The organism is Pseudomonas atacamensis, from assembly GCF_017167965.1.
Classification (GTDB): Bacteria; Pseudomonadota; Gammaproteobacteria; order Pseudomonadales; family Pseudomonadaceae; genus Aquipseudomonas; species Aquipseudomonas atacamensis.
On record NZ_CP070504.1, the window covers coordinates 1 to 54,095 of the forward strand.

Genomic DNA, 54,095 nt, shown 5'->3' on the forward strand with positions numbered 1-54,095 from the left:
CGGCCGGTTTGGTTCTGGTGATGATTCACCTGGTGGCGGATCTGCTGGCGGCGAGAGTCGGGCTGCGCAGGCCATGGGCGCCGCTTCCGAATCGTTGCGCGGCGCCGCCGAAGGTCTGGGCAACAGCGCGGACAACATCGATCCGACAGTACAGGCGGCCAAAGAGGTCGGCGGCATCGTGTCGCCCATGTTGGCCATGTTTAAGCCGCTCGGGCGCCTGTTTGGTCGACGCCAGGCGCCAGAGGAAAAGCGCCAACGGCAAAACGTTCAGTGGTACCGCCGTATCGTCAGCGCCATCAGCGGTGGCGGCAAAGCTGGCGGTATGGGGCTTATCGGTACGGCCCTGCTGTCGATGCTGGGGATGTTGCTGGCGCCGATCAAGGCGCTGGGCCGTATGTTGGGCGCAATGCGCGCTATCGCAGCCCTGGGCGGCCTCCTCAAGGGCGCTGGACGTTTGGCGGGCCTGCGAGGCGGGGCCGGTGGTCGCAGCAAGCTGTCGGGTGGGCGTGGGCCAGCTGGTGCGCCGCATGCCGGCGGCAAGAACTACTCCGGCGCACCTGGTAGCGTTGAGGCGCGCACCAAGCCAGGATCCGCGGCGGGCGCCAGCACCGGTTCAGCCGGCGTCGGCGGCAAAACAAAGGCAGCTGAGGCGGCCGCGGCCAAATCGGCGGCGAAAGCCGGCCGCAAGGGCATTGTTGGCAAAGGGCTGGATCTGGGTAAGTCCCTTTTCGGAAAGGCCGGCGGGGCCGCTGGCGGCATGGGTAAGGGGCTGCTGAAAAAGATCCCATACATTGGCGCGGTGCTGGGCCTCGGGATGGCGGCCAGCACTGTCATGGCGGCGGATGACCCGAACGCGACACCTGATGAGAAAAAGCAGGCCCGGGCCGAGAAATGGGGCGCTGTTGGTGGCGCGGTGGGCGGGATTGCGGGCGGCATCGGCGGGATGATCGGCGGCCCGGCTGGCGCGATCGTGGGCGGCATGGTGGGCGACTATGTTGGCACCAAGGTCGGCGAGTGGCTGTCGACGGTTGATCTGGGCTCGCTGGTGTCGATGGTCAGTGACGCGTTCACCGGTTTGGGGGACATGGTTGGCAAGGGTGCGGCCGCCGCGTTCGATTTCCTCAAGGGCGCATGGACTGACATGGTGGGCAAGGGCGCCGCTGCGCTCTCCAGCCTCACGGATTGGGCGAAAGAGAAGTGGGACGCAGCTGGCGAGCTGGTCGACGGGGTGAAGGAATCCGTCGGCAACGGCGTCACCGCGGTAAAGGATGCCGGTCAGAACGTCCTGAACACCGTCACGGGTGGGCGCTACTCGGGCGGCTCCAACGCCGCCAAGGACGAAATGATCAAAGCCATGGACGCGGGCGGTATCACCGATCCCAAGTCGAAGGCGATGCTGATGGCCAACGCCGACCATGAATCGGGTGGGTTCACCAAGAAAGAGGAGAATCTGAACTACTCGGCCAAGCGCCTGCAGGAGGTTTTCCCCAAGTACTACAGCAACCCCGAAGACGCCGCCCGGGACGCGAAGAACCCCGAAGCGATCGCCAACAAGGTGTATGGCGGCCGGATGGGAAACACCGAGGCCGGCGACGGCTTCAAGTACCGCGGCCGCGGCAGTTTGCAGCTGACTGGGCGCGCGCAATACGCCGCCATGGGCAAGCAGCTCGGCGTAGACCTGGAGAACAACCCGGATCTGGCCATGGATCCGAAGATTTCAGCGAAAATCGCTGTGGCACACTGGAAATCGTCCGGCGCCGATCGGGCGGCCAGTGCCGGCGACGTCGTGCGGGCTCGCAAGCTGACCAATGGCGGCACCAACGGGCTCGATGACGTCACCAAGAAGTACAACGAAACCTATCTGGCACAGGCTCAGGCCGGGGATCTGACGCCAACCCGCCAAGCGAATGAGGTGCGTGTAGCCGCTCCAACGGCCGCTTCCGGCGCAATTACCGGCACCATGGCTGCCATCAAGGCCGCCGGAGCGTCACCCGCTGTTGCTGGCGCGCCAGGCGCGGCGCCGGCACTTGCTGGGGGCGTGCAGCCGGTCGGCATCATGGCTATGTCCCCGACCAGCGCCAGCGCCGGGGCCCCGGGGAGCGCTCCACCAGGAGCAGCCATGCGTGTGGCCTCTGCAGCACCCGCCAGCATGCCGAATTTGGTGACGCCGAGTTACACGGCGCCGGCAGCGGATGCCGGCAAGACCAGCATTCCTAGCACCCCGCAAGTCACCAAGCCGAACGTTGCGGGTGGCAAGGACAGCAGTGCGGCGCAGGGCAAGATGATGATCCCGCTCACGCAGAACCTGGAGGATCGCCAGATTGCCCACGCCGCCAACGGCGGGATTGGAATGCAGCGGTTGTAACCGCAACCGGAAACCACGGAAACCGTCGCGCAATGCGGCGGTTTTTATTTGTCATCATTCGATCAATAGACCGCTCACGGTGCTTTATGGATGACGAATTAAACGTGGATCTGCTCTTCCGGATGATCGGCCACTGGCTGGCCACCTCGCCGAACAGCTACCACGGCTCCACTTATGGCGCGCCGTTGCTGGAGCTGCTGCAGAAACCAATGAATTCTCCGATCGCTGACGCCTTTCTGGCCAAGATGCGCGTAGACATTCCGGTGTTGCAGGCGCTCCCCATGGGCACGATCAACATGTATGCCGAAAACAAAGGCATCGACCGCAAAAGCATTTTTATCGAAATCAACGGCTCCAGCTTGAGCCTGGCTGATATTGGGGAGGTAAAGCGTGGCCCGTACTAAAGATCAGTGGATGCAGCTGGCTGTCAACGAAATGACCAACTACCCCACGATTTCGGCGCGCTACCAGATTGGCGACCCGATGGTGATGCAGATCCTCGCCGCGCAATGCGCGATCCTGGCCGAGTTGGATAACCAGGTGGAGCTGACTGCCGGCGAAACCTACATCAAGGCCCGCGACGTGACGGTGCTGGCGGATGCGGCGGTAAAGGGCATCTTGCCCTTTGCTACGCCCTCGATCGGCACCATCAAGGTTACGAACGCTTCGACCGCGGTGCTGCGCATCGTCTCCGGCCGGACGCTTCAGGATCAGCAAGGCCGCTATTGGGTGGTGATGGCTGGCGCTGTGGTGGCTGCCGGCGCTGTGGGCTCTGTGACAGCCAAGCAGATCACCACGCGCACGCTGTCGCACTCTGTGGCGGCCTATCGCCCGTTCTACTCGGTCGACCTGCCAGAGCCTGACGTGGGCTATATCGCCAACGTGCTGGTGACGGGCTTCAAGTACTCGACGGACTTCGCCAACACTGAGGAGGCCGATCGCGTCTACAACATCAAATCCAACGAGCTGCGTGAACTAAGCCTGCAATTCGGTGTGGCCGGGCTGGCGGGGTATCAGCCAGCGGTGGGCGAGACGCTGGCCATCACCATTCAGGACACCGAGGGCGCCATTTCGCTGTCTGTGGGCATGAAGTTCGCCTTTGAGTACGCAACCGGTGTGCAAGACGCGAAAGTCACCCTGGAGCTGGCCGAAGTCTCGCAGGCCGGCGCTGCGCCCATGGATATCGACACCATGCGCGAGGTCTGTTCCTACCCGGGCATCTACGACAACAGCGCGGTGTTCCTCTCGAACTTCGACTACGTGGTGCGTAAAGGCATCAGCCCGCTGACGTTCCTCAGCATCTGGAACGAAGCCCGCGAGGAGGAAGCGCGCGACGAAGCGAGTCTAGACAACATCAACAGGCTGTTCATCGCGGCGCGTAAGGACGGCACCACGCCGGCCATCCTCAAATCGCAGATCACCACAATCCTCAAGCGTGCCGATGACAGTTACCGGTACAAGTTCGTCGACGTGGTGGATATCGAGGTGCCGTTACACCTGGTGCTGTCGATTCCGGCCGTCTATGACAGCGGCGAGGCGATCCAGCAGGCCCGGGCTGTGATGCTCAAGGAATACGGCAAGGAATCGGCGTGGGCGAAGCGTGGCGAGGCCAAGATTCTGGAAAAGGACATTCACGACCAGCTCAAGGCGGCCATGCCTGTGCTGCGTGAGCGGGTGTCGAACCTGCAAGTCATCGAGATCGGCGCGGCGTTGAAGATCCTGCCGGAGCATTTCCGCTACATCACCGAAGAAAGCCTTGTGATTACCGCACAGGAGGTCAGCTGATGGAGCTGATCCCCCTCAAGCGCAGCGCGGCCTACGATGAGGTTGAGCAAGAATGCAAAGCGCTGTTTCTGAATCTCTACGGTCAGGGCGTCAACGATAAGGTTGATGAGCTGGCGCTTTACGGCATGCCCCATATCGGGCCGGCGTCACTGATCGAGCGCGGGATTGCCGGCGACGGGCTGGCGGTTCTGCGTACCACGACCTTTGACCAGATTCGCTACCTCTACCATGCGTGGCGCTACAAGAACCCTCAGCGCGGTACCGCGTTCCTCAATGCCTACCTGCGCGCCCTGTTCGGGCCGGTGTTCACGATCGATCAGCTGTGGTGCAGGAAGGCCGGACAATATCCGGTCGACGTGATGAGCGAGGCCGAAATGCAGGCGGCCGGCGAAAAGGAGGCGGACTACTTCCTGACCAGTCGCCTGCGCGTCGACATTGAGACAGAGATTGTTCCGGAGCGGATCTTGAAGGCCGCACGCACGGCCGTGGCGGCGCGGTTCGTGCTGGAGCTGCGTGCCGCGCGCCGGGTAAGGCTGAATATTCCGATCGTCTTCTTTGCCTACGGCTTCAACGTGGCCAGGGCTGTCGGTACCGCGCTCTACCAGCAGCCACCCATTCACAGTTCGGTCACGGTCGGGCCCGCGATCACTTCGGGCGCCGCCAGCGTCGTGTTCAGCCCCGGCCGGCGTCTGGACATGCAAACCTTCCGAAAATAGGGCGTTTTTTCGTCTGTACGCTTTGCCATAAATAACCGCCGGGGGCTTTATGGCAAATCCTGTAATTATCAATCCGACGATGACGTTGGCCGGCCAAGCGGCCGCGTTCAACGCTGCCAACACCGGGATTGAACTGCTTATTGATGGCGTGACGTTCGGCCGAGCGCACTACGATCCCGCCGGCAACGAAACGGCGCTGGTCGATCCGATCGGTAGCCGTGTTCCGCTGGCCGGGGGCAGTCGCCCGACGCCGTATCAACTGCGTATGAGTTGTTCGTGGAAGGAAAACGTTGGCCAGGTGCCGATCGCAGAGATTGGCTTTTGGTCGGGCGACGTCCTGGTGTTCGTCTGGTCAGACGCTGACCCGTCTGTCATCGCCTCCTACAAGACCGATGGCGTCACCTATGTGCTGTTCTGCGACTTGGCATTTGCCCAGGTGCCCGCCAACAGCATCAGCTTTATCGTCGATCCAAACGAAAGCGCGGCCTTGGCTGCTCTGGCGACGCATGAAGGCGATCCCTATGCCCACCCTCAGTATCTGCTGCGTGCGGACGTAGCGAAGGACGCCGGGCCGCTGATGGGCCTTGTGCATGCCGCTGGCAGTTCCGCCAACGCGCTGGTGCTGGCGCTAGACGCGCCTGAGTCTGAATTGATGGCGCTGTCCAAGTTTCAGCGCTTCCAGTTCGTGGCAACTGCCAACAACACCGGCCCTGTAACCGTCGATATCGAGGGGCTTGGCGTCAAGGCGGTGAAGCGGGGCGGGGATGCTGGTCTGATCGAGCTGGACGCGGGCGATATCAAAGTCGGCTCCCTCTACGACCTCAACTACGACGGCGCCAGCTTCCAGCTGGGGGGCGGCGTAGGCAGCGGCAAAACGTTCGAGCGTTTCGCCTTCAAGGCTTCGGTGGCACAGAAGGACTTCCCCGCCCCGCACGTACCAGGCAGCATCATCGTCCTGCGTAATGGCCGCGAAATCTTCGATTACGTGTCGGCCGTGGACGGCTCGAAAATTACCGTCACCGATCCCTGCAACGTTGATGACGATCTGGTGATTCTGTCCTTCAAGTCGTTCAAGGTTGCCGATGGCTACACCAAGGCCGAAGTTGATGCGCTGATGAAAACGGCGTCGGGGATGCCTGTGGGCGCGATGCTGCCGGTACCGAAGGGCATTGTCCCGCTTGGCTACTTGGAGCTGGATGGCAGCGTGAAGAGCATCGCCACCTATCCGGATCTGGCGGCGTACCTTGGCACAGCGTTCAACAAGGGCGATGAGGGCGCAGGTAACTTTCGTCTACCGGACTCGCGGGGCGAGTTCCTGCGTGGCTGGGATCATGGGCGCGGTGTTGATGCCGGGCGGGCGATTGGTAGCTGGGCCGCCGACTCTACAAGGGCTCACTTTCACAAGTTGCCAACGGGTTCAGGCGGGGGGCAGGTTTACGATCCGATGGGAGACATCCCGGTAGCGGTGCTGAAAGATGGGGCCGCTGACTGGGCAACGCGTGCAACTTTCGGGGGAGACAACGACACGTTGACTATTGGGGGGGTAAGAACCTACAACCAAAGCGCCGAGTCGGAAACCCGCCCCCGCAGCTTGGCGGTGATGTGGTGCATCAAAGCCTGGATCGCCCCAGTCAATCAGGGGCAGATCGACGTCGCCGCGCTGGCCGCCGAGCTGGAGAAAATGAAATCGGCGGTACCGGTGGGCGCTCTGATGCCATTTCCGGCTGGCGTGGTTCCGCCTGGCTACCTGGAAGCGGATGGCAGCCTGTTTCTGGACGCGCTCTATCCCGACCTGGCCACGTACCTCAACAAGAAATACAACATTGCCGGTGACCCGGCGGATTCTACGCGCCTGCCTGAAACTCGCGGTGAGTTCCTACGTGGCTGGGATCACGGGCGCGGTGTCGATGCGGGCCGGACTTTGGGTAGTTGGCAGGTAGGCACGGCAACATACGGTGACGGCGATGGGCAAAACCTGCCTGTGCCGAACATGAACAACGCGGCGCATGTGCGAGTTCTCGGGTTGGAATATGACACCGCTCCGGCTGTTCCCGAGTCGATCACAGTGTTGGCAACCGCAACGGCTACAGTCTCGCTAAGCATGGACGGCGTGCAAACACCTGGAACGGCTTATGCCGGTGTCGATTTTATGCGTTCCCGGCCTCGAAACATCGCCGTTATGTGGTGCATCAAGGCATGGAACACACCGGTCAATCAGGGAACGATCGACATAGCCGAGTTGGCTGCGCGTAGCGGTCGATTGGTTGGAAAGCAAACCATCAAAGCCACGTCGCAATACGTGCCTACACCGGGCATGAAATTCGTGCGAGTCCGTGCTATTGGCGGGGGCGGCGGTAGTGCTGGCACACCTCCTACCGGATCAGCCAGCAACTCGGCCAGCGGCGGTGCGGCGTCAGGTAGTTGGGCGGAGGGATGGTTTACCGCCGATGAAATCGGGTTGGGCGTTACGGTCACGATTGGCGAAGGTGGGCTAGGCGGCGCTGCTGGCGCCAGCGGTCAAGCCGGGGGCATGACGTCATTTGGCCCGCTCATGGGATGCCCAGGAGGCGGCGGTTCAACGGTGCCCAACACCGTAGCTACGACGAGTTCTGCTTTGTGGGGGGCCGGAGTGCCCGGGCCTGTCGCTTGGGGTGGAAGCGTGATTAACAGCGCCGGTACCTGTGGTGAGGGCGGCATGTCTGTTGCCAACTCAGTTCTACCCGGTGTGGGAGGCGGTTCGCCCTTTGGATCTGGCGGGCACGCAACTAGCACCGCGCAACCTGGCTCTGGTTTTGGTGCGGGCGCAAGTGGTGTTCATGCCGCGGCCAATAGCCCAGCCAAACAGGGCGCGAACGGTTCTAAAGGTGTGGTGATTGTGGAGGAATACGCTTGAACACTTACGCATTTGTTTATGACGGGACGATTCGCGAGCTGAAGACCACTGATGGCGATATTTCGAAGATGTACCCGCCGGTCTTCACTTGGGCGCTGGTGCCGCCGGATGTAACGCCAGCACTCGGCTGGAAAGCAGCGGTTGTGGATGGCGATTGGCAGTTCTCGCCGCCGGATTTGCCCGTAGTGATGCCTGAGCCATTGGCCGAAGTTGTTGCCGCCGAGCGGTTCAGCCGGGAGGGCACAGGCGTCACGGTTGAAGGGTTGGCCATTGAAACCACTCGCGACAGCCAGGCGCTGATCGCCAGCACCGGGTTGTCTGCTGTCCTCGATCCGGAATACCGATGCAACTTCAAAACCGCGACCGGTTTCGTCGAAATCGGTGCCGAACAGATCATTGTCATTGCCAAAGCGGTGCGCGCGCACGTCCAGGCTTGCTTTGACCGTGAGAAAGCGCTGCTGGAAATGATTGCGGCAGGAACGTACCGCAACGAAATGCTGGCCGAGGGCTGGCCAGACTCCAACACTACAACCGTTGAAGGCGGTGCCGAATGAGCAGAGCAAGCGTACTCGCTCTAAACGATCAGTTGGTGCAGGACTACGTTCTGCAATTCAAGGAGCGTCCGAACGGCCCAACCCAACCAGTTGGTACCGCTGATGACTCCTTGGCGAGCACAGCATTTGTCGCGCGTGCGCAGGGCAATTTTAGCGGCCAAACCAACATCACCACGGCGACCGCAGTTATTGCGCCGACGATGGCTGGCCGCCGCATCGTGGCCAGCGTTCCGGGGACTTTGACACTGTCGCAGTGGAACCTAAACACTGCTGGATCGAAGTTTTACATTCAAAACGTATCGGGCGGCGAGATCGTGGTTAGTCGCTGGGGGACGGATGTCATCGTAGCCCTCTCTAAAACCCTGAACAGCATCACTATCCCGTCAGGGTCAAACGCTGTAATTACGTGTGGTGAATCGACCTGGGTGCTTGAGGAGGGGGTTGCAGCGCTCAAGTATTCCACCGAGTTCACCTTGTCCGCCTTAACAAACGGATACCAGAAACTCCCATCGGGACTTATCGAGCAATGGGGCGCTGTGACTGTGCAAGACAACGGCGAGCAGACCGTTGTCCTTCCCACCGCTTTCCCCAACGGGATTCTTGGGCTCTTAGCCTCGGTGCCAAATTCGGCGGCAGCGGGGGCTGCGGAATTCTGTCTTGCGGGTGCAAGAAAGAACGGCACTAGCCTGAGCACCATTTTTGTAAACGCGAATTCGGGGCCAACAGTTTCTGTTAATCCCATCGTTTACTGGCGCGTGTGGGGGTATTAAAAATGATCTTTTTCAGTGCAAAAAAACTTGGCTTCTATGACGTCGCTATTAACGATGCCATCCCCGAAGACTGCGTTAAAGTCTCCCTTGAGACGCATCGCGCGCTCATGGACGGGCAATCTGCCGGGATGGTCATCGCTGCTGATCAATCCGGGCGCCCTGTGTTGGGCGAACGGCCCCCACCAAGCCCTGACGTGCTGGCAGCCAGGGAGCGAGCTTGGCGCGATCTGCGCCTTGCAGAAACCGACGGCGTGGTGTCACGCCACCGCGACGAAGTGGAAGCCGGTGGCGCCACCACGCTGACCGCCGAGCAGTACACCGAGCTGCAGGCGTATCGCCAAGAACTGCGCAAATGGCCTCAAGGCGAAGAGTTCCCGCTGGTGGATCATCGTCCTGTAGCGCCGACGTGGCTGGTCGACGGCGAAGTACTGCTGTGATTCAGCGGTAGTAGCACCAAAACACAGCCGGATAGCGGCGTGAAAATGTACGGGGATACTATGCCGGCACTTTGCCGGCATAGTTTTGAGGGAAAGTATGAGCAGGCCTCTAAACGGCAGTTTCGATCAAATCTGTATTGGCTTCGGCGAATACATGCAGCGGTGGTTCAACGGCATCTATGCGGACTACATCGACACGAAAGGCGTGAAAGCCTTTCTGGAACGTCCATTCCGCGAGTCTGTGAAGTGGGTACCGTCCCGCATGATCGACGAAGCGGAAGCCATGCTGACGGCGTACCGCAAGAACGAGAACGGCCCGCCGGGCAAAAGCACTCTGTTCCCGATCGTGCTGATGGCCATCGACACCAATTTCATCACGACCGGCGGCGACTGGGGTGGTCAGCAGATCAGCCGGCGCCTGGCGCAGATCGAGGAAGGCGGTTCCTGGTACGGGTACAAGCACGTTATGCAGGATCGTCGGGTGCAGGTGGTGATTATCGGCAGCGAGGGCGGTACCGCGCAGAGCCTCGCCGCTCAGCTGTCGTCGTTTGTGGCGGAACCGCACAACCGCTACCTGTCGGCGCCGTATGAGTTCGGTCAGTACCGGGTGCGGATGCCGATCACTCAGGAAACCAATCGAATCGACTGGATGGACGTCAAGACCGACGCCAAGAACGTGAAGATTTTCGCCGCCGACTTCACGCTCAAATGCACGGTTCCGTTCTTCGACGCCCCGAAAGCCGGTGAGCCGAACGACGGCACCGACCGTAACCCGCCGGGCTTCCCGCTTGTTGGTTCGTACCAGCAAGTCGCCCACGCGACCGAAGACGGTATTCGTCTCTGGGATCGCACCCGATGAACGTCTATCTGCGTGACGGGGGCGACCTGCTCCCCAGCGACATTATGCTCAACTGGACAGGCCGTTCTGACCTGGTGCCGGTGCCTCGATCGCTTGAGTTCACCTGCAAGATCGTCGATGGCGTCCAGCAGAAGCTGGTGAAGGGCGTATCGGTATGGGCCGGCCGGGAAAACCTCGCCTACGAAATCGTAAAGGTCGACCGGGCGCCGGCACTCGGGCAGATCCAGGGTAAGGATCAGCAGCAGGCCATGAAGGTGACGGCACTGCTCAAGAGCTGCGCCGGCATCGCCCGGGCGGTCAGTTCCGCGGTGGTGAGCTACGGCACGACGTTCGGCGGCCTCTATCGCGCCTGTGGCGCCTACACGGACGTGGCCAACGACTTCGTGGTGCCTCGGTTCGCGTGCTTCCGCGGGCGCACCCCCAGCTATGCGCTGGCGCAGGTGCTGCAGGAGGAAGGCGCGGCGCTGGTGCTGCGTGGCAAGGCGATCCACGCCATGCGCCTGACCGATATGAGCAAGCAGGCGCCCGTAGACGATCTGGGCACGGTGGACAGCAGCGCCAAGATATCTAGCGAGTTCCTGGAACTGCAGGACGTGCCGTCGTATTACACCGTCGACGATGCTGGCGCGATCGTTACCGGCCAGATGGGGCAAAACCGCTGCATTGCGTATATGCCGCGCGGCGACGTGCGCCAGCTGCGCAACGCCAGCAGCGTGATTATCCGAAGCCGCACGATCGATTCAGCCATCTGCCAGCACATCAATGCCGGCGACGTCCTGCGCGTGGCTGGGGAGAACCTGGTGGTCATCACCGCGGCGCATTCATTCGATAACTCAGACGATGGCCAGCAGAGCCGTAGCCGTCTGTGGGTAGGGAGTTTGGTCAATGCCTTGTGATTTGTACGCCGCGTGGGTGCGTGAGGTCGATCGAGAAGCCAGAGAGGTGCGGGTAGAGGTTCCGCCCCACACCGACGGCGCCAGCGAGTGGCCCATTGCCGAAATCAACTACCCGATCGGCGACGATTCGACCAATACCGAAATCCGCATACCCATCGGCCAGCCCGTGTGGGTGGCGTTTCACAACGGCGATGCGCGGTACCCGGTGATTATGGGCTCTCGCAACCCGCGCACGGGCAACGTGGTCGGTATGCGGCGCTTCAACCACGACAACTTCGAGTTGAACGCCGACCAGGTGTTCACAATCAACGCCGGTACCGAGATAGCGCTAAACGTGGGCGGCACACAGGTAAAGCTGACCGGCGACATGCTGGCGAGCATGGCCAGCGCCCACACGATCAAAGGCCCAGTTACGCAAACCGGTGGCGATATCACCAGCGACAAGATCAGTGTTCAGCATCACCCACACACCAGCACGGCGCCGGGCACGCCTACCAGCGAGCCGCGACCGACGTAAACCCACCCCCGAAGGTGCACGCAGCCGCATAGGACAATGGCGGCTGCAATCAACCAATGGGGGCAGTCATGCCAGCAACCAATACTCTCGATTTCTCCAGTGCGCAGGCTGCCGACAAGGCGCTCAAGCAGATCAGCCAACTGATGATCCGCGCCGGGCAGCCGGTGATTGGCACCGAGTTCGTCCAGAAGCCAAAGCGCTCGAGCAATATCACCTATCGCCAAGCCCATCTAACGCTGGCCAGCGGCCAAATCGTCACGCTCAACGTCACCACGACCGGCGATATCTACCAGGTGCTGCTGAACAAAAAGGAAATGCCGATTCGCGCGCATGACGACGTGCCGAAGGCTGTGGTCGAGATTGCCGCGATGGCTGAGAAGAATCAGGCAGCGTTCCAGAAGGCCCAAAGCCGCATCAAGGTGGAGATTCCGCCGGGAATGACCACGCCGCGCAAGAAGATCGCCGACGCGCTTACCGAGCGATCGGCGCAATTGGACACGGATCTGGCAGAGCGCCGCGCGAAGGTGGCGGATCTGGTGCAGCAGCTGGGCGCCATGACTGATTCGGCGCCGGCTCAGCCTGTCGATCTGGATGACGCAGCCCGCGATGTGCTGGCGAAGCTGGTCAAGGCCGATGGCCAGGTGCTCGAGGATGGCGACGTGCCGAGCAAAGTGGGCCGTGACACGCTGGTCGACCTCGGTTTGATCGATCGCTACACCGACAAGGGCGCGAACGTCCTCAACGACAAGGGCCGGGCATGCGCGGCCATGCTCGATGCAGTGCCGGCGCCGCCAGCTGTCCTACAGCCTGAGCCGCGTTGCTGGCAAGGTTTCCAGATGGTTGATCAGGCATTCGTTGACGCGGCCGAGCCGATCGAGCTGCCGGCGGCCTACCAGGTGCGGGACAAGGTTTCGATCTATCTGGCCGAGGGCGACGATGTGACCATGCTCGATGCCGTGGTGGTTGCCGCAACGCCCGAACACTACACATTGGCTGTGCCTATCCAGGCAACCGACGCTGATCAGCTGTACGCCATGCTGCACAACATCGAAGCGCTGTCGGTGGCGGCGGGTGGCGAGGCAATGCTCGACAGTGGCCAGCGCCCGGCCTTTGTGACGGATCTGAGCGCCCACCAAGCCCCGGTCATGCTGTTGGCTGGCGCCTACGTGGCGGCCCGGGAGATTGTCCAGGCAGATCCGGCGCTGATGGATAGCCTGGCTACGGCTGGCGCGATCGCGCAGCTGCAGCAAGCCCTTGAGGTGGTAGAGAACAACGCGCCGATCAATGAAGCGGAAGGCAATCTGGATCAGGCCAGGCTGGAGCGCAGTTTGGCCATGTCGTTCCGCACGGCGATCGCCATGTTGGACAGTGCCGGTGGCGAGCTGACCGACGCGGGCCTGGCCGAGCTGGTGAACATCGCCAAGGCCTCGGCCGCTGAGGACAGTGATATCAAGGATCAGGACGCGCTGGCGCAGGTACTGGCGCTGGGGCTGGTAGAAACGGCCGAAGGGCTCTACATCGTCACCCCAAGCGGCCAGAGCGCGCTGGACGATGCTGGTTACGATATCTACGGCGAGCTTTACGCTGCCGGCGACGACTAAACCGAAAATATCTCGTACATGCTGAACAGCTTGTCGGCCGCCCCCGTGGTGGCCGATATCGCCCGCTGACGTGACATGAAGTGCGTCAGCGCCAACACCGCCAGTTCGCCGTTGCTCATGTTTTCGTGCAGCCGGTACTTCTGGCCCTGCGTATCGATGCCGTCAGTCTGGATTCTGGGAGCGTACTTTTGCGCTTCCGGTGCCAGGACGATCATGTCCATGCCCTGAGCCTCCTTATAGGCCCGAATCGCCTCGCCCAAATGCTCCTCCTTGAACAGGCAATCGTAGTCCGCCAGTTTCATGTTCGTCACGAAGGCATGCCCGGGTTTCGGGGATTCGGTGTATTCGTGCTGTTTCAGCACCACCAGCACGCCCGTGGCTTCGTCCCGGTTTGCAAATAGTGTGATGGGCTCCGCGCCCGCCCCGCCGTAACCGCCGATCGATACCAGTATTTTCATGTTCGCGCCTCGGTTGAATACATAAAAACAATAAATCGCTGTTCTGTGTATTTACATAAATACAACGGAATGATAATTTTCGTGTTGTCAAAGGTCTGACATTACGGCAAAGGATCACAAGCGATGAGTACGACCAAGCTTACGTTGAGTGGATTGAAGGTACCGGCGGCCATTTTCCTGGTATCAGCGTTCGTGGCGTTCGGTGTCGGGTTTACCGGCAAAGGGGATTACGAACAGGCGGTTGCCGATGCGGCGTTTTACTGCCAGATGGTGGATGAGAAAGCATGGCCGGCATTGCCTGACGATCATCCGTGTCCTGAATCAGCGCCGCACGTTGCAACCCTGTAGCGCTGAACCGGTAACAGCCCCGCTCACGCGGGGTTTTTTGTGCGCGGCTGTCATTGTGGAGACGATCGCGGTAGCGTCTAGGCGCTAAGATGCTCACTGCGCTATGATGTTTTACGCGCCTTTGTGCGCAACGCGACTATCTCCTGACTTAGGTTACATATGTCTGATTCCAAAAAAGCCGGCCGCCCACCCAAGAAGGTCGAGATTCAACGCTTTAACGCCCAGCTGGAGCAGCAGTTGAATCGCAAGCTCAAAATGCTCGCCGCCGATCGGAACAAAACCCCGTCGGACGTCCTGAATGACCTGATCCGGGCTCAGCCGTGGCCGAAAATTGAGCCAGAAGACGACGCCGCGGCAGACGAATAACGAAAAGAGGCAATGTTGCCTCTACAAGGCAACAGGCAAGATTGCCTCTTTTTGATTTGTGGGGAACCGATGGACAATCGAGAGCGTTTTCGGGAGTTGTTGAAGGCGAACGGTATCAAGCAGAAAGAGTGTCACGGCCTGATTTCCGCCGTGACCATGCGCCCCTGCGGTGCGCGCACTGTGCGATCGTGGCTAAACGATCCTGACAAGCCAAGCTCCTCGCCCTGCCCTGACTGGGCGGTGACGGCGCTGGAAAAGGCGATCCGCTACATGAAGCTGGCCGTCGAGCGTCGTCAGCAGGCCGCAGACAGCCTACCCGCCGCGGAATGAACAGATACACCCGAGAGGGCGCCAGACGGCGCCCTTTTTTGTGGGCGGCGTTTGAGCGGAAAGCCCCGCGGAATCGGGCTCTCTGGGGGCGCTATCGTGGCGCTTTCAACGGAGCGGTGAGCCAATGGCTGATTCCTTTTCGAACCTACAAGGCGCTGCCCATGCTGGCGCTTTCGGTGTGGGCAGCAATGCGCCCTCGCCCACCCCTGAACAGATCCGCGCCGGCAACTACGCCAAGGGCGCCACGCGCCTGCACGGCATGCCTGTGACGATCGAGACGCCCATGTTCCAGTCTCGGCGCGGCAAACAGGATGGCGTCCCATGGTCGGTTCTCTGTATGGCCCATTACGGCTACATCAACGGCACCAAGGGCGCCGACGGTGATGCGGTCGACGTGTTCGTTGGGCCCATGCCCGAGAGTCGCGCCGTGTTCGTGGTGAATCAGCAGAACAAGGACGGCGCCTTTGACGAACACAAAGTGCTGCTGGGCTTTGCCGACGAAGAGTCGGCGCGCACGGCGTACATCAACAGTTATGAGAGAGGTTGGACGGGGCTGGGCAGCCTGACCCCGTGCAGCATTCAGCAGTTCAAGTACTGGCTCAAGCACGGCGACCTGACCAAGGCGCTACAGCCAGGCGATTTAATCAGCAGTGAGGCAGTGAGCATGACGGACGTATTAGTGAGCTGGGATGCCCAGCGCCAGCCGGTGGGGGCCTCGCTGATGGACGTCCTCAACGACATTCGCCGGCAAGATCCGGAGGGGCTGTTGTTTGATAGCGCCACTCTGGCGGATATCAACGAATCGCTGCAGGGCGGCGAAATGCTCGATGCGATGGTTATCGAATTCAAGCAGTTCGAGCGTAAGGCTGGCCAGCTGCTCAAGGTGATGCAGAACGCCGCGCAAGGCGTGAAGCCTGTCGGCGTTGAAGTGACCAAGCCATTCAAGAACCGCGGCACCACGCAGGTGGCCATGCTGTTCACCATGGACGATGGCCAGACCGTTTCGGTGTTCTTCCACAACCCTGACAGCACGCCCGATCGGCTGACTGCCAGCGATGAGCTGGTGAGCTGGAAATGGGTGCAGAACAAGAAAGACGTAACCATTACGGTCGCTCCGGAGCGCGGTCAGGATCTGAACCCGCGGGAGGTGGCGCGCCGCATCATGGGGCTGATCCAGAAGAACAGCGCCAAGTTCCTCCAGGCGAACAGCAGCAAGGCCGAGCGTGACGCCAAGATCGAGGAGCTGAAAAAGGCCAACGATGCTAAAGCCGCTGAACTGGAGTCGCTGGATCAGCAAATCGTCGAGCTGACGGCAAAACTGGAGCAAAAGAAGGCGCAGGCCCTGCCCTCGCCATCGGTTGCGGAGCCAAACGCCTCCAGCGAGCCTACAGAGGCTCCGCTGAAATCTACTCCCGCCGAAGATGACAAGGATTTCGAGCGCTGGGAGGAAGACGTGATTTTTGCGATCGCAGCTATCACCGAAATGGATTTCAGCGGCGCGCGCGGTATGGCCAGCGACAAGGAAGAGCTTGTGCGTCAGCTTTACGCAGATCAGACGCCGCCGCAGAAAGCCGGTGAGGCGGTGGTGGCGGCCGCGGCCGCAGATCCTGAGCCTGAATTCACACCACCGCCCAAGCCAGGCCCGAATCAGTTCGTGACGCAAGCGCTGGCGCAGGCCGAGGAAACCAAACAGAAGATCATTGCCCTGGGCGGCGCTCCGCTGTCCGAAAGCGAGTTCATGGACAAGGTGAACGCGGGCGAACTGGCCGGCCGTAGCCTGACTGTCGTTCGGGCGAAACTGCAGGGCGATCAGTCCGACCTGGTGCTGGTGGAAGCGGGTCAGAAGGCGCCGAAGGCTATCGTCGGGCCGGGCGGGACGAAGCACCAGGCGCTGACGTACCTGCACCGTAGCATTGCGATCTGCGAGGGCATCATCGAAAGCGGCGGTATCGCCGACGTCACCAACTCGCGGGTCTATGGTGAAGAGCTGGAGGCTCAGTTAAAGTCGCTTGAGACGCAGCAGCCCCCTGCCCCACCGGCAGCGCCTGTGCCTGAACCGGTCACCGCGGAACCGCCGCTACCTGATGAGGATGAAAAGTTGCAGCAAGCCAAAGCCTACCTGGACACGCTCATTGCCGGCGCCGAGAACATCGGGACGCCCGCCGAAGTACTTGTAGAGCTGGAACGGATCTACGCGGGCTGGGGTGAAGGCGAGTTGAAAGACTTGTTCGCCGAGGCATCCGACGCTTACCGTGACTACGCATTGAAGGCCACCGCTGGCGCTTTCTGATCGGCAATGAAAAGCCCCGGGCGCTTGTGCGACCCGGGGCTTTTTTGTACGTGTTGCGCAAGCGGTGGCGCTTGTGTGTGTGGCGCAACAGCCACAAGGGGTATAACGCGAGCAACTGCTTTAAGTTGTGTGCATTACATCACTTGCGCAACTTACTCGCCTTGTTGATCTTGTTCGTCAGGATCAGCCCCGGAAACCTTGGCCAGCAGCTCGATCGCTGCCTTTTTTTCCATGGACTCAAGGGCGAGAAGTCCCGCCCGCACAACGTCGCTACGGGTCACCTTGAAGGTGCGCGGGTACAGCTCAAGCTTGTCGATTTGCTTGATGCTTTTGGCGTCCAAAGAGAAGTTGGTGCGAACAAATTTTGGCCCTGTGCCCTTCTTCTTTTTGGTAAGCGCCGGCTCTGGCGTGCGCGGTTCCGCTGGCGCTGACCTTACCGGCGCCGAACCGATAAAGGCTGCGGCCGCTTCATCGTTGGACTTGCTGGCCAACTCGTTCCGAGTGTCAGCATCTGCCCTTGTTAAGCCTTTCAGGCCCGCCATTTTCGATCCCCCCAAAGTTCTGCTGCGATGGCGTTGATTTCTTCAATCGCCTTTTCGTCGTCACTCTCAAGCACGCTGAGGCCGTTTTCGTCGGCATCGTCGTACACGTTACGCGCCATGGTAACGGCGTTGAGAGTGGTAAGGCCAAAGTCGGCACATGCGGCCTTGGCGTCGAAGATGCGCTGCACCTGGCTCGGTAGTGACGGGCATTGCGTGATGATCGCCCGCACCTGCAGGTCTGGGTTGACCGAGGTGGCCAGCTTCACCAGTTCGGCAACGTCAGGCAGCGTTTTGAGGTCGCGGCGCTTGGGGCGGAACGGAATAAGCATCACGTCGGCTACGGTCATCGCCGATCGCAGCGATTCAGAGTCGAAACCGCCCGTGTCGACGACGATGTGGTCATAGCGCTTGGCGGCTTCTTTCAACCATTCGCGGATATTGCCCTGAACGGTGAAGCGCGGAATAACGCGACCTGGTGCCGATTGAGAAAGGTTGTTTTCCCGTTCCGCCGCCCAGAGGTAGCTGGTGCGTTGTGGGTCAGCGTCCACCAGGGCGACGTCGCCTCCTTGATGGTTTACCCATACCGTCAGGTTTTCACAAAGACAGCTTTTGCCGACACCGCCCTTTGGCCCGCCCAGTACAAAGATCATAAATTCCCCCTCGGAAATGTTCCTGCTCGCCAAGTTATTCGGATTGCGCCAGTTACGCAATGCCTGTCATTTGCGCACGTTGCGCCGCTTATTCAAGTTACGCACGGTGTTCGCCGTGTGCAAGCTACACAATACGCATAAGTGATGTAACAAGCGTCACTTGCGTAACTTGCGCAAGTTATGCAATCTATAGGGGCTGCTTAAAGCCACGGAGCTACAAGGCTTGCGCAGTGATGTGCGATTAGGGAAATCAATCTCAGCCAGAGAAAAATCATGTCGAACGGAAATCCATTTGCCCCACGTTTCGAAACAAAACAATGCGCTCGCTGCAAGGGCACAGGCCGCGTAACCATTAATGACACAGCGTCATTCAAATGCCATCCATGCTCTGGAAGCGGCCAGCAGCTGACCCGCCGCGGCAAGGCTGCACGCGATTACATGCGCGATCGGCTCATACGTCCCGCGGCCGAAATCAAGCTGGGGGATATGGTGTGGTTCCCCGTGGGTAGTGTGAAAGCGAGCGCGCCCGTCCTGCAGATCGAAACGACCGACACCGGGCGGATCCGCTTGCATGGTGTGCGCCGAAAGACCAATGAGCCCATCACCTACAGTCTCGCTCCGGCCGGCAAGGTTGAAATGGCATACACCTGCACAGAGCTGGAGGTGATCCGCGATGAGGTTGAGCAATATCAGGCATCACTGACCAAATCCGGCGCCGTGACCAAGCGGCCGCATCAGGCGAGACAAGCAGCCTGACCCATCGAGGCCCGCCCAGTGCGGGCCTTTCTTATTGGGCTGGCGCCAATCCGGCGCAAAGGCGGCCCCAAGACGCCCCCGGCAGCTGAGAAACAATGCAGGTCAGCGCCATGGGGCGCGTATCAATGACTTTTTGGAGCGCGGTATGTGTGAGCCGGTAGAGGTGCGTGGTGGTGATGAAGTGGTGCGGGATCTGCTGGTGCTTGACCGTCAGGTGCAAGAGGCGCGCAAAGTGCTGGTGATCGACGGTGAGAAGCGGCCCCAGCTACTGGCTGAGTTGAACCGTAGCCTTGAAGGCTTGGGTCTGCAGTGCGTTGCGATCGGGGAGGGGGCCACGATTCCAACCCCCGCCGACGGTGCGTGTCTGGGAGTCGCCGCGTGCAAGAGTTTTGCGGATATCGAGCTGCTGCCGGTGATTGAGCTGCCAGTAGTGATCGAGGAGCTGCCCAGCGCCGCGCCGCCGGCAGCGATTGAGCCCGTCAAGCCCTGCGAAAAGCCGGATATGACCAAGCCGATCAACTGGAAGCGAGGCGACGTCTTCACCGAGAACCCTCGATTTACGTTGGTTCATCAGCGCCGTGAGTGGGTGTTGAATACGCTGGACGTCGCAGACCACGAATCACTGCGCGGCGTAGACGTCGAGATTCAGGCGGCCGGTACCGACGACAGCGAGCTGATGACCATTCAACAGTTCATGGCCGGCTACGTGTTCGTGCGGCGCCCGCAAAGCACCGCCGAATAAGCCGTTTTCGAGGCTTCAAAATGTGGGCTTGCTTACCATTGCAGGCCCATAGACATGGCACTTACCCCCATCGAGACAGCCCGGCTCAGCGCCAGGCTTCTACAGCTCCGCGAGCAGCTGCAAAGCGGCACGCTGCACAACATTCAAGCCGTCCGCGCCACCACTGAGGCGTTGGATATCTACGCCAAGCTGGGCGGGGACACCGCTGGGGCGCCGGCAACCCAAAACGATGCCCAAGCGGCCGACCTCGATGCCCCAGACGACGGGCTGAGCGATGACCCGAACAGCGAGAACTATCGCTACAAGGACACCGGCTACATTTCCGGAAGCCGCAAGGAGCAGGCCGCCAACACGATCAAGCTGGCGCGCGAGTCCGGGCAGATGCTGCGTTCGTCCGATATCGACTTCAAAGCGGTCGAAGAGAACCCGCGCCAAGCGCGCGAGTTGATCAAAAAGTCCAACTTGTTCGGCCAGGTGGATTGGGCAGACCTCAAAACCGCAGGCATGCCGCCCGAGGTGGGCTACCTCATTGACCGTGTGTACGCCTCGATCGCGCCAATGCCGGCAGAGGACACCCCGCAGTCGCGCAAAAGCTACGCGCTGGGCATCGAAACCATCCGCACGCGCCTGGAGGGCGCCAAGTCCGTCGAGGAAGTCACCAGCGTTATCACTGAAATCAGTGATGAGCTGACCGGCGTGCGCCTGAACTCCGAAGAGTCTGGACGCTTTGCCGATATCGGCACTCAATTGCGTGAGCTGGCCGCGCGGGCGCAGGTGATCGACAAGGCCAAGGATGCGCTCTATCAGGCGTCCAATGCGGCCCAGAGCGCGCTGTGGAAGGCGCAGCACGATTTCGAAAACAGGCTAAAGCGTGGCTGGAAGGTCGAATCCAAGCATGAAGAAACAGTAGCCGAGGCCAAGGCGCTCGCAGCCAGCACCAGCAAAGCGTGGGCTGATGAGCTGGCTGCCACCAAAGAGGAACGCGAGTCCATTCGTGCGCAGCGCGTGGCGCTGGCTGGCGAGCAGCGGACAATCACCGACGTGGCCCGGGCGCGGAATCAGAAGAGCCCCGAGGCGCAAGCGTGGATGTCCCTGGGCGAACGGTTCATCAAGGCGACCATGTACCGCAAGCTGCGCGGCTCCGACACCTTTGCCGGCCATGTGGCCAACGCGCGTGCCGGCGAGCCGAAGACGTGGGATTGGGCGGAAAAGGAGAAGGCGCCGCCCGTGAAGCGCGCCAGTCAGCGGCGCATCACCTTCGCGCTCAAGGTGGTTGAGAACTTCGAACGAAAGGGCGGCCGGCCGGTGGCGATCGCGTCCACGGCGGATCTGGAGCGTCTGTGTAACTTCCGCGCAGTGCAGTCCGGCAACTGGGTACTTGAAGACTTCGCCAGCGCCAAATGGCATGTGGAGCAGAGCGCGGGCGCCATGATGGACATGGCCGACATGCTGGGGATCGACGAAAGCGTTCTCGGCTTCGGTGGCCGGCTGTCTGTGGCGTTTGGCGCCCGGGGCGTGGGCGGTAAGGGCGCAGCCCGGGCCCACTACGAGCCGATCGAGCGCGCAATCAACATTACCAAGATGAACGGCGGCGGCAGTTTCGGCCATGAGGTGTATCACGCCCTCGACAACATCCTGCCAAGCCTGCTGCGCGGCGCTGAGGGGGCGAAGGACGAATGGGCCAGCCATACCCCTGAGCTGATGCCAGAGGGCGCTATCCGCACGGCGTTCGCCAAGCTCAAGCTTGCGCTAACCAGCGGTACCGAGCGACTGACCGAGACCATCAAGCTCGCGCCGAACAGCCGCGAGACAGCCATTTACAACCTGGACGGCGCGCGCGTGCTGCGCGGTGTGGCGTTGGCGGTCAAGCAAGCCGGCAATCTCGACGACGCGGTGCTGGCGGTCGACAAGGCGTTTCAGGGCCAGACCCTGCCGCGCTCACTCAAGCAGAAAAAGCAGTGGCGCCAGATTGCCGCGGCGTACTACTCCCCAGAGGGCGCTACCGAGGCCGTGGCCAAGTCCGGCACCACCGTTTCGAACTTCTACCTGGAAGCGCAGAAGCTGGACGATGGCAAGACGGGTAAGTACTGGTCGGAATTCCACGAAATGGCCGCCCGGGCGTTCCAGAGCTATCTGGAGGACAAGTTGGCCGAGAGCGGCCGCCAGAACGACTACCTGAGCTGTCTGGCCGACAACAAATATCACTACCTGCCTGAGCTGGGCACGCCGTTTAAACCGTATCCGGAAGGGGAGGAGCGCGCCCACATCAACAAAGCGTTTGACCAGGTGTTCAAGACCCTGCGCGAAGAGAAAGCGTTTGAGAACGCAATGAACAATACCGCACTGTTGGATTCCATTTTTGGGGTGTTCCATGACTGATTTGTCAGCGGGGAACTTGCTTTCCCCGATCGAGCGCGCACGTTTCAGTGCCGAGCTGCTGCAGGTGCGTGAGCAGCTGAGCGCCGGCACACTCAATCCTATTGACCAGGTACGCGCCAGCGCGCGCGGCCTGGAGTTGCGAGCCATGCTTGGCGCCCCTGTGGCCACACCAGAAGCCGCGCCGCCGGCTGATCCGCTATTGACTGAGCTGGAGGCCGCCAAGGCTGACGTGGCGCAATATGAGCGGCTTATCAACGCGGGCGCCATGACGCCGAAGGTGCTGGCTGCGCTCGATCGGGACATGGCGGCCCGTACCGCCATCGCCGACCGCGAAAAGGCGCAGGCCATCGAAGCGGCGCTGTTGCGTCGGATCGGCGTGGCCAACAACAAACCGCACATCATCAGCGCCGTCGACGCGCTTACTCCAGCTGGCGCCATCAAGTCGTCAGCCAAAGACAGCAAAGCAGACTCGGCGATCTGGTACTACCAGGGCGACATTCAGCGCCTGGCGTTCACGGCGTCGGTCACGATCAACGGTGAGAAGGATCCCGGCGCCGATCGTGCGGCCGCCATGGTTGAGCGCTTACAGGCCGCCAAGGCTCAAGGGTACGTGCGGCGCAGTTATCGTGCCGGCAGCCTCGGAACGGTGTGGGTGCTGGCGACTGCCGACGGGAAAGGCTTTCTGACCCGGGCGGGCTTTGATGAGCTGACCAACCCTATTTTCGCCCGGCCGGACATGCCTGAGAGCGCACCTGGTTACGAGAACATGGTGGCGCAACAGACGGCGCTGGCCACGGCTTTCATCAGTTGGCTGGACACGTTGAGCTATGAACACCGGCACAACCAAGCCGTGGTATCCCGCAAGATCGGCACTACGCCGATCGGCCAATGGGTGCGAATGGAAAAAGACCTGCTGGGGCTCACGCTCAAGTACTTGGGCGCGGATCGCAAAACAGGGGTGCGCATCACCGGGACAGACTTTGACGATCTGATCGTTAAAGCGCGTGAAATCGCGGTGATGCCGGAAGTTGTTGAGGCCCCGCAAACCGGCATGACGGCGAAGGGCAATCCGATCATCGACGAAGCTGTGCTGCTGGGCGTCGGCCTGCTCTACCGCTGGGGCGAGCAGTGGAAATACAAGTACTCCGCTGAGGCCGCCAGCTACTTCACCGCGCCGAGCAAAACCGACGCCATCGAGCGCGCCAGTGATACCTACGCCACCGCCAAGCCGGGCACTGTCCTGACCCGTGCTGAGCGTGATGCCAAGGCCGACGCCGAAGAAACCGAGCAGATGCGGCGCCAGTACGGACACTTGGCGCTGCAGGAGCTGCGCAACCTGTACGAACGGATGGGCGGCGATATCGTCAGCCTGCAAGCCGCTGGAAAGAACGAGCTAAGTGGTGATGGGCGGCGCACGTCGGCCGCGGTGGCCAACGAGGGAGCCCGGGAAACGGCAACCGAGCGCATGCGGCTGGGGCGTTACATCGTCATCCGTGAGGCAGAGGAGGCCGCTACGCCGCCAGCGCCAGTACCAGCAGCTGAGCCGCACCAGCCGATAACTGAAGAGTCTGCAGCCCCGGCACCCACTCAGCAGCCGGAAATCATTGAATACACCACCAAGCGCGAAAAGGTGCTGCGCGGAATCATCCGCACCGACCTTTCGCTGGCCGAAGCCAAGGCAATCGATCCGTACACCTGGAAGATGAACGGCGGCTATTTCATTCGCGAAAAGTACCTGAGCGAGGAGACGGCGCACATTCCGGCCGCGGCCGCGCCTGTGGTGCTGTCAGCCGAGCAGCAGGCAGAACGGCAAGCCACCGCAGAGCGTCAGGCCGAAGAGCGCCGCCTACAGGCGCTGGCGAGCCAGGTGCAAAAGCTGCGCACGGTCGCCGACAAAGCAGTGTCCAGTGGTGAGGCTGGCATGAGCGCCGATCGCAACACGAACACCGCCAGGCGCGCCGGCATGGCCGCCAGCGCCATCGAAAAGGCGTCTCAAGACAAGGCCGCGGGCGACACGTTGAACAACATCGCCGACGCAATTGAGGTTGGCGCCGCCGGCATGCTGGCGAACCTGACCAGTCGGGCCCAGCTCGATCAGCTGCAAAGCTCGATGCGCCAGGCGCAATACGAGACGGACAGACACCTGACCTACGGTGAGCAACAATCGCGCAAAGGCCGGCCATTCGATGAGAACGACATTAAAAACCTGTCGTTCCCGCAGCCGGTGGCCTGGTCGAACCGCTACAAAAATGCAGCGCTGACCATCGCCAAGAAGGCGCCGACGGGCAATAGCCGATTGATCGCCGCACTGACCAAAATCGGGGGAGGGCCTGAGCGCATCACCTTGAATGACGATACGGCCGCTATCACGCGCAAAGCCGCCGCAGTGCTGAAAACTGTGGGCGAAAGCTGGGACTTGAAGGATCCGATGGAAAGCCTGGCGCGCGCCGAACGACTGGCGCGCATGGGTGTGACAAACACCGTAACGCTGCAGGAGGCAGTACGGGAGCTGTTGCCGCACCTCGCTGAGCGCGTGCAAGAGGATCCAGTGAAAAAGGCTGAGCGGGCAATCATCGGCCAGAAGGTCGGCATCGACTTCTTTCCAACGCCTGCCCACGTCGCGCAGCGCATGGCGCGGATGGCGCACATCACCAAGGACACTCGAGTACTTGAGCCGAGCGCCGGCAACGGCAATCTGGCGGATGCCGCGAAGGCTGACGGCGGTGTGGTCGACGTGATCGAGATTTCCAGCCAGCTGCGCGACATTCTCACGGCCAAGGGATACAACGTGGTGGCCACCGACTTCGATGCCTTCACGCCTGATCAGCCCTATGAGGCTATTTTGATGAACCCACCGTTCAGCAAACGTCAGGACGCCGCGCACATCATGCGCGCCTACACCATGCTGGCCGGAGGCGGGCGCCTGGTAGCGATCGCAGGGGAGGGCGTGTTTTTCGGCCAGGATCAAAAAGCAGTCGAGTTCCGCGAATGGCTTGGCACTCACGGCGCCGAAGTCGAAACCTTGGAAGGTGGCACTTTCAAGGACAACTCTTTGCTGGCGCAAACCAGCGCAAACGCCCGCCTGATCGTCATTTCCAAGTAAGCAAAAACCACGCAAACCCCCGCCAAAACGGGGGTTTTTTCGGCCTTACCATCATTTCTGACAAATACGGGCGCAGCCCAAAATCAGAGATGAGGTTTCAAATGGCTAAACATATTTACGCGCCCGGCAGCGGCTTGGAAGATACGGAAAGCAAGGTCTACAGCCTGATCGGTGCTGCTCGCGGCACTGGTGGCGGCATGCTGGACAGCGCCAGCGCCGACGCAAAGGACGTAATCAAGCAATCGGTAGCGAAGTCGTCTGAGCTGCTGCCTGCCCGTATGGTAGCGCTGCTCGATCGTATCGATGGTGACGCCAGCAAAGGCGTGGCCATTTCGAGCATGCTGGACGGTATCGCCCGTTTCGAGGCACGCAACGGCTTTGTGCCGTCTGCCGACTTGATCGACGCGGTTATCTCTCAAGCCGAAAACATCGCCGACGGTTCCAGCACTCAGGTTCTGCCGCACGGCTACACGCTGGACAGCATCAGTAGCAACAACGCCTCGGCAACCCTCTCGCACCAGCCGAACCGCATCGCCCTGGCCATCACTGGTGGTTTCTCCGAAGCCATCCCGTTCGGCGCTTACCTGCCGGGCGACCTCAAGTCGAACGAATCCAAGCTGGCGATCATCACCGCGGTAGCGGGTTCCAGCTTCGGCGCCTACAAAGAAGGCGATTTGCTCGACGGCGTGGCGGGCGGCCAGACCTACACCCGCTCCGAGCGTATCGTCGACGTGACCGTTGCAGGCGACCGCTTGGGTGGCACCTTCAAGGTTACCGCTCAGATCGGCGGCGCGGGTGCCGCGGTACCGCTGTTGCGTAACCGTACCAGCATCATGGTCGACGGTTTTACTGTCGGTCGCGAGCAGACTGATGACAGCGGTACGCCTACCTCCCTGATTTCTGGCCAGTTCAAGGTCGGCGCAACCGGTTACGTCATCAACGGTAGTGTCAACATCGATACCGGTGAGGGCACTCTGACCTTCAACCCTGCACTGCCTGCTGGTGTTGTGGTGGAGGCGCAAGCATTCATCAACTTCGAGAAGAAGCCGGATCTGATCCCTGCGATCAACACCACCGCTCGCAGCTTCTCGCTGTACTGCTCGCCAAGCCGTGTGCTGATGCAAATCACCCCGGACAGTCGCACCCAGACTCAGGCAGAGCTGGGCGCTGATGCCCTGACCATCGCGACGCAAGCAGGGCGTACCCAAACCGCCAACGAGCGCTACATCGACTCGCTGCGTAAGGCGAAGCGTATGGCCAAGCGCACCAAACGCACTTTCGATTTCGACGCCGAACGTCAGCTGGTCGAGAAAACCCGCTCCATGATCTGGCGCGACTTCGGTTCGTTCGTGGGCGCGGTCGACCAAGAGGTGGCCAACACCACCATGGAATACGGCCTGTCCTTCATGTACGTGGGCGCGATCGGCGCGTCTCAGTTCCAGGCAATGGACAGCACCGATTTCGTGTCGTCCGGCATCACTGCGCGTCCTGGCATCTTCCGTATCGGCCGCTACAAGGGCAAATACGACGTTTACTACAGCCCTTACGTCGTCGAAGAAACCGAAACCGATATCGAAATTCTGTGTATCGGTCGCTCGCCGCAGGTTGCCCGTAACCCAATCGTGTTCTCGGATGCGGTACCGCAGACTCTGATTCCTCTGGCTGTGGGCAAAGACCTGTTGTCTGGTGCGGCGCTCTTCAGTCGCGGCCTGACTGAGGTGAACCCGCACCTGCCGTCGGCGCTGGGCGTTGCGCTGATCATCGTCAAAAACGTTTACGCGCTGTCCGCGTAAGGGGGCTCCATGGCTGCGAAAAGTACGAAAGCGAAGGCCGCGGCTACCACCGCGCCCACCGCCAAGGCTACAGACGCAGCACCTGGGCCAGCTCTGGAAGAAGGCGCTTCGGCGTCGGCTTCCGGGGCTTCGGCCGTGGCGCCGACTGGCGCCGCACCAGGTGCTGATGGTTCCGATGGTGCTACCGGTGATTCTCCCCCAGCCGGCGCCCCTGATGACGCAGGCAATGCTGACGGCGATAACACCGCTACGGGTGATGCTACCGATAGCCTTGCTGGAGGCGTGAAGGGTGACGGCAACGTCGACACCTCAGCGCCTGCCAACGGGCCGCCGGCTGATGCTGACGCGCTGGCCACCGCCGCCGCTGAAAGCACCGCTGCTGCGTTCGAGGCGTCGGCCCAGAACCTGAGCGGGCAGGATGTTGAAGGTGCGGCCGCGGCAACGATGGCGGCCCTGCTCGATGCTCAAACCACGCAAACCGAAGACGAATCGGCCCTCGCCGAGCCTGTAGCTTTGAACGTGTGGGGATTGCCCGAAATCACGGACTTTCCCGCCCTGCTAACCCTGAGCAACAACACCGCGAGCCGCTTTAGTGTGAAGTCTGTGAATCGCTCGATTCAGCCACACGAAAGCATCACGGCCGAGTTCGACTGGGAGCAGTACGAAAACCTCAAGCGATCCTTGGCCGGGCCAGCTCGCTTGGATAAGTGGGACAGCCTTTACGGCGTACAGGTGAAACATGAGCCAGACCAAAGCAGTAACGATTAACCGCGCCGCCGGCAAAGCGCCCCGCGAACTCGCAGATGCGATCGTCGCCGGCCAAAAAACCTACCCGTTCAACGTGACCGTATCGCACCAGGGCAACTTCCCGCTGGTGGTTCCGTCCACTGGCCTCAGCACCGAACTGGCGCCCCGCGAAGAGGCAACCGTCAAGGTCAAAAGCTACGAGCAGGCGTGGCTTCTGGTGACCGATTTCGCCGAGTTCGCCGACCGTGCCGGCAATGACAGCGAGGAATTCGCGACGATCGTGCCTGCACTTGTTGAACAAGAAACCCCGGTCGAGCCCAAAAAGGCCGAGAAGCCCGGCAAAGCCACGACTCAACCTGTTGAAGGGGGCGAGTAATGACCATTCCATTTGACCGCGTGGTTGGCAAGCGATCGGGCGTGCAGCTCAATCGCATCGACGATCAATCCGAAGTTCCAAGCATCAGCACCGTGGCGCACAACATGGCCATTGTCGGTCGCTTCCCGCGCGGACGCATCGACAAGGCTTTCGGCGTCGGCAAGGGCAAGCAGAAACGCGTTCTGGGCGCTGCTCAGTCGCTGTCCGTGTCCAAGTTGGCCGAACCGCAGGTGCACATCTACGAAGCACTCAAGAAGGGCACCGTCCAGGCTGTTGCATCGCGCCTGGTGGCGTCTGACGCCAAAAACAAGTTGATGGTGGCCAAGGCCTCGGTACCCGCTGGCGAGCCAGCTGTAACCCCGGCGGTGTGGTCGCTGGTGGACGAAGAGGTTGGCGCCAGTGGCGATTACCTGCTCGCCCTCAAGCATCTGGAATGTTTCTCTGACGGTGTGATCGCCGAAATCCATGCCAATCCTGCAAAGGACGCATTGGGCGTAGCGGTACCGTCGAAGGAAGTCGTTATCCAGCTGCGTGACGTGACCACCAACGCGCTGGTGCTGGGTCCATTCACGGGCTCGCTCGATCGTGAGGCCCTGGACGAGTTCAACCAGTCCTATTTCATCGGCGATATCGTGGCGCAGTACACCGACGTGCTGGAAGTGGTCGACGTGGCCGATGATGCAGTGGTGCCGGTCAACTGCGTGTTCTACGGCAAGAAGGACAGCAAGGACGTGTTCGCGTCCACCAAACTGGACTACTTCACCGAAGGCAGCACCCTGTACACCACTGACGATATGGACGCTGCGATCAACCGCATCAAGCGCGCCAAGCCGTCGTTTACCTACATCTGTGCCGGCGGTACCGAAAACGTCGCTTTGATTTCGCGTCTGCTGGGCCTGGGCGACGACATCAACAAGCAAGTGGCTTGGGACATCCCGGGACGCTTCACGCCGCAGGCGGCCGCGACCTTCTACGCCTCTGTGGGCGGGGCAACCGACAGCCTGTACAGCCAGTGCTATTGGGCGCCGATCATCGCCAACAATCCGGCCGCGGGCGGCAAGGCCTACATGGGCACCTCTGGCCAGAACATCGGCTATCGCTGCGCCCGTAACGCCGTAACCAACGCCAAAGGCATCGCCAAGCGCAACGAAGTGATCGCCGGCAGTGAATACGCGGTCGATCGCGTGAACATGACGCAGACCTATGAGCCGGACGCCGACGAACTGGAATTGCTGGCGGCTTCGCGCATCAACCCGGTGATCTTTGTCGATTATCCGAGCGGCCCGAAATACGCATGGTACGACTCCCTCACGGGTGCCCAGACCGAAGGCGCGTCGAAGTTGATCGGCGTGGTTGAAATGGCCACTTACGTGGACGACACCATTGCGGCCGTCGCCCAAGAGTCCTTGCAGCTGCCGATGCACAAGGCGATCGACAAAACCACCAAGTTCCTCGGCAATTTCCTTCCGGCCCTGCAGTCGGCTGGCTGGTTGCAGCCAAGCGCGGAACTGGACGGCGCTTGCTACAACGCCGAGGTCAAGGCCAACGAAAATCAGCCTTTCGAGAAGATGAACGTAGGCACTTTCATCTGCTACGACGGCACCAACCGCGTAACCGAAGCGCAACAAACAATCGTTCGGGTTTAAGGGGGTTTTATGGATCAGTTAGTGCGTAGCGTCGTCTCGCAAACCGCGGTAGTTGCTGCTCTGTTTGCAGCGCCGCCAGCACCACCAGCGCAGCAAGAGAATCAGCAGCACGCTGCCATGCTGGACAGCGCCAACAACAAGGATTCGAGCAACACCGAGTTCGTATTTACCGAGGAAATGCGTCAGGACGCCGTGAGCATTGTTCACGAATGGGCCGAAGCTGAGCTGGACGAAGGCGAGGGCTACGGCGATCGCCTGTATGCCCTGTGCGTCGGTACCGCTACCGATGATGACGCAGACCTGACGGATGAACAGTCCGAGTACGTGGCCGCGGTCGCTGAGCTGGTGGGCGACTACCTGCAAGAAACCGGCGTTCCGGAGGCGGACGTCGACGCGCTGCTCGATGGCGAAGTGATTTTCGGCAACGAGCCGGCCGCCCGTGTTCACGACGTGCTGCTGGATAAGCTGCCGCAAGGTGATGACGCGATGATCGACGCCGCCGGCAAGTTCGTCGTGGGCGATGACGACACCATGCTCGATGCCACTTACCGCAAGGTTGTTGCCATCCGTGGCGGCAAGAAGGTACGCATCAAGAAGCGTGTAGGCGGCACCGTGCGCCTGACCGCTGGCCAGAAGGCTGCCGTTCGCAAAATGCAGATGAAGGCGTTTTCTGGACAGGCCAAGATGAAGCGCGCGAAGTCGATGCGCATTCGCCGCCGCATGCTGGGCAAGTAACCCATGGTCGACCTTAGCCTGGACAGTCTCGGCAAATCGGTTGGCGCATCGATCAAGGGTGTGGCCGGTACCGCTGCTGGGGCGACGTCCAACAAACTGCTAGGGTCGGCTGCCGGTTTTGTCGGCCGCACCGGTTCCGGTGTGGTCACTGGTGCTATCGACGCAGGCCTGGCCAGCGTCGATAGCATGCTGGGCGGTACCGCCAACCGGAAGGCGCTCGAAGGGGCGGCCGGTTCGGTGGTCGGCACCGTTTCCGATCTTTTTTCGGGGAAAACGTCCGTCTCAGCCCTGATGGACACCGCCAAGGGCAAGATTGACGGCTTGATTGAGGGCGACAACCTCTACAAAACCGTCGGCAATGTCATGGGGGTCAGCGGCGACTTTATCCCGGGGCTCAAAACCCTGAGCAGCGACCTCGGCAGCGACTGGGGCAGCCTTTCGCCGTTGCTGTTGGGCCGGGTATTCGTGTGCGACTCCAAAGGCGTGGCGGATATCACCGAGTTTGCCGGCGTCTTTGGCGCGCTGAGCGATGGCAACATCGAAGTCGCCCAAAACTGGCAGTCTCCCTTCGAAAACACCGGGCCCGACACCAAGGCGCCAGCCTTGGCCGGCATGCTGCAATCCGGATCGCTTGTTCCGGTTCTCAATGCGTTGCAGGCTGTCAGCCCTTTCAAGGAGGGCGCGATTGCCGACATGCTCAACACCGGCTCCGACAAGCTCAAGGCCGCGGTGAAAGAGCTGGAAGGGCGTACCGGTATCACCAAGCTCAACTCCCGCCAGGTGTTTTCGGGCATGCCACCGGTAAAGCTCAATTTCACCCTGCATTTCCGGGCGATGAGCAGCGCACTGACCGAAGTTGAAGCACCGCTGGCGCGGTTGCTCGAATGGGTTTTCCCGCAGGAGCTGGCCGAGGACGGGATTCTGTCCGAGGTGCTGCAGACCACCAAGGACGTGGATTCGTTTATCAAAGCCTTGTTCCCTTCGAAGGCTCCCAAGCTGCTGGGGCTGACGTATGCCGGCCGAACCTACGCGCCGGTGGTGATCGAGAGCATCAATTTCCCGCTCGATGCGCCGAAGGACTCCAACGGCAACTACATCGCGTTGCCGGTGCAGGTGGCCATGGCCACGCTGACCGCGCTCGACCGGGCCGATATCAAGCGCTTTTTCACCCGCCAATAACACGCAAACCCCGCACAAAGGCGGGGTTTTTTACGTGTGAGCATAGCCCCTGTTTGTACTCAATCAGAGGGTTGCCCGATGGCTACTGAAAAATTTGGCGTATTAAGCCGCACGTTCCAAAACATCAAGGATATGGGCAAAAAAGCCGTCCAGGCTGACGCCACTATCGTATTCGACGACTTCCCCGACATGGTGTTGCTGATCAAGCAGTTCCCGTGGCCGGTCGCTACGCCAGGCGATGTGGTGGAGTTTTTCGGCCCGATCGGTCAGAAGATGGTTCAGCCATCGCAGAACAAGACCAAGCAGGAAGGCCCGGTGGCCATCTACGAGACAGAGAACAACCACTGCAGCGAGTTCCTGAAAAAGGTGATCGAATCAGGCGCTCAGCAGAACGCCACCGTCTACGCCGGCCGGCCTGAGAGCTACACCAAGAAAGAAGAAATCAAAGACGCCTGCCTGATCATGGATACGCCCGATCGCGACTGGGAAAACGAAACCCAAGTGCTGATCTGCCAGGGAACGCTGCACTTCCACTGGTTTGCGAATCAGTAACCATGAAACTCAGCCAGTTGGTAGAAAAGTACGTCGCGGTGCTGCCGATTGGCAGCGTGCTGGATGACGATCAAATCACCAGGAGTCTGCGTGAAGCCGTGCGCAAGTATTGCGGCTATGCGCGCCTGGCCAACGCCACCAGCGCCGACGGCATACACACTCCGATTGATGAGACAAACACCACCGAGGGCGCCCAAGACTTCGATCTGACGCCCAGTGAGTTCGCAATCATCGAGCCGCTGTGGAAAATGAAACTGGCGCTCGAGAACGCCACGGCTCTGGAGGCCTCGCGCAGCCAGGGTGCCGATCCGTTCGGCATTTCCGCCGCCGAAGCTCAGGCCGCCATCACCACCCTTGAAGAACGCCTGCCGCAGCAGTGTTTCTCCTTTGAGGTGAGGTCGATCTGATGGCCAACATCTTCGAACGGCTGGCGTACCAGGGCGCGGAAAAGTTTCTGCCCAAGGGCGGGCTCAACTCGAAAATCCAGAAGTTCGCATCTGCCGGGCGTGACCTGCTCAACGGCAAGCTGAACAGCGCCGCCAACAAGGTGATGGACAACGTATTGGGCCGCAGCGCGAAGTTCGGCGGCGGTGGCGACAACATCATTCTGGCCGGCGTCACCTGGTCGAAGCTGATCCAGATGTATGAGGAAGCCCAAGGGATTCAGCGCGAGCGCACGAACCTTTGGCACATCGGTGTTGAGCCGATCGCAAAGATTGGCGCGCCGCGGGTCAACCTGCTGGCAACCGAAGTCTCCTACAACGGCGTGCAGCTGGGGTATGACCCGGTAAAGGTCGGTTCTGGCTTCACCATGACGCCGACCGGCGCCGAAGCGGTCGAAGTGCGTATCACCTGCTACGACGCCGACGGCGAAATCAAGGATTGGTTTGACCAGCTCCGGGCTGCTGCAGTGCATCCGGACGGGACGTTTGGCCTGCCATCCGAATACACCAACAAAATCACCATCACCCACGGCGTCGTCGAGGAAGGCCGCGGCTATTCCGCCGGCTGGGTACTGGTGCCTGTGTCCTGTGAAGTCAGCCTGGCGCGCAACATCGACGAATTCACCGCGCTCAACCTCACGTTCACGCAATCCGAATCCTTTGGTGCCCTATGAAGTACATCCCCCCGATCAATACACGGCGTCTGTCGATCGAGCTGACTGAGCTGGACATGGACGATATTCAGGATCTGTGCGAAATCCCGGCCGTGTTCGACCAGCGCACCGCCAGCGTGCTGTTGAGCCGCATTGCTCGCTCCAGCGATCGACCAGGTGCTGTGACTGACCCGCGCCTGTGGTCGGTCAACGAGCGCATGTATGTGATCGGCAGCTACATGGCGGCCACACGCGACGACGGGCCGGACTTCCCCCTGGGCGAGGGTCACTTCAGCGACTACTTGCTCCTCAACACCGATTATCCCGACCAGGTTGAGTTCGAGCATGAAGGCAACACGCTGATCTACACCCCGCTGCTGGGTTACCAGGCGGAAATCATCGAAACCCTGATCGCTGACGGCACCTACAAAAAGACGGCTTACAGCTGGTGGTGCGGCGCGATCGCGGCATGCGTGCGTGGCGTTGATGAAGAGCCACTGGTGTACGTCGATGACGGCAGCAGCGAGAAGGTGCTGATCGAACGCATTGCCGGCGTGCGCAAGCTCAAGGACAGCCAGTTTGTGGGCCTGTTTGATGCCTACCTTCTGGCTGCACAGCGCGCCGCCCATTTTGTGTACGCCATCACCAGCGAATACGGCGTGCTGGCCGCTCAAGTATCTGACGTCAGCGAGGGGGTGCCAGAGCTTGCACCGGCCCGATTTCCTGCCCATTCCGCCATCAGCGAACGATCGCGTGAGGTTATGGGATTCGATCAACTCGACCAGAGCGGAGCTGGCGCTGTACTTCCAGCAGGATCTGGTGGGGTGCGGGCGCCTGACCACGACGAAGGTGCAGGCCCTGTTTGAAAGCAAGCCGTTCGAGCTATGGAAGAAGAACCGCGAGCATGAAAACAAGTACGCAAACGCGCAGCTTTCGCGGCTTGACGCGGTAATCAAATCAGTCGGGAACGTGGCGGAAATCATCGCCAAATCTGGGCGAAAGCCCTTCTAACGCGCAAACCCCGCGACAGTGGCCAATGCGCATCAGTAGACAATATGGGCAAACCATCATGGGTATACAGGACAGCAAAATGGCCGCTGACGCTAAGCGAATTATGGAGACGCCACTGGCCAAATTGGCGCTGGGGATCGTCCAGACCTGTGTTGCCGGGCTGCTGATTTCGATCTGCACAGGCATCTACAACAAGCTCGACGGCATCCTCACGTCGATCAACACCATCAACAAGGATATCGCGCTCATTCAAAGCGATCTGCGCCAGCAGAGCAGCGCTACGTCGACGCTGAGGTTCGATGTCGATGCGCTCAAGAAGACAACGTATCAGCTCGAAATTCGAGTGGAACAAATGGAACGGGAACAGGGTGGAAGCCGTGGGCGGAAAGAAGGTTAAGAGCTGGGTTCAATGGCTCAAGCCTTACAACACACACCTGATCGCACTGGGTTTCGTGCTGGACGGTGTGGCGGTGGCTTGGGTGTATTTCGAAACACTGCCTATCCCGCCATGGATGTATGGCGTGGCCACCGGGCTGTTGAAGATCGCCAATCTGGGGATCCATTTCATCAACAAAAAATTGATCGAGGAGGGCGGCGATGACAGCCAGGCCGACGCAGCAGCAAGTCAGTAGCACCATCCTCGATGTGGGCAAACGCAACAAGAAAACCGCCGTGGCGATCGCGCTGGCGCTCTCTGTTGCCGCCACTGAGGGCACCCGCCTGACCGTCTACGACGATGGGCTGGGGATCCCGACAGTCTGCATGGGGAAAACCGGCAAGGACGTCCAGTTTGGGCAGCCGGCGCGCACCCTTCCGGAGTGCGCGCAGGGCCTGTTCGAGCGGCTGGAAACGAACCACCAGTTTTTGGTGGCCAAGCTGCCGGCGATCAAGACCAGCGCCGGGCCGATCGGCTTCGATCAGCTGACCGAGGGTGAACAGCAGGCCTATAACCTGCTGCTGGACAACTTGGGCACTGGAAAAAAAGGCGTCAAGGATGGGCTGTTTGCTCTCAAGAAGTCGGGCGAAGAAAGCACCATGATGAAGCTGCTGCGTCAGGGTCGCCGCCGCGAGGCCTGCGCCCAGATCATGCAGTGGTTAAAGCCGAAGTGGATGCCGGGCATCGAGAAGCGCCGCACGCATGAAACAGCGCTGTGCCTGCGCGATCTGGGGCCGGTGTGAACATCTGGGCCGGCCTGGCGCTGGCGCTGTTGCTGATCTTCGCCGGTACCAAGGTGTTCGATGCCGGCAGCGCGTCACGCAACGAGGAGGTCAAGAACGCGGCCGACCTGCTCAGTGCCGAGCAAGAGAAAGTCAGGACGCTGCAGCGTGCGCTGGAAGTCTCCAACGAAAAGGTAGCCCAGTTCGCCAAGGATCAGAAAGCGGCCGAAGAGCAGCGGGCGCAAATGCGCCAGGAGGCGAAAGCCGAGGACGATATCGAGGCCGAGCATGTCCGGGCGGCTGAGGCGGTGAACACCAGCGCCGACGACGTTTTACGTGCCTATTGGGGGGATGATGAACAGTAAACTGCTGGCCAGCGTTGTGCTGGCGGTGGCGGTTGCCGGGTGCACATCAAAAGCGCCCGAGCCGACCGTCCAGATTGAAATTCGTGAAGTGCTGGTGCCGCAAAAGTGCATCAAGCCCGAGGAAATCCCCGCCAAGCCCGAGTATCTGACCCGTGTGGGCCCATACCCGGGAGGTGCCGCCGCGGCCAAGATACTGGCGCGCGACTTCAAGGCGGCGAAAGCCTACGGCCGCTCTATGGAAGTGCTTTTGGTTGGCTGCGCTCTGGATGCGGTGCGCGCCACCGAGTGACGGTTTGGTGAAATCCGTTCGGTAGCGTACTTGGCCCAACGATCCATCAGTGGGCGGCGCTTTTCGAGCGAGTTGCCGCGGTTGTAGGCGCGGGTCGTCTCGTTGCCGATCGTGTGAGACAGGGCCTTCTCACAAATCTCCGACGGGAAGTCGGTTTTCTCTTCTGCCCACATACGGAACGTCGCGCGGAACCCGTGCACAGTGCAGCCGGTTTCGTACTTGGCCAGCAGCCGGCGCAGGGCGTTTTCGGCCATCGTGTTGTTCAGCTTGCGGTTCGGGAAGATGTAATTGCTCCGGCCGCGGGTGTTCACGTCCTTCAACACTGCCATGGCTTGCTCAGTCAGTGGCACCTGGTGCGGCTCGCTGTTCTTCATGCGCTCGGCCGGCACTGTCCAGGTCTGTGTTTCAAAATCGATTTCGTCCCATTTGGCGCCCATCGCTTCGGTGGTGCGGGCGGCCGTGAGGATCAGAAATTGGAGGCAGCGCGCGGCGCGGGTGTCGTCACCCTCGATCCGGCTCATAAACTCCGGAAGCGCATAATACGGCATGGATTCTAAAGGGACAGTTGCGATCGCCACATTGGAAAGCACGTTTTTGAGGTGCCCGCGCCAGCGCGCCGGGTTCTCGCCTTCGCGGTGACCGCGAGTCTTCGAGAAGTCAATTACGCGTTCCATACGGTTACGGACACGGCGGGCAGTTTCCGGTTTATCGCGCCAGATCGGGTCTAAAACCTTCAAGATGTCGTCTGTATCGACGTCTTTGATAGGCTTGGAACCGATGACTGGGAATGCATGATCGCGCAGGGAATTGCACCACTGATCGGCGTGTTTCGTCGACCAGCCAGCGCGGTTTCGCTCTACGAAGGCGTAGGCCTCTTCTTCAAAGGTCGGAGGTGTAGCGGTAGGTTTCTGTTTGGCGGCAAGCGGGTCAATCCCGTTTTTCACCATAACGCGAAGCTCAAGCGTTGCTTTGCGAGCATCGGCCAGAGATACCTCAGGAAAGGAACCAAGCCCAGCATCATGGCGAGCGCCATTGAGCTGATAACGACAGATCCACGATTTGGTACCGCCCTGAGTTACACGCAGGAGGAGGCCGTTTTTATCGTGATACTTGCCCGGGATGGTTATCTTCTCGATTGTCCTTTGATTGAGCGACATGATGTTCAGCCTTTATGCAGGTGTATGGTGCGATGCGTTCGTGGGCGTTCCGTGGCATGGGTATTCCTGGGAGAACAATTTCTAGACGTAGGTTTTTAAAGCGTTAGGTATTACACAGAAAAGGTCGCGGATTTTGCACTAAGTACCGGGGATATCATATCCCCGAACGTTTGGCCTTTTTCCCCAGTGTTTAAAGGGGTTTCGGCCGGTCGATCAAGCTGGAACCCACACCGTGCCCCACAGCCAACGTTAGAACGTTTGTAGAGGTTGGCATGGGGAAGTTCCCGAATAAAGGGTTTTTTTCCGATAAACGGTATGTTTATTTCAGTAACTTTGTGCTTTTCCGGCTTGTAGGTAAGCCCGGTAGTTATCGATACCGCCCAAAGTTTCGATAAGTGCTTGAACGTGCTGCCTTTCTGCCATCATTCGGCGTTGTAACTTGTCATTCTGTAACTCTGCCTGGCGTGTTTGAGCGCTCGAAAGTGCCTCGCCTATTTCGATCGGAGCCCGGTACGCTGCCGAAGTGCAGAAAATCATGGTCAGCATGCCAAGTACCAGGCGCAGCCGCCTGGATGTTTTGGCCGACGTTGGGTTGATCGCTTTGTTTGGGTGTTTCGCCCGATAGATGAACGCGGAACAGATGGCCAGCGCCAAGAGGGGGAGGGTATACATAATTCAGCCCTTGTATTCAAAGTGGATTAACCAGCACCAGGGGTTCGAATCTGCTGGCGCTTCCGGCATCGTCCGCGCCCAGTAGTCCAAGAACTCCCCTTGCGACCGATAGCCGCATGCACGCCATTGGCGGTGATCGAGGTCATTCAATCGTGCCACGCCCATGGCCAAAACTATCCCCGTACCAATGCGGGACAATTTTTGCTGAGGCAGATCCTTCAACAGCTCGAACGCGTTACCCACCCGAATCGGGGCTATGTCCGAACCTATCAACCCCATGCTGAACGCCAGCTTAACCGCACGCATTAGCGCCGGCCCGTCGTCTGGGCTGATCCCGTATGCCGCCAGCTCTACCTGGTTGATATACGGTTGGGGGCTGAACGGAACAACCACCAGATTGGCAGTGCCACATTGCACTTTGGCGCCGATCTGGGGCGAAAAGATCATTTTTTGAAGCGTGAAGTCCAGATTCTGTATGTCTACGCGCATGGTCACCGGCTCTGCATGTCGAAAGTGACCCGATCAGGCTGGGCCTGATACTCGAGCGCGAAAGCAGTCTGGGCGTCAGTCAGCGCGAGCAGAATCGCCTGAATGGCTTGCTGCAAAAGCAGTGGCTGTCCCTTGTCGCTTGACCAGCTGCAGGCCATCGCGTCACCGGTGGCGCCGCTGACCGTAATTGTTCCAAACCAGTGAACGGGTTTCTTCGGCGCCTTGCCGGTTTTCGTCCGGTGGCGGCCGTTAAACACAACACGCATTTCGGGGGGATTCCTTGATTATCCGTGGCTTGCGCTTGATAATGCGCAGGCAAATCTCTGGCTGAGTATTTGCGGGAAAGGGCCGTGCTACCTCGGTAGCGCGGCTTTTTTTCGCCTGCGATTTGGGTCAGACCGCTTGCGGAATCTCTTCGCCGCCCAGCGCATCGAGCAATGCCGGCACGAAGTCGCGGAAGGTCAGCATCATCAGCACAAAACTGGCGTCGAGCTGGCCAGCTGCATCATCGCCGCCGTCAGCGTTGGCCTTGTCTTTCAGCAGATCCTCAAAGCGCAGGCCTGTGATGGTCATTTTCTCGTTCAGCACGAAGGACAATTTGGCGTCCCAAGCGAGAGACAGGCTGGTAACGATCTTTCCGGTGGCCAGGTGCATGCGGATTTCTTCGCTGGTCAGATCCTGCCGGGTGGCTTTGATTGAGCCGCCATCTTCGTGGGTGTCACTCAGTACCGCGCGATCGAGGGCGTAGAAGTTGTCCGGCGTTTTTTCGGTCTGGAGCCAGGCCGTCATGGATGCCGGCGGTGCAATGCTCACGGTGACCGGCCGCACGGGCAAGGTGCCGAGTACTTCACGCAGAGTCGACAACAGATCCTCTGCCCGGGCTGGCGATGAGGTGTTGACCAAGACCAGGCCCGCTTCGACGTCGATCGCGGCAGTAAGGCTGCTACGGCGGATGAATGCCCGGGGCAGCAGCTCCTGAGTCACTTCGTCCTTGATCTGGTCGCGTTCCTTTTTGTAGACCTTGCGCAGTTGCTCGGCCTCGATCGCTTCGACCTTCTCCCGAACGGCGTCACGCACCACGCTGGCGGGCAGATTGCGCTCTTCCTTACGGGTGGCGATCAGCGTAAACCCGTGGCTGTGATGCACCAGCGGGGCGTCGTCACCCTTGCCGATCGGCGCGACAAAGCCGTAGGTATTCAGTTCTTGCGATGCTGGCGGTCGGGCGCGTTTGGTGCACAGGGCCTTTTCCAGCGCTTCCAGGTCAACAGCGAGAGGCTGAGTGAGGCGGTAGAGCAGCAGATTGGTGAAAAACATGCGGTTTGGATCCTTATCGTGAGGAATCGAGCTTTTCGGCGCCGAAATGTACGGGGAGTGGCGCCTAAAAACTATCCCCGTACATTGGTGCTTGTCACGATAAGGCGTTTTGACATTAAAAACAGCCGTTTAGTGTTATCTGGTTTAAGATCGAGTGGGATTCTGAACAAAGCGATAACTTGATGAACATTGAAGTATTTGAAGGAGCAACCACGGTCGACGAAGCTGTCGCCGCCGCGCAAGGCGCACGGCGTCAACGGCTGATTCTGTACGTCGATCTGAAAGGCGAGGGGGTGCGGTTAAACCTGCTGACGCACCTGGCAGACAAGGAACGCAAAATGTTCTCAAACCAGCTGAGCGTGGCCATCAACGATCGGTCAGGCATACCGGAAAGGCTTGCTCGACGCCTGGAACAGGTGATCAACCTGCCATTCGGGTGGTTCGACCAGCCGTTTCCGGAGCGTGAATTGCGCGCATCGATCGCGCGTGGCGTGCGTCTACGACGAAAGTTGAACATGTACGATCTGGATCATAAATTTCTGCGCTCCAGCAAGCTGAAAATGCAGCAAATTCAGGGGGCTCCGAGCGGTGAACGCGGGGTTTCGAAGGCGCTTTATCTGCAGGTTGTGGCGGCGCTGATTCCTAAAAAGGTCAAGCCGAACAAGGATGTAGGCGGGTAAATTGCTTTAGACGATGATGCTGGCCGTGTGATATACAGCACGCCAAATTGCAGCGATGCAGACGTAACATCAAAATGGAGGCGAAAAAAAAGAACCCGACCCGGCAAGGTTTAGAGGGTTCTTTTTCCTGAAGCATATGAGAAATCTTACAAACACCTTTCGTCCGGGAAGCGATCCTTGCTTGCCTTTTGCTCGAAGGATTCGACGCAAAAGGGGGCTTACTTGTTTGTAGCCCGAGTATACCACAGGGACTGGCTCTGCCAACGTTCCGGCCTTATTCCACGCGCCTTTAGCACCGATTCTCAGGATAAACCTGACGGATCCGTACAGCCGCGTGCGAAAAACCTTACAAAATCGTCTAGAGCATCCGAATTTCAAGGGGGTGCTCGATGAGCATCGTTCGCGCAGCACGCAAAAGCCAGTTCTACACCCTACCGACCGCCACCATCGAAGATGACCGTCTTTCGTGGGAAGCCCGCGGCCTTTTGGTGTACCTGTTGAGCAAGCCCGACAAGTGGGTGGTACAGCCCCGGGATCTGGTGAACCGCACCAAGAACGCGATCGGTAAGTCAGCTGGCAAGGACAAGGTTTACAGCATCATCAACGAGCTACGTGCTGCGGGTTACATCTACCGTGAGTTCAAGCGCGAGGGCGGCAACTTCGTCGGTGTTGATTATGAAGTCTCTGAAACGCCTGATTTAGAGGCCGCCGAGGAGTACCGGCTTGAGAGGGAAGCGAAGGCCAATCCACCGTTTCCGGATTTGCCGGAAACGGTGGTACCGGTTACGGCGTCAGCGGAAACGCCATTGCCGATTACGGCAAAGCCCGAAACATTAGATAAGACTCAAAGAGCATCAAGGATTGAAAAAGCAGGAAAGAATACGGGTGACCTGGTGCAGCCAGAGAACTACCCGGCAAACCCTGCCAGCAAGTCCTACGCCGCCTGGCACGCATACGCTTCGGCTTACCGAGAGCGCTATAAACAATGGCCACTGTATAACCGTACAGTAGCTGGGCAAATTTGCAAGATGGTCGACCGTGTAGGCGAGCAGGCGCCATCGATCGCGGCGTTCTACGTCTCCAAGGAACACGCGGGCTCTGTCGTCGATAAGTGCCACCCGGTTTCCTTGCTCCTCCATGGCTGCGAGGGCTACGCCACCAAAGCGGCGCTGGCTGAAAAGAGCCAAAAGCGGGCTGGACAGGTTCAGGCGCTGGCCACGGCATCCGTGCACATCGCCCCACCTCCTGCGCTGGCTACGGAGGCCACGCCAGCAGTCAACCCAAGCGTGGTAGGGCGTGCGGCGCTGGATCAGCTGCTTGGCAAAGCCCGGATCAGTCCCGACAGCAGCTCAGCTGCTGGGGGTGCCCAATGATCGCCGGCAAGCACAAGACCATTGCTGAGGAGCAGTGGCACCACGACGTCGCCGATATCTGCGGGTGCATCTGCTGCCTGCTGGACGGCCGGCCGCGCGACTACACCCTGCCTGCGCATGTCTCGATCCACCACTGTGATGGTCGCACCAAGGCCCATGCCCATTACTTCGTCCTGCCATTGTGCGCCGGCCATCACCAGCAAGGGCACGGCCCGGTGCCGTCCATGCTGGCGGTTCATGGTGTGAAAGCCCGGTTCATTGCGGAGTACGGCCGCGAAATCGAGCTGGTCGACGTGTGCGCGCAATTGGTGCGGGCGGCAAGCCGTGTGGTTCCCGGAGGTGTCGAGGCGCTGCTAGCCAAGTGGTATGCCAGCCAGCAGTACCAGGAAGCGCGAGCCAGCTGACAGTGGCGATTCTGGGGCGTTTCAGGCGCCAAAAACATAAAGGCGTATGCGCGTTAAAGTGTTAATGACGCGTTATCAAATTTATGTAATTATGCTTCGGTACTCAGCCAGAGATACCGAAAATGAAAAACCTTTTCATCGTTAGCCCCCTGTCTGCCGGCTTGCTGGCGCACCGGATGCGCTTTTTAGGGAATGCCGAACTGTTGGCGGACACTTTTGAATTCAATCCTCCGCCAGGCTTCGATGCCGAGAGCTGGGCCGATATGGCGCAAGCACTTGAGCAGGATCTGAATGCGGCCAAGGCCATCGAATTGACTCCGCCCGCCGTTGTGCTGTTGGTCGAGTCGCTGGAGGGCAACAGCTTTATTGGCCTCGCGCCGCCCAGCAAACGCGAGGGGTTGCGCTCCATGGCCAAGTTGCTGGCGGAACGCCTTGAGCCCCACATGGGCCGGCCTGTGCGTCCAGAGCTGAGCTGAGGATTACCAATGTTCAAGAATTTCGCAGCAAACAAACCAGAGCCAATGCAAACCCCGTTGGGAGAGGTGGTTTTTACGATCAGCTCCCGCGATCGCAACGGCATCCCCGAACACAGCGTGATTATCAACCATACTGAATCCGGCGTAATGGCGCTTTCCTTTGGCAAAGATATGGACGGGGATAGTTCTAAACGGATGGCCTGCGCAGATGCGGCCTACGACCTGTTCCTGACAGTGCAGGCGGTCAAACACCTGACAAGCGAGGCATCCGTATGATCGCCCCTAAACCCGCCTGGGCCAGCGCCATGCTGGATAGTGACCGGTTCGCTTTTAACGTCGGCGTCAGCTCAGCCCCCTCGAAAGTGCGCCTCACGCTGGTGCATGTGCGTCGTGAGATTCAAGTCTCGCTCGATGTTGCTGGCGCTGGAACCGAAGAGGATCTGGCCGCTTGCAAGGCGGATCTGTGCGAGCAGATGGCGCACCGGCTGATCGAGGTCAACCACACCGAACACGGCATTGGTCACTTCGCTCGCCTGCTGCGCTGTGAGTACGCCAACCGCTTGATTCAGGTGATTTCGAGCTACGGCCGCTGCCTGTTCTACTCCAAAAAGAACGACCAAGTGGCGTACCTGAGCTACGACCACCGGGTGTACCTGCATGACGAAGGCACTGGCCAGCGGATCGAGGTTCGCGCCGGCTGCCCATGGCCCGGGTTCAGCCACAACGGCACGATTCGCGATCTGGTCGAGCAGCTGCGCAACTACGTGATGCGGGCTCAGCGCCTTGATCCGGTCTACATCGGCATCGACAAGCTGCACGGCCCCGGCAATGTCTGGGGCTATCCAGACGATCAGATTCGCCTTTGCCGTCAGGCAGCCATGCGTTTGCCTGTGCTGGGCGCCGAATCGTCGGAGCGTGCCGCATGAGCCAAGCCAGAGAGATTACCCACGCTGAGTTCATTGCCGAATACCGCGCCCAGTCTGAAACCCGGGAGGGGATCGTTTTCATCTGCCCAGCATGCGGCACGCTGCAAAACGCGCTCGACCTGATCGCGGCCGGCGCCGGGGAGAAGTTCGAGGACGTCGGGGGCCAGATCGGGTTCACCTGCGTCGGGCGCCACCGAGGCCAAGGCTCGCCGTCCAAAGCGATCGCAGGGAAGGGATGCAACTGGACGCTGGGCGGGCTGTTCCAGATCCACACGCTGACGGTGCTGACCGCGGAAGGCGACAAACACCCCCATTTCGAGTTGGCCAGCCGTGAGCAAGCGGACGCCCACCGTGCACAACAGCAGGCCGGGGGTGACGCATGAACGTCGATCCCAAAGAAACCGGGCTGCCGCTCTGCGCTTCCCAAGCGCTGGCGGTACTGGACGGCCGAAAGAAGACGCACCGGGTGCCGGCGAAATTCAAGTTCATCGAGAAGGGTTTCCACCTGAGCGATCGGACGTTGAAGGTAGGTCACTGGCACCCGGGGATTCCAAACAGCGGCACCTTGCTCGGCACCGAGATTGCCGGCAAGTGGACTGATCGAACCCACCCCATCGACTGCCCTTACGGCTTGCCCGGCGATCGCCTGTGGTTGCAGGAGGAGTGGTGCAAGTACGGCGGGCTGGTGACCTTTCGTGCAGATGGTGACTGGATCGAGGAATACGCCCGCGACAAGCCTGAGGAGTTCGCAAAGCTCGCAAAGAAGGGCAAAGAGCCCAAATGGGCAGCCGCCGAGACGCTGCCTCAGGATCTGTCGCGCGCGCATCTGGAAATCACGGCGCAGCGCGTCGAGCGCCTGAAAGATATCACTCCAGAACAGGCGATCGCCGAGGGGCTGATGCTGCTGCCCGGCTCTCAGACGTACATCGTCGGCGTTGGCGATCAGTACGCCGGCATGGCCTCGGAAGATCCGCGCGAGGTCTATTTCTGGCTGTGGGCGCTGAACGGTGGCAACTGGAAATCGAACCCGTGGGTTTGGGTCATTGAATTCAAAAAAGTGGAGGACGCAGCGTGAGCGCTCGACAGGGTTTAGCAAGGACAAACACGATCATTTTGACCGGGAAAGCAGTCGTGAACTTCCGCAAAGTGATCAAGTACACGACCGACGATGACGTTGCGCAATTGAGGGCAAGCAACGACCTCAGGGAAGGGCAGATCGACAAATGTGACCTGCTCGATATCGAGTGGATTCACGACGATGTTGAAATGGAGGTCGAGCCATGCTCATCGATGACGTGATGACAGACAGAATCACCCTGCACGGCTTGGGGTTCGTGCAGGTTCAGCTGCAGGGCAATCAGCGTCTGCACGTCTGGCACCCTGAGTTGCCGCGCCGGGCTTGCTTCGCCCACTCGGCGATCCACGACCACCGGTTCAACTTCACTTCACGGGTGATCGTCGGCACTCAGCTCAACCACTGTTTCAGAATGGAGCGGTGCGAGGAAGGGGCCTACATGCTGTATCTGCACGAAGGCGCGCGCACGGCCTGCGGCGGCCGCCCCTGGACTCCGGACGGCCGGGCAAATTTAGTGCTTGACGGTCAGTTCAAGGTGGAAGCCGGCAACGATTACAACACCATCGCCTACGAATACCACGGCACCACTCCGGGCGGGGATGGCCGTGTGGCCACGATCATGGCGAAGCGCGGCGAATACCCGGCTGGCGCTCATTCCACCTGTACCTACGGCGTTCAGCCTGATACCGAGTTCGACCGGTACCAGTGGTCGCCAGCGCAGCTCTGGGAAGTCGTCAGCGATGTGCTGCTGGGCGTGAAGGTGCCGCGATGACCATCGACGTCGAAAAGTTTATCCGCGAGGTCGCCGGCAAAGGCTGGTCGAAGCTGATGACGCGCCAGGCGCTGGGCATCAGCTCCGTGAAGTTTGAGCAGATCCTGACGGCGATACCGGATGTTGCATGGCCCGCACCAGGTACAAGCGTGCGTTGCCGTGAATGGCAAGCCAGACGCGCGATCGATCGTACCGACCTCGATCGCAAAGACGGCGCCCGCGGGGGAAGGAAGTCTAGCGAGCGCCACATGCGCGAGGCCTTCGGAATGAAATCAACGATCGTAGGCTTTGCCGCTCAGTTCGGTCTGGGGCGCGAGCTGCTGCGCCGCCGAGTGCACAGCACCGGGAGCATGGAGAAAGCACTACGGATGTGTGGCGTGCAGCCACGGGAGGCAGAGCAATGACGGTCGATGTGGAGAAGTTCATTCGTGACGCCGCTGCGCGTAACTGGTCGCGAACTCAAACGCTTGAGGCGTTGGGCATTTGCCGTGAAACGTTTTACGCCATGCTCAAGGCGATGCCTCCGCTGGAGTGGGCAGCACCTGGTGCGTCTCTGGGCGCCAAATTGGCACATGAAGCGCGCCGCGGACATTGTAGCGATGCGCTGATGGTGCACCTCAAAGGAGTCCATGCACGCCGCCGTGAAAAACACTCCCACGATTACAACGGGCATCGCGGAACGATCGAGCAGCTGGCGCGTTATTCAGCTCACGGCGTCAGCGCCTCAACGATTCGCCGCCGAATGAGTGCCGGTATGAGCCTCGAACAGGCGATGTCCCTTCCCCAAACGCCGATCAACCGGCGCCGTAATGGATTCAACCAATGAAAGCACTGAGCATTCGCCAGCCGTGGGCATGGCTCATTCTGAACGGCGGGAAAGACGTGGAGAATCGCAGCCGCAACACCAAGCTGCGCGGGCGGTTCTTGATCCACGCCAGCAAAGGCATGACGCGCGCCGAATACAACGCGGCGAGCTGGATCGCCGGCCCTCAGGGAATCACCCTGCCGCCATTCGATGAGCTTGAGCGTGGCGGAATCGTCGGCTCCGTCGAGCTGGTGGACTGCGTGGATAGCAGCACCTCGCCCTGGTACATGGGCGAGAAGGCTTACATTCTGCGCGATCCGCGACCTATTCCGTTCCTGCCGTACAAGGGCCAGCTCGGCTTCTTCGAAATCCCAACCCATTTGCTGCCGCAAGGAGCCGCGCATGTCTGAATTTACTGAACAGGAGCTGGAGCGGGTAACCCGCAAGATCAAACACTGTCTCGCTCTGTCATCGAGCGCGAACGAACACGAAGCGGCGGCCGCGTTGCGCCAGGCGCAGGCGATGATGCGCAAGTATCGGCTGACCGAATCGGACGTGCACCTGAGCGACGTAGGCAAGACCGAAAGCGAGATTATCCAGGCGAAGCGCCCAGCATGGGATGTGTTTCTGGCTGCCGTGGTGGCCAAGGCCTTCCAATGCATCGTCCTGGAAAAGTCGACATGGTGTAAGACCGCGCTAAAGAAGCGTGTCCAGGCTGCATTCGTAGGCGTTTCTCCCGCACAGGACGTCGCCTGCTACGCCTACGAAACATTGCGGTTCAAGGTGACGACTGATCGCCAGGCGTACATGGCGCGAATCAGGGCCGGCGAAATTGCGCTTGGCCGCTTCACGCCAGAAACGCGGGCCAATCACTTCGCGCTGGCATGGGTGACCGCTGTTCGCGACAAGCTCCAGGCACTGGTACCGGCTTCAGATGACGCGCCTATTCCGGACGCCCCTCAAGGTAATGCCGCACCTGGTTACGATCCGGCGCGGCCAGATCAACCGCTGAACGAGCGAGACACCAGCGTATTGGTGCGTTCGGAAGCAAAGCACAACGAATTGATTGAAGAGTTCATGTTGCAGCTGAACGACGGCAAAGGCGTGGGCAAGAAACGAGAGCTGCCCAAGAAAAAAGCCAACAACATCGATATCGAAATGGGTACCAAGGCCGGCAATGACGTCGAGCTGCACCACGGCGTAACCACTGGCGGCAAGCAGCAATTGGCGCTGGGCGGGGAGGGCGTACTGTGACTGACGAATATGTGCTGCAGGACTCCCGCGGTAACACTGGTGATCGCTTGATGTTTCACGCGATCGGCGGCGCCGGCTACACGACCAATCTGGACGCCGCGCACCGCTTCACCAAGCGCGAGGCAGCCAACCACAACAGCTTCCGTGAAACCGATAAGCCGTGGCCGCTGGCGTACCTGGTGGAGCGTCACGAACTGGCGGTTGATTGCCAGTACGTCAAACCTGATGACGTACAGGCTGCGCTGGCGATCGAGGACAAGGCCTATCTGTGCGTCTCCGGCCGCTGGAATGGCAATGATTTGATCTGGCTTGCCGGCGACGGCGAACACACTGCCGACCTGAGCCATGCGAAGGTTTTCCCGCTAGACGTGGCTGTCTCCGTGTCGTCTCAGCATTCGGATGGCTTGAGGGCGATCCCGAAGGCCTTCGTCGACCAGCTGGCGCGCAAGGTTGTGCCCAGCGGCCGGGTAAACATCACGGCCGCGCTCAAGGGTACCGGTGTCACGCTGGCCAAGTCTCCGAAGGCCAGGCACGTATCCATGCGCTGCGATCATTGCGGGGCCTTTATCTCCGAGGCGCAACGCTTCGGTGACTGCCCGAAATGCAAGGGCTCGAACGCTCCCTAGAATTTAAGGCGCGCAAAACACAAAAGCGCTAATGACGCATTAGCGCTTTTGTGTAATTATGCTCTCGAGTCTCAGCCAGAGAGTAAGGATTTACCCATGGATACCCGCAAACCGGCCGCCGAAGGCCCTTCCCCCAGCGTCGATAATTGCCCGGTCAAACCAACACCGGGACAACAACCTTTGAACGACTATCTGCGACTCCCGCGCGTTCTGATTCAAAACTGCCACGACGACATGGTTAATTTCGTGCGCCTTCACCCTGACGACCCCGAAGCCACTGGCGTCGATCGTGCGGCAACCATTCGCCTGCTGGCGGCCATTGTTCGCCGCCCGCCCGAAGCCGAGCAGGCGCCAGTAGCACCAGCTGACGAAAACACCGTGATCGCTGAGCTGCGCGAGCGTCTGCGTAACGCTGAGAAGTTGCTGAAAGAGTGCGAACCGCTGGTGGGCACCCGCGTCCGTCACGTCTATGCCGAATCTTTGGAATGGCGCATTGGTGAGTTCTTGGCGTACCGCTGGCCGCGGAAGGGTGAGCTATGAGCGCCCAAGTAAAGCCGGCAACCCGGCATGAAGTGCTGTTCACCATGGGCGACGAAAGCAAGGCGAAGGTTGACGCGTTGCTGCGCCAGTGTGGCCACAACAACCTCAACCTGCTGCTGGCGCGCGGTCTGGCGCTGGTGCAATGGGTAGAGGATCAGGCCGAGCGGCGCCGAACTGTCGCTGCAGTCGTGTACGCCGATCAGGGCGAGAGCGCGCGCGTGGATCAGGTGTTTGAGCTGGTTGAACGTGCCGAGCTGTTGAAACCTCGCCAGCAGTCCCTGACGGCCGTTCCTGTTGCCGCTGTGCCGCCTATTGCTGTCGAGGCTGCCGAAGCCCCGGAAACGTCGTCTGAGGCCGCTCCAGCACCAAGCGCGGAGCCGACTACGCCAGTCAAGGCTTCAAAAGCGGCGCCAAACCCCAAGTTGGTGGCACGCCCAAAGACGCCGCCCGCCAAAAAGGCAGCGGCCCGAACCCCGCGGGGATCGAGAAACCGCGCACTCGAAGTACTGAACGCCCACCGCGTGAGTGACGAAAGCGGCCCGGTGAAGAGCCATACGTGGGTGAGCTGGCGCGCGAACATGGACAAGAAGCTCCCGCCAATCCATGTGGGCGACAACCGCGCGCTTCCGGGTGAGCTGGGGCCTCAGCACCTTGAGGAGCTTGAGCGCATGTCTAAGGACGCGCGCCACGCCACGCACTTCAAGATCGGCCAATGGGGCGAGATTTGCTACTACGGCTTCGAGCCTGGCCGCGGCTGGTGCTATCTCGAAGATTGTTCCATGCGCCTGATGCCTGACAGCCACTGCGACGGCGGGCTGTTCGCCGTGTTCCCCGTGCTGATGGCCATCGAATACCTCCAAAAGCTGGCCAACCCACTGCGGGCATCGGCCGGCGCGTAACTGAATTCAGATCGAAAGGAGTCGCCGTGATGGCTGACCAGTTGAAGCCGTGCCCGTGCGGGCACGCCGGGGAGCTGAACGGCACCCGTGGGATCTTCTGCACGCTCAAATGCCCTGAATGCGGCCGTGAAGCCAGCGCGTTCACCATGGAAGGGCTGGTAGTCGCCTGGAACGATGAAGCGCTGCCCGCCAATCCGCCGAGACGGAAGCGCGAGCTGTGCGATCGGCGCATTGATTTCGAGTCAGACCACCCCGGCCCGTTCGGTAACGCCGTCGACGCCGATGGCAACGAGCTGGACGAATACGCCAATGCCCGTACCCAAGAAGACTGGCTGCTTTGGCTGCGGGCGCAAGCTGCTGCAGCGTCGGCGTATGTGGAATCGAGGCCGGCGCTTTGAATCGAAACCCTGTAGTGGCCTGCTACGGCGGCGGCACCAACTCCAACGCCTATTTGATCGGCATGGTTCAACGTGGCGAGCCGGTGGACGCGATCCTGTTCGCGGACACCGGCGGCGAACGGCCAGAGACTTACGCCAACGTCGAATTGTTCTCGGCTTGGCTGGTGAGCAACGGATACCCGGCCATCACCATCGTCAAGAAGGGCGGGCGCCCTGAAACGCTGGAAGAAAGCCTGCTGCGCCTCGGCAGCCTGCCCAGCATCGCCTACGGCTTCAAAACCTGCTCCCAGCGTTTCAAGGTGGAGCCGCAAGACAAGTGGCTGAACAACTGGCCGATCGCACTCGAAGCGTGGGCCAGCGGCCGGAAGGTAACCAAGATCATCGGTTACGACATGGACGAACCGCACCGGGTGAAAACATTCGAGAGCGCGAAGTATGAGAACCGCTACCCGCTCCTCGAATGGGAGTGGGGGCGCGAGGAGTGCGTACAGGCGATCAGGGCCGCCGGCCTACCCCAACCGGGCAAGTCGTCGTGTTTCTTCTGCCCGTCCAGCACCAAGCCCGAAATTCTGGATTTGCGCGACAAGCACCCTGAACTGCTCCAGCGAGCGCTGGCGATCGAGAAGAACGCCAAGCTCGACACCGTAAACGGTCTGGGCCGCCGGCTGAATTGGGGGGACTTTATCGCCCTGGTCGAAGAGGCCGAAGATCCCAGCACGTTCACCCTGCGGCAACCCGATATGCCGCTGCCATGCGGCTGCTACGACGGCTAAACGAAACACCCTCACTGAATAATTCCCGGCAAGGATTTCCAATGTCTGTACAACAGAAATTCCCTGATTTAGCGAACTGTCAGCCCAGCATGGGGCTGCCTTTTGAAAAAGAGCTGGTAGTCGACCTGTTTGCTGGTGGCGGCGGCGCGAGCAAAGGCATATCCCGGGCGTATCGGGAGCCGGACGTGGCGGTAAACCACAACCCGATCGCCCTTGCGGTGCACCGTGCCAACCATCCCGAAACCGCGCATTACGTGGCCGACGTCTATGAAGTCGATCCGTTGCTGGCGACCGGCGGCCAACCGGTGGCGATTATCTGGGCGTCTCCCGACTGCCGGCATCACAGCAAGGCGAAGGGCGGCGCGCCGCGCGATCGGGGCGTGCGCGGTCTGGCTTGGGTCGTCATCCGCTGGCTGTTCGTCACGAAATCGCGCCTGCTCTTCCTGGAGAACGTCGAAGAATTCTGCGATTGGGGCCCGATCTGCGAAGAAGGGCAGCCGATCAAGGCCGAGCGTGGCCGCACTTTCAAAGCGTTCATTGCGGCGATCAGCACAGGACTGCCAGCCGACCACCCAGATATGCCGGAAATCATGCACGCCATTGGTGAGTTCGTGCCTATGGCGGCGCTGGTGCGTGGCTTGGGATACAACGTCGAATGGCGTGAGCGTATCGCCGCCAACGCTGGCACACCGACCATCCGTAAACGGCTGTACCTGGTAGCGCGTTGCGATGGGAAACCGATCGTCTGGCCAGCGCCGAAGCGCCACAAGATTCCAACCGCCAAACAGCATCCGTGGCGTACAGCAGCTGAGTGCATCGACTGGAACAACGTCGGCCGCACGATCTTCCGTGAGAGGCCGATGGCCCAGAACACCATGCGCCGGGTGGCCAAGGGGCTTTGGCGTCATGTCCTGACCAGCGTCAAGCCGTTCATTGTGCCAATGCGTGGAACCTCAGACAGCCATACCAGCACTCACGGCGTCGACGAGCCGGTGTCAACGATCAGTGCGGGCGGAACGCATCACGCGCTTGTTCAGCCAGTGGCGGCGCCGTTCCTTACCGAATGTGCAAACGGTTCGTCACAGCGCAACTTCAGCGTGCAGGAACCGTTGCGCACCCAGGTCGCCCAGGTGAAGGGCGGGCACTTCGCGATGGCTGCCGCCAACATGGTCACCCTACGCAAAGGCTCCGTGGGCGCTGACATGACGGATCCGCTTGGGGTGGTCGCTACCAGCACTGGCCACCACGCGATATCGACAGCGTTTTTTGAGCAGGCTAACGGGGGCTTCTACAAGGGTGATGGCCGATCGGCCCACGATCCGATATCGACTATTTGCCAGTCAGGTTCGAATCAAAGGCTGGTTAACGCCTACCTGGTGAAGTACTACGGGTCTGTCAAGGGCGGTGTGTCGCTGACAGAGCCTATGCCGGCGTTGCCGACAAAAGATCGCGTAGCGGTTGTTGAGGCCGTCCAGGTGCCGGACACACTGACGCCTGAGCAGATGGAAGGCGCTCGCCGCTGCGCCGCATTCATGCACGAATATCTGCCTGAACACTTCAAAGACCCCGCCGAAATGGTGTTGGTTGGCGGCTACGTGCTGATCGATATCACGTTGCGCATGCTGCAGCCGCCAGAGCTGAAAGCCGCTCAGGGCTTCGACAAGGATTACATCATTGACCGCGGCCTATTCGTCGATCCAGTCACTGGCGCCGAGGAGTGGCGCGATATCAAAAAGGTCGACCAGGTGCGACTGATCGGCAACAGCGTCTGTCCGGACGAAGCCGAGGCACTGGTAGCGGCCAACGCCGCCGACATTATCGAGCTTTACCAGCGCCTCGCGGCATAACTTCAATCTGACTGACTTCCCGGGCGCTGCCCGGGTTGGGGCTCCCATGAACAACGAGAACAAGCCACCTGCACAAGTTCTACAACTTGTGCCAAATACATCAGTTGCGCCAGTTATGCCGCTTACGCAATGCGAACAACTTGCGCAAGATTTAATAGCCGCTCGCCTTCACCTTGCCGAGCAGCTGGTGCGCGAGGCGTGGCGCCTTTTGGATGGTCAGGATCCCGCTACGATTGGCTGGCACAGGGCGGCCGCGGTGTATCTCCGGCATTCGAAAGAGGTCGTGCACTCGGATACTGAGCGGCTGGATCTGTACGAGCGTCAGAACAAGCATGAATTCGGTTTGGTGCCGTATTACGACGATGCACTCAACAAGTGGTTCTTGCCGCCGGCAGACGATGACCTGAGCGACGGCCAGACCTTCGACACGCTTCGCGCCGCGTTGGATTGGATGATGAGTGAGGGTATGACAAATGAGCAGTAACAAAACGTGCGAAACCCTTGGCTGTATGGTTGAGGTGCCGGCAGACGTAAAGCATTGCGCTCGCCACCTGTATTACGCGCTCCGAGAGCCCGCGACGCCCGAGTGGAAGGTGGTGCCAGTCAAGCCCACGCCGGAAATGCTCGATGCCGTATCCGTGGGCGCCGTGGATCGCGATGTGGTCTGCAGGCGTGCGATTGCCTTGTGGGATTCGATGGTGGGCGCCGCGCCCACCGTTGAGCATGACTACGAGTGTGTCGTTTCGACGTCCATACCGCCTGATGAACTGGAGCTGGTGCTTGAGCGCGCACTTGCCCGATCGGCTGAACACACGGTTAAAGCGCCAGAGCAGGCCGTGGCTGAGTATTTCGCCGGCATCAGAGCCAATTTGTACCCAAAAGAGACTTGCCCGCACTGCGGCGGTAGCAACGCGCCTTATGACCAGGTTGATTGCGTGGAGCTGCCTTGCCCGGTTGGCCGAGACTTCAAACGCCCACCCCTGGAGGAAGTAATCCGGAACGTCGAAGCATTGCTGGGCATCGCGTCGGCTGTGGGAGCGAAAACCGTCGCTGAGGGCGATTTGGCTTGTGAAGTGCCCGAATTGCTTGGTGATGGTCTGCGGGAGCGAACCTATGCCGATGAGCCATTGAGCCATATCAAGGCGGTGGGTGCGCTGGTACAGGATGCGAAAGGGATCGAGATAAGCGGTAACAGTCGCAAGGTCAGCGCGTTTCTGATGTGTGCAGCCGCTGTGCCCGAGCTGGTGGCGCGCATTGAGGAACTGGAGGCTGAACATGGTGTTTAACGGGCCCATTCCGCCAGGCGTTAGG

The 54,095-nt window shown here is 60.3% G+C and carries 65 protein-coding genes; 57 read left to right on the forward strand and 8 right to left on the reverse strand.

Translation table 11 applies throughout. From position 1 onward, the window contains the following. The 12 genes from JWU58_RS26650 to JWU58_RS26705 all read left to right on the forward strand — a co-directional run. Nucleotides 1–2,365 (forward strand): glycoside hydrolase family 19 protein (locus JWU58_RS26650; protein ID WP_206422229.1); only part of this gene is annotated, 2,365 nt, incomplete at its 5' end. Between the two features lie 86 nt (nucleotides 2,366–2,451). Further along, entirely contained in the window at nucleotides 2,452–2,769 is a 318-nt protein-coding gene (locus JWU58_RS26655; protein ID WP_192096907.1) for a hypothetical protein, read from the forward strand. Continuing rightward, nucleotides 2,756–4,150 carry a hypothetical protein gene (locus tag JWU58_RS26660; RefSeq protein WP_206422230.1) on the forward strand — a complete coding sequence of 465 codons (1,395 nt, stop codon included), beginning with the start codon at nucleotides 2,756–2,758 and terminating at the stop codon, nucleotides 4,148–4,150. Before JWU58_RS26655 ends, JWU58_RS26660 begins: the two co-directional genes overlap by 14 nt. Next, complete coding sequence (locus tag JWU58_RS26665; protein WP_206422231.1) at nucleotides 4,150–4,866, forward strand: hypothetical protein; 717 nt, start codon at nucleotides 4,150–4,152, stop codon at nucleotides 4,864–4,866. Before JWU58_RS26660 ends, JWU58_RS26665 begins: the two co-directional genes overlap by 1 nt. Nucleotides 4,867–4,915: 49 nt before the next feature. Next, on the forward strand, nucleotides 4,916–7,759 hold the full coding sequence (locus JWU58_RS26670; protein ID WP_241196180.1) for a phage tail protein: 2,844 nt from the start codon (nucleotides 4,916–4,918) through the stop codon (nucleotides 7,757–7,759). After that, entirely contained in the window at nucleotides 7,756–8,313 is a 558-nt protein-coding gene (locus JWU58_RS26675; protein ID WP_241196181.1) for a DUF4376 domain-containing protein, read from the forward strand. The genes JWU58_RS26670 and JWU58_RS26675 overlap by 4 nt, the downstream gene beginning before the upstream one ends. After that, the gene (locus JWU58_RS26680; RefSeq protein ID WP_206422232.1) at nucleotides 8,310–9,083 is read left to right on the forward strand and encodes a gp53-like domain-containing protein; all 774 of its coding nucleotides are present in this window, start codon (nucleotides 8,310–8,312) and stop codon (nucleotides 9,081–9,083) included. The genes JWU58_RS26675 and JWU58_RS26680 overlap by 4 nt, the downstream gene beginning before the upstream one ends. A gap of 2 nt (nucleotides 9,084–9,085) precedes the next feature. Further along, entirely contained in the window at nucleotides 9,086–9,520 is a 435-nt protein-coding gene (locus JWU58_RS26685; protein WP_206422233.1) for a phage tail assembly chaperone, read from the forward strand. Between the two features lie 97 nt (nucleotides 9,521–9,617). After that, on the forward strand, nucleotides 9,618–10,379 hold the full coding sequence (locus JWU58_RS26690) for a hypothetical protein (RefSeq protein WP_206422234.1): 762 nt from the start codon (nucleotides 9,618–9,620) through the stop codon (nucleotides 10,377–10,379). Continuing rightward, nucleotides 10,376–11,275 (forward strand): hypothetical protein, encoded by a 900-nt coding sequence (locus tag JWU58_RS26695; RefSeq protein ID WP_192096914.1) that lies wholly within the window; start codon nucleotides 10,376–10,378, stop codon nucleotides 11,273–11,275. The genes JWU58_RS26690 and JWU58_RS26695 overlap by 4 nt, the downstream gene beginning before the upstream one ends. Next, nucleotides 11,265–11,792 carry a phage baseplate assembly protein V gene (locus tag JWU58_RS26700; protein ID WP_192096915.1) on the forward strand — a complete coding sequence of 176 codons (528 nt, stop codon included), beginning with the start codon at nucleotides 11,265–11,267 and terminating at the stop codon, nucleotides 11,790–11,792. The genes JWU58_RS26695 and JWU58_RS26700 overlap by 11 nt, the downstream gene beginning before the upstream one ends. 68 nt (nucleotides 11,793–11,860) lie before the next feature. Continuing rightward, entirely contained in the window at nucleotides 11,861–13,393 is a 1,533-nt protein-coding gene (locus JWU58_RS26705; RefSeq protein WP_206422235.1) for a defense against restriction DarA-related protein, read from the forward strand. Here JWU58_RS26705 and JWU58_RS26710 read toward each other — a convergent pair. Beyond that, nucleotides 13,390–13,851: a hypothetical protein gene (locus JWU58_RS26710; RefSeq protein WP_192096917.1), complete on the reverse strand. Its 462-nt coding sequence runs from the start codon at nucleotides 13,849–13,851 to the stop codon at nucleotides 13,390–13,392. The genes JWU58_RS26705 and JWU58_RS26710 overlap by 4 nt on opposite strands. Before the next feature lie 123 nt (nucleotides 13,852–13,974). Between JWU58_RS26710 and JWU58_RS26715 the strand changes: the two genes are divergently transcribed. The 4 genes from JWU58_RS26715 (at nucleotide 13,975) to JWU58_RS26730 (ending at nucleotide 17,185) form a co-directional block, all read left to right on the forward strand. Further along, nucleotides 13,975–14,199, forward strand: a complete 225-nt coding sequence (locus tag JWU58_RS26715; protein ID WP_206422236.1) for a hypothetical protein — start codon at nucleotides 13,975–13,977, stop codon at nucleotides 14,197–14,199. A 159-nt stretch (nucleotides 14,200–14,358) separates the two neighbouring features. Continuing rightward, nucleotides 14,359–14,565 (forward strand): hypothetical protein, encoded by a 207-nt coding sequence (locus JWU58_RS26720; protein WP_206422237.1) that lies wholly within the window; start codon nucleotides 14,359–14,361, stop codon nucleotides 14,563–14,565. 12 nt (nucleotides 14,566–14,577) lie between these two features. Then, complete coding sequence (locus JWU58_RS26725; RefSeq protein ID WP_206422238.1) at nucleotides 14,578–14,895, forward strand: hypothetical protein; 318 nt, start codon at nucleotides 14,578–14,580, stop codon at nucleotides 14,893–14,895. 124 nt (nucleotides 14,896–15,019) lie between these two features. After that, nucleotides 15,020–17,185 carry a defense against restriction DarA-related protein gene (locus JWU58_RS26730; protein ID WP_206422239.1) on the forward strand — a complete coding sequence of 722 codons (2,166 nt, stop codon included), beginning with the start codon at nucleotides 15,020–15,022 and terminating at the stop codon, nucleotides 17,183–17,185. Nucleotides 17,186–17,337: 152 nt separating this feature from the next. Here the strand turns inward: JWU58_RS26730 and JWU58_RS26735 are convergent, their stop codons facing one another. Continuing rightward, nucleotides 17,338–17,727 carry a hypothetical protein gene (locus JWU58_RS26735; RefSeq protein ID WP_206422240.1) on the reverse strand — a complete coding sequence of 130 codons (390 nt, stop codon included), beginning with the start codon at nucleotides 17,725–17,727 and terminating at the stop codon, nucleotides 17,338–17,340. Beyond that, nucleotides 17,715–18,377 (reverse strand): division plane positioning ATPase MipZ, encoded by a 663-nt coding sequence (locus JWU58_RS26740; RefSeq protein ID WP_192096925.1) that lies wholly within the window; start codon nucleotides 18,375–18,377, stop codon nucleotides 17,715–17,717. Before JWU58_RS26740 ends, JWU58_RS26735 begins: the two co-directional genes overlap by 13 nt. Before the next feature lie 273 nt (nucleotides 18,378–18,650). Between JWU58_RS26740 and JWU58_RS26745 the strand changes: the two genes are divergently transcribed. The 19 genes from JWU58_RS26745 to JWU58_RS26835 all read left to right on the forward strand — a co-directional run bounded on the left by JWU58_RS26745 (nucleotide 18,651) and on the right by JWU58_RS26835 (nucleotide 36,304). Beyond that, nucleotides 18,651–19,133: a hypothetical protein gene (locus JWU58_RS26745; RefSeq protein ID WP_206422241.1), complete on the forward strand. Its 483-nt coding sequence runs from the start codon at nucleotides 18,651–18,653 to the stop codon at nucleotides 19,131–19,133. 145 nt (nucleotides 19,134–19,278) lie between these two features. After that, entirely contained in the window at nucleotides 19,279–19,875 is a 597-nt protein-coding gene (locus JWU58_RS26750; protein WP_206422242.1) for a hypothetical protein, read from the forward strand. Nucleotides 19,876–19,929: 54 nt separating this feature from the next. Continuing rightward, nucleotides 19,930–22,254 (forward strand): LPD1 domain-containing protein, encoded by a 2,325-nt coding sequence (locus JWU58_RS26755; RefSeq protein WP_206422243.1) that lies wholly within the window; start codon nucleotides 19,930–19,932, stop codon nucleotides 22,252–22,254. Then, nucleotides 22,247–25,357: a class I SAM-dependent methyltransferase gene (locus JWU58_RS26760; protein ID WP_206422244.1), complete on the forward strand. Its 3,111-nt coding sequence runs from the start codon at nucleotides 22,247–22,249 to the stop codon at nucleotides 25,355–25,357. The genes JWU58_RS26755 and JWU58_RS26760 overlap by 8 nt, the downstream gene beginning before the upstream one ends. Nucleotides 25,358–25,458: 101 nt before the next feature. Continuing rightward, nucleotides 25,459–27,150 carry a hypothetical protein gene (locus tag JWU58_RS26765; protein ID WP_206422245.1) on the forward strand — a complete coding sequence of 564 codons (1,692 nt, stop codon included), beginning with the start codon at nucleotides 25,459–25,461 and terminating at the stop codon, nucleotides 27,148–27,150. A gap of 9 nt (nucleotides 27,151–27,159) precedes the next feature. Then, on the forward strand, nucleotides 27,160–27,918 hold the full coding sequence (locus tag JWU58_RS26770; RefSeq protein WP_206422246.1) for a hypothetical protein: 759 nt from the start codon (nucleotides 27,160–27,162) through the stop codon (nucleotides 27,916–27,918). Beyond that, complete coding sequence (locus JWU58_RS26775) at nucleotides 27,890–28,273, forward strand: hypothetical protein (RefSeq protein WP_206422247.1); 384 nt, start codon at nucleotides 27,890–27,892, stop codon at nucleotides 28,271–28,273. The genes JWU58_RS26770 and JWU58_RS26775 overlap by 29 nt, the downstream gene beginning before the upstream one ends. Then, nucleotides 28,273–29,919 carry a hypothetical protein gene (locus tag JWU58_RS26780; protein WP_206422248.1) on the forward strand — a complete coding sequence of 549 codons (1,647 nt, stop codon included), beginning with the start codon at nucleotides 28,273–28,275 and terminating at the stop codon, nucleotides 29,917–29,919. Before JWU58_RS26775 ends, JWU58_RS26780 begins: the two co-directional genes overlap by 1 nt. A 9-nt stretch (nucleotides 29,920–29,928) precedes the next feature. Then, a complete protein-coding gene (locus JWU58_RS26785; RefSeq protein WP_206422249.1) occupies nucleotides 29,929–30,654 on the forward strand; it encodes a hypothetical protein in 726 nt (241 codons plus the stop codon). Nucleotides 30,655–30,657: 3 nt separating this feature from the next. Next, nucleotides 30,658–31,833 (forward strand): hypothetical protein, encoded by a 1,176-nt coding sequence (locus tag JWU58_RS26790; protein ID WP_206422250.1) that lies wholly within the window; start codon nucleotides 30,658–30,660, stop codon nucleotides 31,831–31,833. A gap of 78 nt (nucleotides 31,834–31,911) precedes the next feature. Further along, the gene (locus JWU58_RS26795) at nucleotides 31,912–32,385 is read left to right on the forward strand and encodes a hypothetical protein (protein WP_206422251.1); all 474 of its coding nucleotides are present in this window, start codon (nucleotides 31,912–31,914) and stop codon (nucleotides 32,383–32,385) included. A gap of 2 nt (nucleotides 32,386–32,387) precedes the next feature. Then, complete coding sequence (locus JWU58_RS26800) at nucleotides 32,388–32,792, forward strand: hypothetical protein (RefSeq protein ID WP_206422252.1); 405 nt, start codon at nucleotides 32,388–32,390, stop codon at nucleotides 32,790–32,792. Then, a complete protein-coding gene (locus JWU58_RS26805; RefSeq protein ID WP_206422253.1) occupies nucleotides 32,792–33,502 on the forward strand; it encodes a hypothetical protein in 711 nt (236 codons plus the stop codon). The genes JWU58_RS26800 and JWU58_RS26805 overlap by 1 nt, the downstream gene beginning before the upstream one ends. A 56-nt stretch (nucleotides 33,503–33,558) precedes the next feature. Continuing rightward, a complete protein-coding gene (locus tag JWU58_RS26810; RefSeq protein WP_206422254.1) occupies nucleotides 33,559–34,347 on the forward strand; it encodes a hypothetical protein in 789 nt (262 codons plus the stop codon). 224 nt (nucleotides 34,348–34,571) lie between these two features. After that, nucleotides 34,572–34,889 (forward strand): hypothetical protein, encoded by a 318-nt coding sequence (locus tag JWU58_RS26815; protein ID WP_206422255.1) that lies wholly within the window; start codon nucleotides 34,572–34,574, stop codon nucleotides 34,887–34,889. Then, complete coding sequence (locus JWU58_RS26820) at nucleotides 34,861–35,124, forward strand: hypothetical protein (RefSeq protein WP_206422256.1); 264 nt, start codon at nucleotides 34,861–34,863, stop codon at nucleotides 35,122–35,124. Before JWU58_RS26815 ends, JWU58_RS26820 begins: the two co-directional genes overlap by 29 nt. Beyond that, on the forward strand, nucleotides 35,090–35,671 hold the full coding sequence (locus JWU58_RS26825; RefSeq protein ID WP_206422257.1) for a glycoside hydrolase family protein: 582 nt from the start codon (nucleotides 35,090–35,092) through the stop codon (nucleotides 35,669–35,671). The genes JWU58_RS26820 and JWU58_RS26825 overlap by 35 nt, the downstream gene beginning before the upstream one ends. Continuing rightward, nucleotides 35,668–36,015 (forward strand): hypothetical protein, encoded by a 348-nt coding sequence (locus JWU58_RS26830; RefSeq protein WP_206422258.1) that lies wholly within the window; start codon nucleotides 35,668–35,670, stop codon nucleotides 36,013–36,015. The genes JWU58_RS26825 and JWU58_RS26830 overlap by 4 nt, the downstream gene beginning before the upstream one ends. Then, on the forward strand, nucleotides 36,005–36,304 hold the full coding sequence (locus JWU58_RS26835) for a hypothetical protein (protein ID WP_206422259.1): 300 nt from the start codon (nucleotides 36,005–36,007) through the stop codon (nucleotides 36,302–36,304). The genes JWU58_RS26830 and JWU58_RS26835 overlap by 11 nt, the downstream gene beginning before the upstream one ends. On the opposite strand, the gene JWU58_RS26840 is transcribed toward JWU58_RS26835, so the two are convergent. From JWU58_RS26840 to rdgC, 5 genes are all read right to left on the reverse strand, one after another. Next, the gene (locus JWU58_RS26840) at nucleotides 36,238–37,461 is read right to left on the reverse strand and encodes a tyrosine-type recombinase/integrase (RefSeq protein WP_206422260.1); all 1,224 of its coding nucleotides are present in this window, start codon (nucleotides 37,459–37,461) and stop codon (nucleotides 36,238–36,240) included. The genes JWU58_RS26835 and JWU58_RS26840 overlap by 67 nt on opposite strands. Nucleotides 37,462–37,785: 324 nt before the next feature. Beyond that, nucleotides 37,786–38,133, reverse strand: a complete 348-nt coding sequence (locus tag JWU58_RS26845) for a hypothetical protein (RefSeq protein WP_206422261.1) — start codon at nucleotides 38,131–38,133, stop codon at nucleotides 37,786–37,788. A gap of 3 nt (nucleotides 38,134–38,136) precedes the next feature. After that, nucleotides 38,137–38,622: a hypothetical protein gene (locus tag JWU58_RS26850; RefSeq protein WP_206422262.1), complete on the reverse strand. Its 486-nt coding sequence runs from the start codon at nucleotides 38,620–38,622 to the stop codon at nucleotides 38,137–38,139. Nucleotides 38,623–38,624: 2 nt separating this feature from the next. Then, nucleotides 38,625–38,888, reverse strand: coding sequence for a hypothetical protein (locus tag JWU58_RS26855; RefSeq protein WP_206422263.1), 264 nt, complete (start codon nucleotides 38,886–38,888; stop codon nucleotides 38,625–38,627). A gap of 127 nt (nucleotides 38,889–39,015) precedes the next feature. After that, nucleotides 39,016–39,936 (reverse strand): recombination-associated protein RdgC, encoded by a 921-nt coding sequence (gene rdgC / locus JWU58_RS26860; protein ID WP_206422264.1) that lies wholly within the window; start codon nucleotides 39,934–39,936, stop codon nucleotides 39,016–39,018. 182 nt (nucleotides 39,937–40,118) lie between these two features. On the opposite strand from rdgC, the gene JWU58_RS26865 reads away from it, so the two are divergent. The 22 genes from JWU58_RS26865 (at nucleotide 40,119) to JWU58_RS26970 (ending at nucleotide 54,070) form a co-directional block, all read left to right on the forward strand. Then, entirely contained in the window at nucleotides 40,119–40,616 is a 498-nt protein-coding gene (locus tag JWU58_RS26865; RefSeq protein ID WP_206422265.1) for a hypothetical protein, read from the forward strand. Between the two features lie 389 nt (nucleotides 40,617–41,005). Continuing rightward, nucleotides 41,006–41,989, forward strand: coding sequence for a hypothetical protein (locus tag JWU58_RS26870; RefSeq protein ID WP_206422266.1), 984 nt, complete (start codon nucleotides 41,006–41,008; stop codon nucleotides 41,987–41,989). Continuing rightward, a complete protein-coding gene (locus JWU58_RS26875; protein WP_206422267.1) occupies nucleotides 41,986–42,393 on the forward strand; it encodes a Ref family recombination enhancement nuclease in 408 nt (135 codons plus the stop codon). Before JWU58_RS26870 ends, JWU58_RS26875 begins: the two co-directional genes overlap by 4 nt. 122 nt (nucleotides 42,394–42,515) lie before the next feature. Further along, nucleotides 42,516–42,869: a hypothetical protein gene (locus JWU58_RS26880; RefSeq protein ID WP_192096981.1), complete on the forward strand. Its 354-nt coding sequence runs from the start codon at nucleotides 42,516–42,518 to the stop codon at nucleotides 42,867–42,869. Between the two features lie 9 nt (nucleotides 42,870–42,878). After that, nucleotides 42,879–43,145, forward strand: coding sequence for a hypothetical protein (locus tag JWU58_RS26885; protein WP_206422268.1), 267 nt, complete (start codon nucleotides 42,879–42,881; stop codon nucleotides 43,143–43,145). After that, entirely contained in the window at nucleotides 43,142–43,795 is a 654-nt protein-coding gene (locus JWU58_RS26890) for a hypothetical protein (RefSeq protein WP_206422269.1), read from the forward strand. The genes JWU58_RS26885 and JWU58_RS26890 overlap by 4 nt, the downstream gene beginning before the upstream one ends. Further along, nucleotides 43,792–44,178 carry a VVA0879 family protein gene (locus tag JWU58_RS26895; RefSeq protein WP_206422270.1) on the forward strand — a complete coding sequence of 129 codons (387 nt, stop codon included), beginning with the start codon at nucleotides 43,792–43,794 and terminating at the stop codon, nucleotides 44,176–44,178. The genes JWU58_RS26890 and JWU58_RS26895 overlap by 4 nt, the downstream gene beginning before the upstream one ends. Beyond that, the gene (locus JWU58_RS26900; RefSeq protein ID WP_206422271.1) at nucleotides 44,175–44,870 is read left to right on the forward strand and encodes a hypothetical protein; all 696 of its coding nucleotides are present in this window, start codon (nucleotides 44,175–44,177) and stop codon (nucleotides 44,868–44,870) included. The genes JWU58_RS26895 and JWU58_RS26900 overlap by 4 nt, the downstream gene beginning before the upstream one ends. A 56-nt stretch (nucleotides 44,871–44,926) precedes the next feature. Further along, complete coding sequence (locus tag JWU58_RS26905; RefSeq protein WP_206422272.1) at nucleotides 44,927–45,094, forward strand: hypothetical protein; 168 nt, start codon at nucleotides 44,927–44,929, stop codon at nucleotides 45,092–45,094. Continuing rightward, the gene (locus JWU58_RS26910; protein ID WP_206422273.1) at nucleotides 45,076–45,642 is read left to right on the forward strand and encodes a hypothetical protein; all 567 of its coding nucleotides are present in this window, start codon (nucleotides 45,076–45,078) and stop codon (nucleotides 45,640–45,642) included. Before JWU58_RS26905 ends, JWU58_RS26910 begins: the two co-directional genes overlap by 19 nt. After that, on the forward strand, nucleotides 45,639–46,046 hold the full coding sequence (locus JWU58_RS26915) for a hypothetical protein (RefSeq protein ID WP_206422274.1): 408 nt from the start codon (nucleotides 45,639–45,641) through the stop codon (nucleotides 46,044–46,046). Before JWU58_RS26910 ends, JWU58_RS26915 begins: the two co-directional genes overlap by 4 nt. Then, the gene (locus JWU58_RS26920; protein ID WP_206422275.1) at nucleotides 46,043–46,468 is read left to right on the forward strand and encodes a hypothetical protein; all 426 of its coding nucleotides are present in this window, start codon (nucleotides 46,043–46,045) and stop codon (nucleotides 46,466–46,468) included. Before JWU58_RS26915 ends, JWU58_RS26920 begins: the two co-directional genes overlap by 4 nt. Further along, nucleotides 46,465–46,857, forward strand: a complete 393-nt coding sequence (locus JWU58_RS26925; RefSeq protein ID WP_206422276.1) for an ASCH domain-containing protein — start codon at nucleotides 46,465–46,467, stop codon at nucleotides 46,855–46,857. The genes JWU58_RS26920 and JWU58_RS26925 overlap by 4 nt, the downstream gene beginning before the upstream one ends. After that, nucleotides 46,850–47,701: a DUF7168 domain-containing protein gene (locus JWU58_RS26930; RefSeq protein ID WP_206422277.1), complete on the forward strand. Its 852-nt coding sequence runs from the start codon at nucleotides 46,850–46,852 to the stop codon at nucleotides 47,699–47,701. The genes JWU58_RS26925 and JWU58_RS26930 overlap by 8 nt, the downstream gene beginning before the upstream one ends. After that, nucleotides 47,698–48,327 (forward strand): hypothetical protein, encoded by a 630-nt coding sequence (locus tag JWU58_RS26935; RefSeq protein ID WP_206422278.1) that lies wholly within the window; start codon nucleotides 47,698–47,700, stop codon nucleotides 48,325–48,327. The genes JWU58_RS26930 and JWU58_RS26935 overlap by 4 nt, the downstream gene beginning before the upstream one ends. A 96-nt stretch (nucleotides 48,328–48,423) precedes the next feature. Then, on the forward strand, nucleotides 48,424–48,867 hold the full coding sequence (locus JWU58_RS26940; protein WP_206422279.1) for a hypothetical protein: 444 nt from the start codon (nucleotides 48,424–48,426) through the stop codon (nucleotides 48,865–48,867). After that, nucleotides 48,864–49,766, forward strand: coding sequence for a hypothetical protein (locus JWU58_RS26945; RefSeq protein ID WP_206422280.1), 903 nt, complete (start codon nucleotides 48,864–48,866; stop codon nucleotides 49,764–49,766). The genes JWU58_RS26940 and JWU58_RS26945 overlap by 4 nt, the downstream gene beginning before the upstream one ends. A gap of 29 nt (nucleotides 49,767–49,795) precedes the next feature. Further along, on the forward strand, nucleotides 49,796–50,164 hold the full coding sequence (locus tag JWU58_RS26950) for a hypothetical protein (protein WP_206422281.1): 369 nt from the start codon (nucleotides 49,796–49,798) through the stop codon (nucleotides 50,162–50,164). A gap of 14 nt (nucleotides 50,165–50,178) precedes the next feature. After that, complete coding sequence (locus JWU58_RS26955) at nucleotides 50,179–50,937, forward strand: hypothetical protein (protein WP_206422282.1); 759 nt, start codon at nucleotides 50,179–50,181, stop codon at nucleotides 50,935–50,937. A gap of 41 nt (nucleotides 50,938–50,978) precedes the next feature. Then, on the forward strand, nucleotides 50,979–52,784 hold the full coding sequence (locus tag JWU58_RS26960; RefSeq protein WP_206422283.1) for a DNA cytosine methyltransferase: 1,806 nt from the start codon (nucleotides 50,979–50,981) through the stop codon (nucleotides 52,782–52,784). A gap of 46 nt (nucleotides 52,785–52,830) precedes the next feature. Then, entirely contained in the window at nucleotides 52,831–53,268 is a 438-nt protein-coding gene (locus JWU58_RS26965) for a hypothetical protein (RefSeq protein WP_206422284.1), read from the forward strand. Then, nucleotides 53,258–54,070 (forward strand): hypothetical protein, encoded by an 813-nt coding sequence (locus tag JWU58_RS26970; RefSeq protein ID WP_206422285.1) that lies wholly within the window; start codon nucleotides 53,258–53,260, stop codon nucleotides 54,068–54,070. Before JWU58_RS26965 ends, JWU58_RS26970 begins: the two co-directional genes overlap by 11 nt. Nucleotides 54,071–54,095: the final 25 nt, after the last annotated feature.

Excerpts from the sequence above, each read along its gene's own strand:
- JWU58_RS26665 (WP_206422231.1), top strand. The coding sequence starts at position 4,150 with ATGGAGCTGATCCCCCTCAAGCGCAGCGCGGCCTACGATGAGGTTGAG.
- rdgC (WP_206422264.1), bottom strand. The coding sequence starts at position 39,936 with ATGTTTTTCACCAATCTGCTGCTCTACCGCCTCACTCAGCCTCTCGCT.
- JWU58_RS26925 (WP_206422276.1), top strand. The coding sequence starts at position 46,465 with ATGAAAGCACTGAGCATTCGCCAGCCGTGGGCATGGCTCATTCTGAAC.
- JWU58_RS26970 (WP_206422285.1), top strand. The coding sequence starts at position 53,258 with ATGAGCAGTAACAAAACGTGCGAAACCCTTGGCTGTATGGTTGAGGTG.
- JWU58_RS26825 (WP_206422257.1), top strand. The coding sequence starts at position 35,090 with ATGACAGCCAGGCCGACGCAGCAGCAAGTCAGTAGCACCATCCTCGAT.
- JWU58_RS26700 (WP_192096915.1), top strand. The coding sequence starts at position 11,265 with ATGCCTTGTGATTTGTACGCCGCGTGGGTGCGTGAGGTCGATCGAGAA.
- JWU58_RS26900 (WP_206422271.1), top strand. The coding sequence starts at position 44,175 with ATGAACGTCGATCCCAAAGAAACCGGGCTGCCGCTCTGCGCTTCCCAA.
- JWU58_RS26835 (WP_206422259.1), top strand. The coding sequence starts at position 36,005 with ATGAACAGTAAACTGCTGGCCAGCGTTGTGCTGGCGGTGGCGGTTGCC.
- JWU58_RS26685 (WP_206422233.1), top strand. The coding sequence starts at position 9,086 with ATGATCTTTTTCAGTGCAAAAAAACTTGGCTTCTATGACGTCGCTATT.
- JWU58_RS26695 (WP_192096914.1), top strand. The coding sequence starts at position 10,376 with ATGAACGTCTATCTGCGTGACGGGGGCGACCTGCTCCCCAGCGACATT.
- JWU58_RS26945 (WP_206422280.1), top strand. The coding sequence starts at position 48,864 with ATGAGCGCCCAAGTAAAGCCGGCAACCCGGCATGAAGTGCTGTTCACC.
- JWU58_RS26765 (WP_206422245.1), top strand. The coding sequence starts at position 25,459 with ATGGCTAAACATATTTACGCGCCCGGCAGCGGCTTGGAAGATACGGAA.
- JWU58_RS26805 (WP_206422253.1), top strand. The coding sequence starts at position 32,792 with ATGGCCAACATCTTCGAACGGCTGGCGTACCAGGGCGCGGAAAAGTTT.
- JWU58_RS26855 (WP_206422263.1), bottom strand. The coding sequence starts at position 38,888 with ATGCGTGTTGTGTTTAACGGCCGCCACCGGACGAAAACCGGCAAGGCG.
- JWU58_RS26815 (WP_206422255.1), top strand. The coding sequence starts at position 34,572 with ATGGCCGCTGACGCTAAGCGAATTATGGAGACGCCACTGGCCAAATTG.
- JWU58_RS26870 (WP_206422266.1), top strand. The coding sequence starts at position 41,006 with ATGAGCATCGTTCGCGCAGCACGCAAAAGCCAGTTCTACACCCTACCG.
- JWU58_RS26790 (WP_206422250.1), top strand. The coding sequence starts at position 30,658 with ATGGTCGACCTTAGCCTGGACAGTCTCGGCAAATCGGTTGGCGCATCG.
- JWU58_RS26850 (WP_206422262.1), bottom strand. The coding sequence starts at position 38,622 with ATGCGCGTAGACATACAGAATCTGGACTTCACGCTTCAAAAAATGATC.
- JWU58_RS26770 (WP_206422246.1), top strand. The coding sequence starts at position 27,160 with ATGGCTGCGAAAAGTACGAAAGCGAAGGCCGCGGCTACCACCGCGCCC.
- JWU58_RS26885 (WP_206422268.1), top strand. The coding sequence starts at position 42,879 with ATGTTCAAGAATTTCGCAGCAAACAAACCAGAGCCAATGCAAACCCCG.
- JWU58_RS26740 (WP_192096925.1), bottom strand. The coding sequence starts at position 18,377 with ATGATCTTTGTACTGGGCGGGCCAAAGGGCGGTGTCGGCAAAAGCTGT.
- JWU58_RS26705 (WP_206422235.1), top strand. The coding sequence starts at position 11,861 with ATGCCAGCAACCAATACTCTCGATTTCTCCAGTGCGCAGGCTGCCGAC.
- JWU58_RS26755 (WP_206422243.1), top strand. The coding sequence starts at position 19,930 with ATGGCACTTACCCCCATCGAGACAGCCCGGCTCAGCGCCAGGCTTCTA.
- JWU58_RS26915 (WP_206422274.1), top strand. The coding sequence starts at position 45,639 with ATGACCATCGACGTCGAAAAGTTTATCCGCGAGGTCGCCGGCAAAGGC.
- JWU58_RS26880 (WP_192096981.1), top strand. The coding sequence starts at position 42,516 with ATGAAAAACCTTTTCATCGTTAGCCCCCTGTCTGCCGGCTTGCTGGCG.
- JWU58_RS26940 (WP_206422279.1), top strand. The coding sequence starts at position 48,424 with ATGGATACCCGCAAACCGGCCGCCGAAGGCCCTTCCCCCAGCGTCGAT.
- JWU58_RS26795 (WP_206422251.1), top strand. The coding sequence starts at position 31,912 with ATGGCTACTGAAAAATTTGGCGTATTAAGCCGCACGTTCCAAAACATC.
- JWU58_RS26760 (WP_206422244.1), top strand. The coding sequence starts at position 22,247 with ATGACTGATTTGTCAGCGGGGAACTTGCTTTCCCCGATCGAGCGCGCA.
- JWU58_RS26960 (WP_206422283.1), top strand. The coding sequence starts at position 50,979 with ATGTCTGTACAACAGAAATTCCCTGATTTAGCGAACTGTCAGCCCAGC.
- JWU58_RS26785 (WP_206422249.1), top strand. The coding sequence starts at position 29,929 with ATGGATCAGTTAGTGCGTAGCGTCGTCTCGCAAACCGCGGTAGTTGCT.
- JWU58_RS26730 (WP_206422239.1), top strand. The coding sequence starts at position 15,020 with ATGGCTGATTCCTTTTCGAACCTACAAGGCGCTGCCCATGCTGGCGCT.
- JWU58_RS26775 (WP_206422247.1), top strand. The coding sequence starts at position 27,890 with ATGAGCCAGACCAAAGCAGTAACGATTAACCGCGCCGCCGGCAAAGCG.
- JWU58_RS26810 (WP_206422254.1), top strand. The coding sequence starts at position 33,559 with ATGGACGATATTCAGGATCTGTGCGAAATCCCGGCCGTGTTCGACCAG.
- JWU58_RS26655 (WP_192096907.1), top strand. The coding sequence starts at position 2,452 with ATGGATGACGAATTAAACGTGGATCTGCTCTTCCGGATGATCGGCCAC.
- JWU58_RS26875 (WP_206422267.1), top strand. The coding sequence starts at position 41,986 with ATGATCGCCGGCAAGCACAAGACCATTGCTGAGGAGCAGTGGCACCAC.
- JWU58_RS26965 (WP_206422284.1), top strand. The coding sequence starts at position 52,831 with ATGAACAACGAGAACAAGCCACCTGCACAAGTTCTACAACTTGTGCCA.
- JWU58_RS26680 (WP_206422232.1), top strand. The coding sequence starts at position 8,310 with ATGAGCAGAGCAAGCGTACTCGCTCTAAACGATCAGTTGGTGCAGGAC.
- JWU58_RS26720 (WP_206422237.1), top strand. The coding sequence starts at position 14,359 with ATGTCTGATTCCAAAAAAGCCGGCCGCCCACCCAAGAAGGTCGAGATT.
- JWU58_RS26750 (WP_206422242.1), top strand. The coding sequence starts at position 19,279 with ATGTGTGAGCCGGTAGAGGTGCGTGGTGGTGATGAAGTGGTGCGGGAT.
- JWU58_RS26725 (WP_206422238.1), top strand. The coding sequence starts at position 14,578 with ATGTTGCCTCTACAAGGCAACAGGCAAGATTGCCTCTTTTTGATTTGT.
- JWU58_RS26800 (WP_206422252.1), top strand. The coding sequence starts at position 32,388 with ATGAAACTCAGCCAGTTGGTAGAAAAGTACGTCGCGGTGCTGCCGATT.
- JWU58_RS26845 (WP_206422261.1), bottom strand. The coding sequence starts at position 38,133 with ATGTATACCCTCCCCCTCTTGGCGCTGGCCATCTGTTCCGCGTTCATC.
- JWU58_RS26950 (WP_206422281.1), top strand. The coding sequence starts at position 49,796 with ATGGCTGACCAGTTGAAGCCGTGCCCGTGCGGGCACGCCGGGGAGCTG.
- JWU58_RS26930 (WP_206422277.1), top strand. The coding sequence starts at position 46,850 with ATGTCTGAATTTACTGAACAGGAGCTGGAGCGGGTAACCCGCAAGATC.
- JWU58_RS26745 (WP_206422241.1), top strand. The coding sequence starts at position 18,651 with ATGTCGAACGGAAATCCATTTGCCCCACGTTTCGAAACAAAACAATGC.
- JWU58_RS26910 (WP_206422273.1), top strand. The coding sequence starts at position 45,076 with ATGCTCATCGATGACGTGATGACAGACAGAATCACCCTGCACGGCTTG.
- JWU58_RS26780 (WP_206422248.1), top strand. The coding sequence starts at position 28,273 with ATGACCATTCCATTTGACCGCGTGGTTGGCAAGCGATCGGGCGTGCAG.
- JWU58_RS26735 (WP_206422240.1), bottom strand. The coding sequence starts at position 17,727 with ATGGCGGGCCTGAAAGGCTTAACAAGGGCAGATGCTGACACTCGGAAC.
- JWU58_RS26890 (WP_206422269.1), top strand. The coding sequence starts at position 43,142 with ATGATCGCCCCTAAACCCGCCTGGGCCAGCGCCATGCTGGATAGTGAC.
- JWU58_RS26715 (WP_206422236.1), top strand. The coding sequence starts at position 13,975 with ATGAGTACGACCAAGCTTACGTTGAGTGGATTGAAGGTACCGGCGGCC.
- JWU58_RS26690 (WP_206422234.1), top strand. The coding sequence starts at position 9,618 with ATGAGCAGGCCTCTAAACGGCAGTTTCGATCAAATCTGTATTGGCTTC.
- JWU58_RS26895 (WP_206422270.1), top strand. The coding sequence starts at position 43,792 with ATGAGCCAAGCCAGAGAGATTACCCACGCTGAGTTCATTGCCGAATAC.
- JWU58_RS26670 (WP_241196180.1), top strand. The coding sequence starts at position 4,916 with ATGGCAAATCCTGTAATTATCAATCCGACGATGACGTTGGCCGGCCAA.
- JWU58_RS26920 (WP_206422275.1), top strand. The coding sequence starts at position 46,043 with ATGACGGTCGATGTGGAGAAGTTCATTCGTGACGCCGCTGCGCGTAAC.
- JWU58_RS26710 (WP_192096917.1), bottom strand. The coding sequence starts at position 13,851 with ATGAAAATACTGGTATCGATCGGCGGTTACGGCGGGGCGGGCGCGGAG.
- JWU58_RS26840 (WP_206422260.1), bottom strand. The coding sequence starts at position 37,461 with ATGTCGCTCAATCAAAGGACAATCGAGAAGATAACCATCCCGGGCAAG.
- JWU58_RS26865 (WP_206422265.1), top strand. The coding sequence starts at position 40,119 with ATGAACATTGAAGTATTTGAAGGAGCAACCACGGTCGACGAAGCTGTC.